The sequence below is a fragment of the Duganella hordei genome, from assembly GCF_040369125.1.
Taxonomy (GTDB): domain Bacteria; phylum Pseudomonadota; class Gammaproteobacteria; order Burkholderiales; family Burkholderiaceae_D; genus Rugamonas; species Rugamonas hordei.
Genome location: NZ_BPWI01000007.1, coordinates 226,060 through 282,435, shown reverse-complemented (window position 1 = coordinate 282,435; position 56,376 = coordinate 226,060). Strand labels below are relative to the sequence as shown.

Below are 56,376 nucleotides of genomic sequence, written 5' to 3'. Positions count from 1 at the left end.
CGGCAAAGCCCCGGAATACGCCCATCGGCTGCAGTCCCTTGCTGGCCGCCGCGCGATCGCTCATCACCACGCAAGCCGACGCGCCGTCCGACAACTGGCTGGCGTTGCCGGCGGTGACGACCCCGCCCTCGATCACCGGCTTGAGCTGCGCCACCGCCTCGTAGGTGGTGCCGGCGCGTATGCCCTCGTCTTCGCCGGCGACGACCTCCGTGATCGTCTCGACCTTGGTGTTCTTGTCGACCAGCCTGGTCTTGACCGCGATGGCTTCGATCTCCTGCGCGAACCTGCCGTCCAGCTTGGCCTGGGACGCGCGCTGCTGGCTTTGCGCGCCATAGTGATCCTGGGCTTCGCGCGAAATCCCGTACTTCTTCGCCACGAACTCCGCCGTCTGCAACATCGGCCAATACACGTCCGGCTGGTGGCGCAGCAGCCATTCGTTTTCGAGGTTCAGCTTGTTAAAGTCATTCGCCACCATCGAAATCGACTCGACCCCGCCGGCGACGAACACCTCGCCCTCGCCGGCGCGCACGCGGTAGGCGGCGTCGGCGATCGCCTGCAGTCCGGACGAGCAGAAACGGTTGACCGTCACCCCCGGCACGCTGACGGGAAAACCGGCGCGCAGCGCGATTTGCCGCGCGATATCGTAGCCCGTGGCGCCTTCCGGCGTGGCGCAGCCCATGATGACGTCCTCCACTTCGCCCGGGTCGATGCCGGCGCGCGCCAGCGCGGCCCGCACCACATGTCCACCCAGATCCGCGCCATGGGTCATATTCAGCGCACCGCGCCAGCTCTTGCAAATCGGGGTGCGCGCGGTCGATACTATCACTGCTTGGGTCATGATATTCCTTTAGATAAAACGGTTGAATGGGGAATGCAAGACACGGTCGCGTCTACTGCGCCGTGAACCCGCCGTCGACGATCAAGTCCGTACCGGTCACATAGCTGGACTCGGCCGAAGCGAGGTAATAAATTGCGTCAGCGATTTCGGCGGGCGTGGCGAAGCGCGCCATCGGGGTCGCATCGATCAGGGCCCGGCGTTTTTCCCCGCTCATTTTCTTGGCGCCTTTGCGCTGCATTTCCACGTAGCCGGGCAAGACGCTGTTGACCCGTATGCCATTGCCCGCCGCCGCGCATTCGAGCGCGGCCACCTTGCTGAGCTGGCGCACACCGCCTTTGGATGCGGCGTAGGCGGCATTGTTGACCGTGCCCACCGTGCCGATGATGGAGGAAACATTCACGATCGCGCCGCCGCCATGGCGTGCCAGCGCTTCGATGCCGTGCTTCACCCCCAGGAACACGCCGTCCAGATTGACCGACGTGACAAAGCGCCAATCGGCCAGGCTGGTATCGACGATCGCCCCGGGCCGGCCGACACCGGCGTTATTGACGACCACGCCAAGGCGCGAAAAGCGCCGCTCGATCTGGCGCATGATCCGTGCCCAGTGCGCCTCGCGCGTCACGTCCAGCACCATGCCGTGCACATCGAGCTTCTCCCGCGCCAGTTCGCCGGCGGCCCCGGTCACGGTGGCTTTGTCCAGATCGGCGATGATGACCGTCGCTTGCGCCTCGGCGAAGCGTCGCGCCGTCGCAAAGCCGATCCCCGACGCACCGCCGGTGACCAGCACCACCCTGCCCTTCATTGCGCTCATTGCCAGCTCCTTGTTGAATCAATATCGACCGACCGGACGGTCGCACTCATGGAGTGTATCGTCGGCGGCGCAAAATTGTCAAGCCCGCATGTCGCAACACAGTCGCCGCTTGACAACCGACCGGACGGTCGATTATTCTGAATGCATCCACATCTCTTGAGAAAGCCTTCCCCATGGATTTCGAACAGTCAAAAAAATCAGTCGAATGGATGGAAAAGGTTCGCGCCTTCATGGACGAACATATCTATCCGGCCATCCCGATCTACGAGGAGCAAAAGAAGACCATCGACCGGTGGAAGGAAACGACGCCGATTTTTGAGGAGCTCAAGGCCAAGGCGCGCGCCGCCGGGCTGTGGAACCTGTTCATGCCGCCGTCGGAGCACGACGACGAATTTTTCACCAGCGTCGGCCTGAGCAATCTGGAGTACGCCCCGATCGCCGAACTGATGGGGCGCGTGTACTTCGCGTCCGAAGTGTTCAACTGCATGGCGCCGGACACGGGCAATTTCGAAGTCCTGCACCGCTACGGCACGCCGGACCAGAAGCGCCGCTTCATGCTGCCCCTGGCCAACGGCGACACCCGTTCCGCCTTCCTCATGACGGAACCGGCCGTGGCCTCGTCGGATGCCAGGAATATCCGCACCGAGATCCGCCGCGACGGCGACGAATACGTCATCAACGGCCACAAATGGTGGTCGTCCGGCGCCGGCCATCCGCACTGCGCGTTCTTCATCGTCATGGGCAAGACCGATCCGGATGCCGAAACCTACCGCCAGCAATCGATGATACTGGTGCCGGCCGACACGCCCGGCATCAAGATCGTCCGCCACCTGGAGGTGTTCGGTTTCGACCACGCGCCGCACGGCCACTTCGAGATCATCCTGGAGAACGTCCGCGTGCCGGCCGAGAACATCATCTACGGCGAGGGCCGCGGTTTCGAGATCGCCCAGGGCCGCCTCGGGCCGGGCCGCATCCACCACTGCATGCGCAATATCGCCACGGCCGAGGTGGCGCTCGAGAAGATGTGCGTCCGCCTGATGTCGCGCGAGGCCTTCGGCAAGCGCATCCATGAGCATTCGCTGTGGGAGGAACGCATCGCCCACGCACGCATCGACATCGAGATGGTCCGCCTGCTATGCCTGAAAGCGGCCCATATGATGGATACCGTGGGCAACAAAGTCGCGCGCAATGAAATCGCCATGATCAAGGTCATCGCGCCGCGCGTGACTCAGAAGATCGTCGACATGGCGATCCAGGCGCACGGCGGCGGCGGCGTGGCCCAGGACTTCGGCCTGGCCGAGATGTACGCCAACACGCGCATCGTCCGCCTCACCGACGGGCCGGACGAAGTCCACTGCCGCACGGTCGCCCAGCTGGAGTGCAAGAAATACGAGGGCCGCGACTACGCCAGCATCAAGGCGTATATGAAGTCCTAGGACGCTCGTACAATGCATCCAACGTTGATCACATAAAGGACAGCCCGTGAACCCGAATAGCCCACTGCTCGATTCCAATCTATTGCGCCGCATCGCCCCTCTGACACTGGGCGGCTACGGGCGTTTCCGCCACATCGTCAACGAGGACGGCGCGCTGCCGGCGAAGGTCAAGGCCCTGTGCGTCGCCGCCGCCGCGACCAGCAAAGGCTACCACGACATGGCCAGCCGCGAACTGCGGCGCGCGCGCGACCTGGGGCTGCGCTTCGACGAAGCCGCCTCCGCGGCCATCGTGCTCAGCAGCGTGCGCGGCGAGGCCGCTGCGCTGAAATTCCTCGAGCAGCTCGAGGCCGCCTATCCGGGCCAGCAGCAGGACGCGGCGGCACTCCAGGAAATCGAGGTCGCTCCCGGCGAGGCCGAAAAAAACTTCCTCGCCTACTTCGGCTCCATGCCCCCTTCGCTGGGAAAATTCTTCGACGTGCTGCCGCTTGGCGCCGACGCCTACTACCTGATGCGCGAAGGAACCATCAACGGCACGCCGCTCGGCAAGAAATTTTCGGAGCTGCTGCTGGTGACGGTTCTGGCGGCCGACTACAGCCCCCTGGTGTCGGTGCATATCAAAGGGGCCCGCACGGCGGGCGCCAGCGAAGCCGAGATCGCCGAGGCGATCGTGTGCGCCGTGATCACCAGCGGCCTGTCGGCCTGGGTCAACGGCGCCAACGCCATGGACGCGTGAAGCGGCCGCTCAACCAATTACCCGCTTATTCAGGAAACACTTTATGGACTTTTCGCTTTCCCCGCAACTCGCCGAACTGCAGGAGCGCGTGCGCGTCTTCATTCGCGAGAAAATCATCCCGTTCGAGCGCGACGAGCGCCTGACCGCGCACGGCCCCACCGAGGAGCTGCGGCACGAACTGGTCGCGCTCGGCCGCGCGGCGGGACTGCTCTCGTCCCATGTGTCGGCCGCGTTTGGCGGTCTCGGCCTGGATCACCGCAGCAAGACTATCGTCTTCGAGGAGGCCGGCTACTCCCTGCTCGGCCCGATCGCGCTGAATATCGCCGCGCCCGACGAAGGCAATATGCACTTGCTCGAAGCGGTCGCCGGCGAGGAGCACAAGCAGCGCTGGCTCAAGCCGCTCGCCGCCGGCCAGATCCGTTCCTGCTTTTGCATGACGGAACCGCCGCCGGGGGCCGGCTCGGATCCGTCGATGCTGCTCACGACGGCGGTGCGCGACGGCGACGATTTCGTCCTCAACGGCAGCAAATGGTTCACCACCGGCGCGCACGGCGCGTCGATGGCGATCATCATGGCCAAGCTCGAGGACGGCCGCGCCACCATGTTCCTGAGCGACACCGACCGCCCCGGCTTCATCGTCGAACGCCTGATGAACTCCATGGACCGCTGCTTCCCCGGCGGCCACGCCGTGGTGCGGCTGGAGAACTTGCGCATCCCGGCGCGCGACATCCTCGGCGAGCCGGGCGAAGGCTTCAAGTACGCGCAAGTGCGGCTCTCGCCGGCGCGGCTGACGCATTGCATGCGCTGGCTCGGCGCGGCGCGGCGCGCGCACGACATCGCCACCGACTACGCACGCCGGCGCAGCGCCTTCGGCAAGCCCCTGGGCAGCCACGAAGGCGTCAGCTTCATGCTCGCGGATAACGAAATCGATCTGCACGCGGCGCGCCTGTCGATCTGGCATACCGCCTGGGTGCTCGACCAGGGCCGCCTCGGCATCCACGAATCGAGCGTCACGAAAGTGCTGGCGTCGGAAGCGCAGTGGCGCGTCGCCGACCGCTGCGTGCAGATACTGGGTGGACAAGGCGTGACCGACGAGTCCGAGGTCGCGCGCATCTTTTCGGACATGCGCGCCTTCCGCATCTACGACGGCCCGTCGGAAGTGCACCGCTGGAGCATCGGCAAGCGGGTGGTCAACGGCATCGATCGAAACCGATGAGTACAGCCATGAACGACACCTCACGCGCCGCGCTGGCCGCTTTCATCGCCAGGCACGGCGGCGCCAGCCAGGCCGACATCGTACAAATGTCGCAGCTGTCGGGCGGCGCCATCCAGGAGAACTGGCTGGTCCGGTCGGAACTGCCCGACGGCCCGATGGCCGGCACGCTGGACCTGGTCGTGCGCACCGATTCGCCATCCGGCGTGACGCAAAGCCATAGCCGGGTCGAGGAATTTGCCTTGCTGCAGGCGGCATACCGGGCCGGCGTGACCGTGCCCGAGCCGCTGTGGCTGTGCCAGGACCCGGAACTGATCGGGCGCCCGTTTTTCGTCATGCGGCGCGTGGCCGGGACGGCAGCCGGCAGGGTGCTGGTCAAGGACCTCGGCTACGGCGGCGACCGCGGCGCGCTGGCCGAGCGCCTCGGCGAGGAACTGGCGCTCATCCATGCCATCAGGCCGCCCCACGAATCGTTGGCCTTTCTGCCCGTCCCGACGGCGGCGCCATCGGCGCTGCTGATCGCGCGCGTGCGCCAGTTCCTCGACGAGACGCAGCTGGCGCGGCCCGCGCTGGAATGGGGCTTGCGGTGGCTGGAGCTCCATGCCCCGGCCGCCGAAGATGTCGTGCTTTGTCATCGCGACTACCGGACCGGCAACTACATGGTCGACGAGCACGGCCTGACCGGCATCCTCGATTGGGAGTTCGCAGGCTGGGGCAATCCGCTCGAGGACATCGGCTGGTTCTGCGCCAAATGCTGGCGCTTCGGCGCCGCCGACAAGGAGGCCGGCGGCATCGGCCAGCGCGAGGACTTCTATCGCGGCTACGAAAGGGTGGCCGGCGCGCCGCTGGCACGCGACGCCGTTCCTTACTGGGAAGTGATGGCGCACATGAACTGGGCGCTGATCGCCCTGCAGCAGGCGCAACGCCATATGTCCGGCAACGAGCGGTCCTTGTTCCTCGCGCTGACCGGCCACATCGTGCCGGAACTCGAATACGAAATCCTGACCATGACCAAGGAGATGCAATGAGGGAAGAACCGCTAGGCGACGCATTGCTGGAAGCCGCCCATCAAGTACTCAAGGACGAGCTGATCCCCGCCCTGCCCGCCGACCGGCGCCACGCGGCCCTGATGGTGGCCAGCGCCATGGCCATCGCCATGCGCCAGGCGCGCGGCGGCCAGGGGCGCGAACGCCAGGAGCTGGCCGCGCTGGCCAGCCTGCTGGCCGGGGCTCCGTCCACCGTGGCCGCCGCGAGCGACGACGTGCGCGCGCGCCTGCAGGCGCTCAATCGCGCTTTGGGCCAACAAATCCGCCATGCCCCCCCGGGCACGCCGCCGCTGGCGCCGGGCGTGCACGCCCACCTCCTGCACTGCGCCCGGCTCACGCTGCTCGAGAGCAGCCCCAAGTACCTGAAATAGCGGCGGCGAGCACGCCTGTCGTCCGCCGCCCCGTACCCCCTTCCCTGAGAGGACCATTCCATGTCTACCCCGCCCCTGCTCGTCTCCGACGCGCTGATCGGCTTTCAAGACGGCCAGCCGCATCTGCTGGGCAGCCAATGCGCCGATTGCGGCGAAACCTATTTCCCCGCCGCGGACAGCTGCACCCGCTGCCGGTGCGCGCGCATGCAAGCCTGCGATCTCGGCCGCACCGGGGTGCTCTGGTCCTGGACCGTCCAGGACTTTCTGCCCAAGGCGCCCTACAACAGCGGCGAGACCGCCGAGACGTTCCGGCCCTACGGCGTCGGCTACGTGCAGATGGCCTGCGGGATCAAGGTCGAGGCGCGCCTGACCGAGGCCGACCCGGAGCGGCTCGCCATCGGCATGCCGATGGCGCTGGTGCTGTTGCCCTACCGCGTCAACGCGCAAGGCGAATCCATCCATACCTTCGCGTTCCAGAGCGCGCCCGACAACCATCAAGGAGCCCGACATGCATGACGACGTCGCCATCATCGGTATCGGCATGCACCCGTTCGGGCGCCACGACGCGCTCAGCGGCCGGGCGCAAGGCGCGCTGGCGCTGCGCGCCGCGCTGCAGGACGCCGGCGTGTCCTGGGACCAGGTGGGCGTGGCCTACGGCGGCAGCCATGACGCCGGCAACGCCGACGCCCTGTGCAACGACCTGGGCCTGACCGGCCTGCCCTTCATCAACGTCGCCAACGGCTGCGCGACCGGCGGCAGCGCGCTGGCCAGCGCCGTCGCGGCGATCCGCTCGGGCATGGCCGAGATCGCCGTCGCGGTCGGCTTCGACAAGCATCCGCGCGGCGCCTTCAATCCCCATCCGCGCGACTGGGGCCTGCCCGACTGGTATGGCGAAACCGGGCTGATGCTCACCACCCAGTTCTTCGCGCTCAAGACGCGCCGCTATCTGCACGAACACGGCATCGAGGAAGCGGCGCTGGCGCGCGTCGCGCAGCGCGCCTTCCGCAACGGCGCGCTCAATCCCCATGCGTGGCGGCGGCGCGCCCTGTCGTTCGAGGAAATCGCCGCCTCCATGCCGGTGAACCTGCCGCTGCGCCAGTACATGTTTTGCAGCCCGGCCGAAGGCGGCGCGGCCCTCGTGCTGTGCAGCGCGCAGGCCGCCAAGCGCTTCCAGGCCAAGCCCATCGTCGTGAGGGCGGCCGTGGTGCGCACCCGCCACCACGGATCGTTCGAGGTGTTCAGCCCGGCGCTGGCGGCGCAGCAGGCGCCGGCGCCCACGGTGACCGCGTCGAAGGCCGCCTTCGAACTGGCCGGCGTCGGTCCGCGCGACATCGACGTCATCCAGCTGCAGGACACCGACGCCGGCAGCGAAATCATCCACATGGCGGAGAACGGTTTTTGCGAACATGGCGAGCAGGACCTCCTGCTGCGCACCGGCCAAACGGACATCCACGGCCGCCTGCCGATCAATACCGACGGCGGCTGCATGGCCAACGGCGAACCGATAGGCGCCTCCGGCTTGCGCCAGGTGATCGAGATCTGCAGCCAGCTGCGCCAGGAGGCCGGCCAGCGCCAGGTTGCGGGCACGCCCCGGCTGGGCTACACCCACGTGTACGGCGCGCCCGGCGTGAGCGGCGTGACCATCCTTGAGCGCCGGAGCTAGGCATGCCCTGGGAGAAGCAACTGGCCGACATCCCGCTCGACGGCATATTCCGCCGCCAGATCGACCTGCGCGCATGGGACGAGCACACCGTGGTGGGCTGGCTGGAGGACGAATTCCACCACTTCGGCGTGACGCTCACCCATGACGGCGGCCGCATCCGCGACCTGCGCGTGGCCACGCCGCGCCACCCGTGGAGCACCTGCGCCGGCGCCGGCGTGCCGCTGCGCGCCCTCATCGGGCAACCCCTGACCGGCCGCTGCGCCGCAGCCGGGGCCCTGGTCGACATGCGGCGCAATTGCACCCACCTGCTCGACCTGGCCAGCCTGGCGGTGGCGCACGCCTGGTCGGGACGCATTCAGCGCCGCTATCACGGCACGGTGCAAGCCTTATCGGATGTGGTGGACGGCGCCGCGCGCGGCGCGCTGCGCGCCACCCTGCGGCGCGACGGTCGCGAAGTTCTCAGCTGGGACCTGCTCGGCTACGCGATCACGGCGCCCGAGGCGATGGCCGGCCGCAGCATCCTGCACGGCTTTCGCGAATGGTCCGACGGCCTCGATGCCGCCGACGCGGAAGATGCGCTGGTCCTGCGCAGGGTGGCTTTTGTGTCGTTCGGCCGGCGCGTCGATATCGAGCGGTTTGCGGCCGCGGCCGAGCTGGGGCAAGGTCCGGTGTGCCACACGTTCCAGCCCGAGTGGAGCGCCATCGCCTTGCGCATGCCCACTCCCCCGCGCCGCTACGATGCGGCGGCCGACGCCATGCTTGAGCATATCGACAGGCAACCCTGACGAGGCCTCACAGCCCGTTGATGCTGTGGCCGCCGTCGACCACCAGCACCGCCCCGGTCATGTACGAGGATGCTTCGCTGGCCAGCAGCAACAAGGGGCCGCTAAGCTCGCGCCCCAGTCCCAGGCGGCGCTGCGGGATGCGCTTGACGAGCGCGCGGCCCGCCTCGCCGGCGAAGAACTCCTCGTTCAGCGGTGTTTCCACATAGCCGGGCGCAAGCGCGTTGACGCGGATCCCGTGGCGCGCCAGCTCGAGCGCCATCGCGCGCGTCAGCTGCAGCAGCGCCGCCTTGGAGGTGGCGTACGCCGGCAATTGCTGCGCCACGCGCAGCCCCAGTATCGATGCCACATTGATGATGCTGCCCGCCTTGCCGGCCTGCTGCATCAGGCGCGCGCTGCGCTGCGCCACCCGCCACGCGCCGTTCAGGTTGACGTCGATGATCTGCGTCCAGTCCTGCTCGCTAAGTTCCAGAAAAGGCTTGGTCTGGGTGATGCCCGCGTTGTTGACCAGGATGTCCGGCACGCCCACCTGTTCGGCCAGCTCGTCCATGGCCGCGTCGACGCTGGCCGGATCGGCCACGTCCATCAGGATGGCGTGGGCGCGGATGCCGGCTTGTTCCATCGTCTGCACCAGTCGCCGCCCCTGGTCCAGCCGGCGGCCGGCCACGATCACCGTCGCGCCCGCCTCACCGAGCACCTGCGCGAAGCCACGGCCGAGGCCACTGAAGGCGCCCGTGACCAGGGCGATTTTTCCGCTCAGGTCAAACAGGTCGGCAGGAAGTAGGCTGGATGAATCAGACATGATGGGGGAACCCGAAGAAGTGTTCAAGATACGGAAAGGAAACGCGCGAACTGCTGCTCGCGGTCGCCGAACAGGGCGGCGCCGACCATCAGCCGCCGGAAGTAGTGGCTGACGTCCAGCTCTTCGGTCAGGCCCAGGCCGCCGTGCATCTGGACCGCCTCGTTGGCGACCTTGCGCGCCGCCTGGACGATATAGGCCTTGGCGCCGCTGATTCTGCCGGCGCGCCCGGCGGCCGGCAGCGCCATCGCGTGTTTCGCATCGACGGTCAGCGCCGCGATTTCCTGCGACAGGAAAAACATGTCGACGGCGCGGTGCTGCAAGGCCTGGTTGGTGCCGATGGGCTTGCCGAACTGGCTGCGGACCTTCAGGTAGTCGACCGTGGTGTCGACCAGCTTGCGCACGATGCCGAGCGCTTCCGCGCATTGGGCGACGGTGGCCAAGTCGAGCGCGTCGGCGATCACCTCGGCGGCATCCTCGCCGCCGCCGGCGAGGCGCAGCGCGCGCGCCTGATCGAAACGCATATTCGCGGCGCCCCGGTCATCGACCAGGCGGAACGCCGTCCTCGACACACCCGTGGCGGCCGGATCGACCAGGTACACTTGCGGCGCGGCGCCCGCCGCATCGTCGACGGCGCTCACCAGGATCAGGTCGGCGATATCGCCATGCAGGATAGCCTCCGCCGCGCCGCTGACCCGGCCATCGCTGACACGGAGCGGCGCGCCGTGCGCGTAGGCCAGCTTCAGGCTGCCGTCGGCCAGGCGCGGCAGCAGTTCGGCGCACTGCGCGTCGCTGCCCAGCCGCCGCAACAGTTCGGTGCCGACGATGGCGCTGGCCAGCACCGGCTCCATCAGCAGGCGCGCGCCGACCGTTTCCATCAGGGCCGCCACCGCAAACACGTCGGCGTCCAGGCCGCCCGCGTCTTCCGGCAAGCGCAGCGCAAGCCAGCCAAACGCGGCGTAGTCGCGCCAGGCCGCCTCGCTGTATCCGGCAGGCTGGGTCAGGACCCGGTGCCGGTCGAGAAAGTTGTACTTGTCTTCCGTATAGCGCCGGACGCTGTCGTCCAGCATATTGGCGGTTTCAAAATCAATATTCATAAGCCAAGCACGCCTTTCGCGACGATATTGCGCTGGATCTCGGAGGCGCCGCCGAAAATGGTGGCGGCGCGGTTGTAGAGGTGGTCCTTGACGATGCCGCCGGCGTCGTCCGGCCCCAGCGGCGGCGCGCCGGCCGCGTGCAGCGCGGCCTTGTCGTAGGCGATGCCGGCCGGGCCGAGGACATCGATCAAGGCCTCGGCGATATCCTGATATAGCTCGGTGCCGCGCAATTTGATGAAGGACGCTTCGGCGCCATGGTCGGTGCCGCGCATCATCGCCTCGACCGCCTGGTAGGCGGCCTGCTCCAGCGCCATGAAGCGCAGTTCCAATTCGCCGGCGCGCCGCGCCTGCGCACCTCCGGTCTCCGTGGAGAGCGACTTCAGGCGGCGCAGCGCATGCCAGGCCGTGCCGATGATGGCGCCGGCGGTGCGCTCGTTCTTGAGCAGGAACTTGGCGTAGGTCCAGCCCGCGCCCTCCTCGCCGACCAGGTTTTCCACCGGTACGCGCACCTTGTCCAGCCAGACTTCGTTCACATGGTGATAGCCGTCCATCGTCGGAATCGCCTTGACGCTCACGCCGGGGCTGCGCATATCGATCAGCAGAAACGAGATGGCCTTCTGCGCCTGGGCCGCGCCGGCCGTCTTCACCAGGCAGAACATCCAGTCGGCCCATTGCGCGTACGTGGTCCAGACCTTCTGCCCGGTCACCACGAAGGCGTCGCCGTCGCGGATGGCTTCGGTGCGCAAGCTGGCCAGGTCGGAACCGGCGCCCGGTTCGGAATAACCCTGCGCCCAGAATTCGCCCGTGTTCCTGATGCCCGGCAGGAAGCGCGCCTTCTGCTGCTCGGTGCCGAAGCTGTAGATGACGGGACCGACATACTTGACGCCGAACGGTATCACCCAAGGACACGCCAGGCGCGCCAGCTGGTCTTCGAAGGCAAAGCGTTCCAGCAGCGACCAGGCCTGGCCGCCGTGCTCCTTCGGCCAGTGCCCGATGGCCCAGCCGTTGTCGTTCAACAGGCGCATCCACTGCACGTAGTCGTCCTTGCCGAGCACCTGGTGGCGCGCCGACTTGCTCTTCAACGCGGCCGGCATGTCGCGCTCGTAGAACGCCAGCACAGCGCGCCTCAACTCTTCCGCCCGCGCCCTGGCGGTGCTTACTGGATCAGTCATCTGAGCCTCTGTTAGTTTGGAGTCGGCGTCAATCGCCGTTGGCGATCTTCCATGCCGCCTTGGCGAGGGGACCGATATTGGCGGCGATTTCGGCCGCGTTGGCCGACGCGGCGTTGCCGTCCCGCAGGCGGTGCGCGATGCCCTGCAGGATGGCGGCGGTGCGGAACAGATTGAACGCGCGGTAGAACGGCAGCGTCGCCTGCAGCGCGAAGCCGGTGCGTTCGCAGTAGCGCGCGATGTATTCTTCCTGGCTGGGAATGCCCAGCGCCTTCAGGTCGGCGCCGCTGAGCGTGCCGCGCGCATCGACGCCGGGCGGGCGGTACCACTCCATCATGTGGTACATCAGGTCGCCGAGCGGATGGCCGAGCGTGGACAACTCCCAGTCGAGCACGCCGACCACGCGCGGTTCCGTGGGGTGGATCAGCAGATTGTGGAACGAGTAGTCGCCATGGACGATGGACGACAGGCCGTCGTCCGCCGGCAGCGCGGTGGGCAGCCAGGCCATCAGCTGGTCCATCTCCGGCACGTCCTGGGTGCGCGACTCATCGAACTGGCGCGACCAGCGCGAAATCTGGCGCGCGAAATAGTTGCCGGGTTTGCCGTAGTCGGCCAGGCCGATCGCCGCGAAATCTACCGTGTGCAGCCGCGCCAAGGTCGCGTTGGCCGAATCGAAGATCGCCGCCCGCTCCGCCGGGTTCAAGTCCGGCATCCGGCAGTCCCAGAAGATGCGTCCCTCGACATGGCTCATGACATAGAACATGCTGCCCAGGACGTCCCGGTCGGTGCACAGCAGCAGCGGCTGCGGCACCGGAAAATCGCCCAGGCCGGACAGCGCCGTCATGACGCGGAACTCGCGGTCCACCGCATGCGCCGATTTCAACAGCACGCCCGCCGGCTGCCGCCGCAAGACATACCTGGCGTGCGGCGTCTCGAGCAGGTAGGTCAGGTTCGATTGCCCTCCCTGGAACTGCCGGACCGTCAGCGGCCCGGCGTAGCCCGCCAGGTGTTGCCGCAAATAGTCATGCAAGCGGTTCCTGTCGATCTCGGCCGCCAGCCGGACGTCGCCCAGTTCCCCGATATAGGTTTTCGGTGCGCTGGCCGACGCGGCGCCCGGTGTTTCCAATTTGCTGCTCGTCATTGATATGCCCATGGCTTGAAGGAATTTGCAATGAATTCTATCGACCGACCAGTCGGATGTCAACAACACGATGCACCCCTGTCGATAATTGACAACCGACCGGACGGTTGATAACATTCAGACGTGCATGGGCTATGCTGGCTGTGCGTCCGCCCCGTCTTTTCCACCTTTTCCCTGGGAGTTACCTCGTGACCGACACCAACGCTTTGCTGCAAATAGAGCTGCTGAAACAGCTGGCCCCTTTCACCCGCTCCGGCTATGCCATGTTCCGCGAGGTGATCGACACCGACGGCGCGATGCCGGCCAAGCTCAAGCGGCTCTGCGCGGCGGTCGCCGCCGTCAACCGCGGCTATACCGACCTGGCCCGCAGCGAGTTGGGCGGCGCGGCGGCGCTGGGTTTGACGCGCAACGAAGCGGCCAGCGGCCTGATCTTGCTGAGCAGCCTGCGCGGCGAAGGCGCGGCGCAGGCCTTCGATGGCGTCATCCGCCACGTGTATCCCGACGCCGCGACAACCCCGCAAGACGCCGCGCTGGAGCGGGCCGGCCCGGGCGAGGCCGAGGCCAATTTCAAGGCCTACTTCGGCACCGTGCCGCCGGCGCTGGCCATCCTGCTGCGCCTGGTGCCGCGCGGCGCGGACGGCTACTACCTGATGCGCAAGGGCACCATCGACTGCAACCAGTTGGACCGGAAATCCGCCGAGCTGATGCTCATCGCGGTGCTGGCCTCGGACTACAGCCCGATGGCGGCGACGCATATCCGGGCGGCCCGCGCGGTCGGCGCGAGCGACGCGGAGATGGCCGAAGCGATCTTGTGCGCCGTGCCGTCGGCCGGCATCGCCGCCTGGATGAGCGCCGGCATGCTGCTGGAAGCGCAATAGATGGCGGCGCCATCCAACCGCCAGTGGCTGCTTGCCCGCCGCCCCGCCGGCCCGGCGATCGCGGCCGACCTGGTGTCCGCGCGCGCGCCGGTTCCGCAACCCGGCGAAGGCGAGGTGCTGGTGCGGGTCAAGCTGCTGTGCATGGACCCGACGATCCGCAATTTTCTCGATGAAGACCCGGGTTACGGCTTGCCGGTCGCCATCGGCGGCCAGATCCGGGGCATGGCCGTCGGCGAAGTCGTGCGGTCCAGGTCGCCGCTGCTGGCCGAGGGCGCGCTGGTATGGGGTTTCGGCGCCTGGAGCGACTACGTGACGGGGCCGGCCAGCCGGTTTTTCCCGCTGCCCGCCCACTACGGCTATGCCCTGCCCGTCTATGCGCATGCGATGGGCACGATCGGCCTGACCGCCTGCCACGGCATGTTCGACATCGCCGCCCTGCGTCCCGGCGACAACGTCCTGGTCAGCGGCGCCGCCGGCGCTGTCGGTTCGCTTGCCGGCCAGTTCGCGCGCCTCGGCGGCGCGGCCAGGGTGGTCGGGATCGCCGGCGGCGCGGACAAATGCGCGCGCGCCGTGCGCGACTACGGCTACGACCTGTGCCTCGACTACCGGCGGCCGGAGCAGCTGGCGGCGGCCATCGGCGCCGCCTTCCCGGACGGCATCGACGTGGTGTTTGAAAACATCGGCGGCACCCTGCTCGACGCCGCCCTCGGACACTTGCGCAAACACGCGCGCGTCGCGCTGTGCGGCATGATGTCGCGCTATGGCCAGGGCGCGGCGGCGCCGGGCTCGGACGCACTGTGGAACCTGGTCGTCAACAGCGCCCGCATCGAAGGCTTCTTGGTCAGCAACATCCTTCACGACCACAGCCGCACCGGAGCGATGCTCGCGCGCATCGATGGCTGGATCAAGTCCGGCGCGCTGCGCTACGACATCGACGTGCGGCATGGCTTTGAGCAGGTCCCCGCCAGCTTCGACTGCCTCTTTTCAGGCCGCCACACGGGGCGCCTGGTGGTGCAGCTCGACGATCCCGATTGAGCGGGGCCGCCATGGACCCCGTCAGCTATCAGCCGCACGGCCGCATCGCCGTGCTTACCGTCAACCACCCGCCCGTCAACACCCTCAGCCTGGACGTGCGGCGGGGCTTGATGGCCGCCATCGAGCGCGCGCTGCATGACAGCGTGATCGACGGCATCATCATCATCGGCGGCGGCGCCACCTTCGTGGCCGGCGCCGATATCAACGACTTCGGCAAGCCCTACGCGCCGCCGTCGCTGTACGCCATCATGGATCTCATCGCCGCGGATGCCAAGCCGGTGGTGGCCGCCATCCACGGCAACGCCCTGGGCGGCGGCATGGAACTGGCCCTGAGCTGCCAGTGGCGCATCGCCGCGCCAGGCGCCATGCTGGGACAGCCGGAAGTCAAGCTGGGCCTGATGCCCGGCGGCGGCGGCACCCAGTGGTGGCCCCGCCTGGCCGGGCCGGAAATCGCGCTGGACGTCTGCACCGGCGGCGCCCCGCTCGATGCGCTGCGGGCGCATGCCTGCGGCGTCGTCGACCGCATCGCCGGGGGCGAGCTGCTGGCCGATGCGCTCGCGTTCGCCGACGACATCGTCAGCGTCAGAATGGCTCGCCGCCGCCTCGCCGAGGCGTCGGACAAGATACGCGGCATCGACCCGCAACTCTTTTCCAGCTACCGCGCACGCCACCGCGAACAGTGGCGCGGCTTGCTGGCGCCATGGAAGATCGTCGATTGCATCGAAGCGGCCTGCCACCTGTCCTTCGCCGACGGCTACGCGCTCGAACGCACGGCTTTCCAGGAGTGCGAGCACGGCCCGCAGAGCCAGGCCATGATCCACCTGTTCTTCGCCGAACGCGCCGCCGCCAGGTGGCCGGGCGCGCAGCCTGCCCGGCCCACCCCGCCCCTGCGAACCGTGGGGCTGGTGGGCGCGGGCACGGCCATCGCCGCGCTGGCCCGGCGCCTGGCGCAGGCCGGGATCGCGGTCGCCGTCGACGCCGACGGCCCCGGGGCGCTGGCGCGCTGCGACCTCATCATCGCGGCGGCCGGCGACGACGGGGACGCGACGGCGGCGCTGCTGCGCCGGCTCGACCATAGCGCCGGACCCGACACGATCCTCGCCGTCATGGGCGGCACGCCCGCACTCGATGCGCTGGCGGGGCTGACCGGCCGGCCGGACAGGGTGATCGGCCTGCAAGCCTGCCTGCCCGGAACCGCGGACGGCCTGCTTGAGATCTGCCACGGCGACCGCACCGATCCCATCGTGCACGCGACCGCCGCGCGGCTCGCGCGCCAGCTGGGCGCGGCGATGGTGTTGACCGGCCATGGCGCGCGATCGCTCGCGCGACGCCTGCGCGAGGCCACCCGCGCGGCGGCGGCGGGCCTGATGGCCGAAGGCGTCGCCCGCGCGGCGATCGTGGACAGCCTGCACGCGTTCGGGTTCGGCCAGGACAGCATCGGCGCGCTGTGCCCCGCCGGGGGCCAGCCCCCGCCCGGCGCGCGCGCCGTCATGCACGGCGAGGCGATCCTGGCGCGCCTGCTGCACGCCATGGCCGACGAAGGCGCGCGCTGCATGGCGGACCAGCTGGCCCTGCGCGCCGGCGACATCGACGTGGCGGGCGTTCATGGACTCGGCTTCCCCGCCCATCACGGTGGCCCCATGCATTGGGCCCAAGGTTTTGCGCGTTTATGATTGACAAAAAAACTGCGCATGGTATATTTGCCCATGAGCCGACCGACCGGTCGGCCGTTAAATGCGATGAGCGGGATTCCCGCCATTCAACTAGGAGATTTCACATGCTGGAGAAAGACGTCATTCAATACGAGGTTGCGGACAACGGTATCGCGACGATTTGGCTGAACCGCCCGCACAAGCGCAATTGCGTCAGCCCCCAGCTGCTGCGGGAACTGGAAGTGGCCGTCGATCGCGCGGCCGAGGATGACAAGGCGCTGGCCGTCGTCTTCCGCGGTCGCGGCAATACCTTCTGCTCGGGCGCCGACCTGGATCAGCTGGTCGGTCCCGTGCTGCAGGAAACCCGCACCTCGCTGCAGTTGGCCATCGACTCGGCCCGCACCTACGACAAGATCTTCAACATGCGCAAACCAACCATCGCCGCGGTGGAAGGCTATGCGGTCGCCGGCGGCTTCGAGCTGATGATCTCCTGCGATTTCGCGCTGGCCGCCTCCGAAGCCAAGATCGGCGACTTCCACATCCGTCGCGCACTGTTCGGCGGTGCCGGCCCGATCTACCGCCTGCCGCGCATGATCGGCATGCGCCGCTCCAAGGAGTTGATGTTGACGGGCAAATTGCTGTCCGGTGACAAATGCGCAGAATGGGGACTCGTCAACGAATCCGCGCCCGCCGCCCAATTCGACCAGCTGATCCAGGACTTCTGCGCGCCGCTGATCGACAAGAGCCCGTTCTGCATGTGGATGACGAAGATGGCGGTCAATCGCGGCCTGGACGCCGACACCAACACCCTGATCACCCTGGAAACGATGACCTGCAACGTCGTGCACCATTCGGAAGATGCCAAGGAAGGCGTGCGCGCCTTCCTCGACAAGCGCACTCCGGTATGGACCGGCCGTTAATTTATCGAAAGGAGTAGCAAATGTCAGTCAGCCTGGTGGTGTTATCGTCGCGTCCGCCCGATTGGACGCCCGAGCAGTTCACGACGTGGTGGCGGGGCGAGCATGCCGATTTCGGGCGTCGCCTGCCCGGCCTGCTGGCCTATCGCCACGGCGAGGTCGTGTTCGACTACGACCATCCGGACCAGCCGGCCTGGGATGGCAACGCCGTGCTGACGTTTGCCTCGCGCGAGACGCTGGACGCCGCGCTGAAATCGCCCGAGTGGGCGGCCGCGGTCGCGCATGTCGGCAAGATGAAGGGCAAGCGCATCGCCCTGATCACCGACGACGTCGACCTGATGGCCGCGGGCCGGGTCGTTTGAAGAGTTCATTACGCGAAAGCACATAGTGAAAGAAAACCTCATACCGGGCTTCATCGCCCAGCAGTTCAGGCTCGACGGCAAGGTGGCGCTGATCACCGGCGGGCGCGGCGCGCTGGCCGAGGCCATCGCGGCGGGCCTGGCCGATCTCGGGTGCGCCGTCGCGCTGGCCTCGCGCCATGAAAAGGAGTGCGCCGGCGTGGCGGCCGACATCGCGCAACGCTTTGACACCAGGGCCATCGGCTTGCGCTGCGATGTCTCGAACGAAGTCGAGGTCGAGGCCGCGGTCAAGGCGACCGTGGACCAGCTAGGCGGCCTCGACATCCTTGTGAACAATGCCGGCGCCTCCTGGTGGGGCTTGCCCGAAGAGATCCCGCTGTCGGGCTGGCGCAAGGTCGTCGACGTCAACCTGACCGGCACCTTTCTCGCGTGCCGTCATGCGGCGCGGCACATGATCGGCCACGGCGGCGGCGCCATGATCAATGTCGCCTCGGCCGGCGCCTTCATGTCCTACACGCCGGATGCCGGCCAGGTCGTCCCCTACACCACCACCAAGGCGGCCATGGTCCACCTCACCCGCGACCTGGCCGCGCAGTGGGCGCACCACGGCATCCGCGTCAACGCGGTCGCGCCCGGCTCTATCGAGACCGGCATGACCGAAACCCTGGACCACGACATCCAGAACAAGCTCATCGAAAACATCCTGCTGCGGCGCTTCGCGCAACCGGGGGAAATTGTCGGCACGGTGGCCTTGCTCGCGTCGGCGGCCGGCAGCTTCATTACCGGACAAACGTATGTTGTTGATGGAGGCCAGACAATTGCTTAATACCAAACACTACACCGCCGGCGACCTGGCCTGGAGCGACGCCTCCTTGTGGGAGCAATTCTCCGAACTCGCCGCCGCCGCGCCGCATGCGCTGGCGGTCGTCGGCCCCGACGGCCAGCTGTGGACGCGTGAGGACATGCGAAAAATGGCCTTGCTGGTGAGCGAGGCGCTGACGCGCGGCGGCGTGCGGCCGCATGATCGCATCATGCTGCAAGGGAAAAAATCGGCGCCCATCCTGGCCGCCGCGCTGGCGATTTCGGCCGTCGGCGCGATTGCCTGTCCCTACACGCCGGACCTGGGCGGCGCCGAGCGCGCTGTGCTGGACGAGCGCCTCAATCACATCACCAGCATAGGCGACGACGCGGGCGTGGAGATCGACGGTTTGCCGCAGCTGAAATTACAGCTGCGCGAACGCTCGCTGCTCGGTCCCGCGGACGCGCGCGACGCGCAAACGGCGCTGATCGGCTTTACCTCCGGCACCACCGGCGTGCCCAAGGGAGTCATGCACGGCCCGGCCGCGCTGAACTACACGGTGCGCGCCTGCAGCCAGGTCGCGCGCCTGGAACCGGGGGATGCCATCCTCGGCATCGTGCCGCTGGGCAGCGCGCCCGGCTTCACCTTCACCGCGCATTTCGCCTTGTCCATGGGCCATCCCCTGATCATGATCGACCCATGGGATCCGGTGAAGACGCTCAAGGCCATCGACGTCTACCGCTGCCGCTGGGGCATCTGCGTGCCGACCCACCTGGCCACGCTGATCGAGGTGGCGCGCCTGAAGGGCTGGCACAACAGCAGCCCGCTCAAGGCGCTCGGCGTGGGCGGCAGCGCGATGACGCCTGAATTGATACAGGATGCGAAAAGCATGCTCGGCATTACCGCCCTGCGCATGTTCGGCATGTCCGAGTGCATGGGGCACGCCTCGGTAGGCCTCGACGACGACATCGAACGCAAGATGCATTCCGACGGCAAGTCCTTTCCCGGCACCCGCGACGAAGCCTTCGGCGCCGACAATGAATTGTTGCCGCGCGGCCAGCGGGGGCAAGCGGGCGTGCTCGGACCGTCGTCGTTCCTCGGCTATTGCATCGGCCTGGGCGAACAGGAACACCGGCTCACCAGCGAGGGTTTCTTCCTCACCGGCGACGAGGTCATCGTCGGCGAGGATGGCTACCTGAAGGTCGTCGGACGGATCAAGGACCAGATCATTCGCGGCGGCTACAACATCGATGCCTCGGAGGTCGAGGCGGCCCTGTTGCGCCACCCCGCCATCGCCATCGCCATCGTGGTCGCGGTTCCGGAAAAGCGCCTGGGCGAACAGGCTTGCGCCGTGTGCTGCATCCGCGAGGGCAGCACACAGCCGACGCTGGACGATATCAAGGAACACCTTTTGCAGATCGGGCTGTCCAAGAAAAAATGGCCCGAATATCTGCTGGTGCGCGAAGACATGCTCTACACGGCCACCGGCAAGATCGACAAGAAACACATCGCCAAGGCCGCCATTGAGCAGCTTGGCCTGGGCCCTCAGAAATGACGCGGATACGCAAAACCACGGCGGCGCACGATGAGAAGCGCCTCGAAATCATCGCCCATTGCGCCACGCTGTTCGACCGCGTCGGATTCCATGGCACGTCGATGCAAATGCTGGCCGATGAAGTGGGCCTGGGCAAGCCGACGCTGTACCACTACTTCGCCAGCAAGAACGATATTCTGTATGAGATGCACCAGATGCATATCGATGCGCTGATCCACAGCCTCCAGGTCGATATGGAGAGCGCCGCCACCAAGCCCGCCGAGCTGCTGGAAAAGGCGTGCGCGCAAACGCTGCGCGAAATCGCCCGGCATCCCGGCTATGTCCGCGCCTTCATGGACCACTACACGGAACTGGCGGGCGCGCAGCGCACCGAGATGCGCAAGCGGCGCAACGAGTATTTCACGCGCATCACCGACATCATCGGCAACGGCATCGCCGCCGGCAAGTTCCGCGACGTCGACGTCGAGCTGGCGACCCTCGCCTTCGTCGGCATGTGCAACTGGGCCTACAAGTGGTATCCCAAGATGGCGGACAAGACGCCGCCGGAACAGATGGCCCGTTCGCTCTGCGGTATTTTTCTCGGCGGACTGCTCGCGCAGTCTCCATCTATTTAAGGAATCAAGCAATGACACAACGGGATGTAGTCGTGACGGGCATGGCCCGCACAGCGATCGGCAGCTTCGGCGGCAGTCTCAAGGACGTAACCTTGGCCGGCCTGGCCACCACCGCCGTGCGCGCGTCGCTCGAGCGGTCCGGCGTGGCGCCGGCCGAGGTGGGGCACGTGGTGATGGGCAATGTGATACCCACCGAGCCGCGCGACGCCTATCTGAGCCGGATCGCGACGATCGACGCCGGCATGCCTCACGCGACGCCGGCGTTCAACGTGAGCCGCCTGTGCGGCTCGGGACTGCAGGCCATCGTCTCGGCGGCGCAGGCGATCCTGCTCGGCGACACCGACGTCGCGATCGGCGGCGGGGCCGAATCGATGAGCCGCGGCGCCTACCTGATGCCGGCGGCGCGCTGGGGCGCGCGCATGGGCGACACCGCCGTGCAGGACTTCATGGCGACGATCCTGCTCGATCCATGGCAGAAGAATCATATGGGCGTGACGGCCGAAAACGTGGCCGAACGCTATGGCATCACGCGCGCGATGCAGGACGAGCTGGCCCTCGAGAGCCAGCGCCGCGCCGCGCACGCCATCGCCGCCGGCTACTTCAAGGAGCAGATCGTGCCGGTCGACGTTTCCACCCGCAAGAGCACGCTGATGTTCGACACCGATGAACACGTGCGCGCCGGCGTCACGCTGGAAGGCCTGGCCGCGATGAAGCCCGCGTTCAAGAAGGATGGCACGGTCACCGCCGGCAACGCCTCGGGCATCAACGACGGCGCGGCGGCGTTGACGCTGGTCGAAGCGAAGCGCGCGCAAGCGCTGGGCCTGCGCCCGCTGGCGCGCCTGGTCGGCTACGCGCACGCCGGCGTCGATCCGCAATACATGGGCATCGGACCGGTGCCGGCAACCCGTCTGCTGCTCAAGAAGGTGGGACTCACCATCGGCGACATCGACGTGATCGAGGCCAACGAGGCGTTCGCCGCGCAAGCCTGCGCCGTCGCGATGGAGCTGGGCTTCGATCCGGCGCGCGTCAATCCGAACGGCTCGGGCATCGCCCTCGGCCATCCGGTGGGCGCGACCGGCGCCATCATCGCGGTCAAGGCGATCAGCGAACTGCGGCGCACCGGCGGGCGCTATGCGCTGGTCACCATGTGCATCGGCGGCGGCCAAGGCATCGCGGCCATCTTCGAGCGCCTGTGAGCGGGACCATCGCGATGACGAACCTCTCCGGCATCACCTCCCCCGCCGCCGCGCCGGTCCTGCTCGAGCGCGCGGGCGCGGTGGCGACGATACGCTTCAACCGCCCCGCCGCCCTGAACGCCATCGACCGCGCCACGGCCGAGGCCTTGCTGGCGGCGTGCCGCGAGATCGAGAACGACGCCTCGGTGCGCGTGATCGTGCTGCGGGGCGAGGGCAAGGCCTTCATGGCGGGCGGCGACATCGCGCGCTTCCATGCCGACCTGCCCAACGCGGCGCAACTGGCTGCCGACATCATCACGCCGCTGCACGCGGCGCTGACCCTGCTGGCGGCGCTGCCGCAACCGGTGCTGGCCAGCGTGCACGGCGCGGTGGCGGGGGCGGGCGTCAGCATCGCGCTCGCCTGCGACCTGTGCATCGCCGCCGACGACGCCCAGTTCAACCTGGCCTATGCGCGCATCGGCGCCAGCCCGGACGGCTCGGCCAGCTGGTCGTTGCCGCGCACCGTCGGCCTGCGCAAGGCGATGGAATTGATGCTGCTGTGCGACAGCGTGGACGCGGGCGAGGCTTTGCGCCTGGGCCTGGTCAACCGCGTGGTCGCGCGCGCCGGCCTGGACGAGGCCACGGCCGCGCTGGCGCAACGCCTGGCGGCCGGCCCGACCTTCGCCTACGGACAAACCAAGCGGCTGCTGCGCGGCGCCTTCGGCAACGACCTCGCGCGCCAGCTCGACCTGGAACAGGCCGCGTTTTGCGCCTGCGCCGGCAGCGACGATTTCGCCGAGGGCGTGAACGCCTTTTTCGGCAAGCGCAAGGCTGCGTTCAGCGGCGCATGACGACAGGCGGCGGCACTGCACGCCGCTTGCGCCTTATTGCGCTTATTGCGCCGTGATGGCGCCGTCAACGGGCAGCGACACGCCCGTCACGTAGGACGACGCGTCCGAACACAGGAACAGCGCGACGGCGGCGACTTCCTCGGCGCGCCCCACCCGTCCCATCGGGATCCGCGCGTCATCGTTAGGCAAGGGCAAGCCGCGCTCGGCGTAGTAGTTGCGCGCCATGGGCGTCTCGATCGTGCCCGGACACACCACGTTGACCCGGATGCCGGTGCGCGCGTTATCCAGCGCCGCCCCTTTGGACAGCCCGATCACGCCGTGCTTGCTGGCGCTGTACAATGCCGCGCCGGGGCCGGAAACCAGTCCCTGCACCGAGGCGATGTTGACGATCGCCCCCGCCCCGCGCGGCAGCATGGCGGCGATCTGGTACTTCATGCACAGGAACACGCCCTTCAGATTGATGCCGATGACGCGCTCGAAGTCATCGCCGCCCTGCTCGACCAGCGGCGCTATCCTGCCGAAAATGCCGGCGCTGTTGACCGCGCAATCGAGCTGTCCATACTGCGTCAGCACGCGCTGCACCAGCGCCTCCACTTGCGCCGCGTCGCTGACGTCGGCACGCACGAATACCGCCTCGCCGCCGTTGGCGTGGATGGCCTCGACCGTCTCGCGCCCTCCCTGTTCGAGCAGATCCGACACGACCACGCGCGCGCCGGCCTGCGCCAGCATCACCGCGCAGGCCCGGCCGATGCCGGAACCGCCGCCGCTCACCAGCGCCACCCTGCCCTGCATGGGTTGTGCCGACTGTTGTTCCCATTCCATATGATTCTCCTGTGATGATGTTGCGGTTGCGGCCGGACAGCCCGGCGCCGGCGTGCCGCCGGGCCTAGATGACGCGCGCGATGCGCTGCGCCTCGAACACCGCCTGCGCCATGCGGCGCGGCGTGATGCAATCACCGATGCTGTGCACCTCGCGCATGCCGGCGTCGAGCAAGGCCTTGGCCGGGCCGGACACCGGCACGCGCCCGGTCTGCATCACCAACAGGTCGCAGTCCAGCCGTTCGCTCTGGCCGGAAACCATCGGCATGACGTGCACGGCGCCTGGCTCGATCGACTCGATGCCCGACAGTACACGGAACTCGGTCTTGCCCATCGCGAGCCGCCCCAGCAGGGCGGCGACGCTTTCGACCGGGATCAGATGGGCGACCGCCGCCGATGGAGTCACGATGGTCACGCGCCAGCCGGCGTCGACCATCGCTTCGGCCACGCCATAGTTCCACCAAAAACCGGTGCCGTCATCGACGAACACCGCGCGGTGCGAGCCCGCCGGCGCCGGCGCACCGTTCTTGAGGACGTCGAACCAGCTGAGCACCGCGGCGCCGCCCGCGTCCACCTCCAGCGCCCGCGCGACCGCCCCGGTGGCGACGATCGCCGCGTCGAACGGCTGGCCCAGATCCTCGACGCCATCGATGCGCCGGCCCAGCCGGATCGGCACGCCAAGGCGGCGCAGCTCGCCGACTTGATGGTCGATCAGGCGCAGCAGGCCCTGGCGGTGCGGCACGGCGGCGGCGTACAGGAACTGTCCGCCGACCCCGTCGGTCGCCTCGAACAGCGTCACCCGGTGGCCGCGGCGGGCCGCCGTCAACGCCGCCTCGAGTCCGCCCGGGCCGGCGCCGATGACGGCGATCCGCTTCACCGGCACCGCCGGCAACCAGTCACGGAACTCGGGCCACAATTCGCGCCCGGTGCGCGGGTTGACCGAGCAATGCAGGTGCGGCGAAAAAGCGCGACAGTCCTGGTTCACATTCAGGCAAGGCCGGATGCGCCCGGATTCGCCGGCGGCGGCCTTGTCGATCCACTCCGGGTCGGCCAGAAATGCCCGCGCCATGCCGACCAGATCGGCCGCCCCCTCGTGCAACAGACGCTCGGCCAGCTCCGGTGTGTTGATGCGCTGGCCGACGATGACGCTCAAGCCGCAGGCGCGCCGGATGCGCGCGGCGGCGCTGGCGGCCGGCGCGTCCGGTCCCGTCATATCCTTGACATAGCCGCCGCGCGTGCCCATGGTGATGTTCAGCACGTCCACGCCGCCATGCGCGGCGACGGCCACGGCGATGGCCACCGTGTCGTCCACTTCGAGGCCGTCGACCAGTTCCTCGTCGGCGCTCAGGCGCAGGCTGAGGCCGAAGCCGGCGCCGCAATGTGCACGGATGGCGTCGATCACCTCGAACAGGAAGCGCAAGCGCTTCTCCGGCGAGCCGCCGTACGCATCGCCGCGCTGATTGCATGCGGGCGAGAGGAATTGCGCGACCAGGTAGCCGTGGGCGCCGTGAATTTCGGCGCCATCGTAGCCGCAGCGCTTGAGATTGGCGGCCGAGCGGCCGAACGCCTCGACGATGGCCGCGATGTCGCCCTCCTCCAGCTCGCGGGGTGGAAATGGGTCGCGCGGCGAGCGGATGGGCGATGGCGCGGACGGCGCCAGATCGGACTCCATGCCTATCCATTCGCGCCCCAGGTGGACCAGCTGCCCATACAGCTTCGCGCCATGGCGGTGGATCACGTCGGCGCGCCGCCTCAGTCCGTCGAGCACGCGCTCGTCATAGACCTCCACCAGCTTGCGCAAGCGCATCGCCGAGCCGGGGTGCACCACGGTGGCGCCAGTAATGATGAGCCCGGCGCCCGACGCCGCAATGGTATCGAAGTGCGCGATGTCCTCGTCCGTGACGGCGCCGTCGTGGACCATGCTGGTCCCGTAAGGCAGCACCACGATCCGGTTTTTCAGAACTTGCGTACCGAGTTGATAGGGTGAAAAAAGCTTTTCATAGGCCATGGTTTTTCCGGGAAAGATCGCGCCATCCGACGCAAGCGGGCCGACGCGCGGGGATCTAAACCATAACAGTGGGGCCGGAGATTGTCAACCGACCAGACGGTCGGAATCCATGGTGGGATACCGCAGCGCCGCCGGCAAGGCGCCGGCGACACCGCGCGCTATTTCTTCGACGCGGTCTTGCGGGCAGGCGATGGCGCAGCCGTCTTCGCCGTGGCTTTGGCGGCGCTCGGGGTCTTGCGCGGGCCGGCTTTCACGGCGGTCTGCGCCGCCGGCGGCGTACCGGTCAAACCGTAGAGGAAGGTGTCGAGCAGCTTGCGCGCGATTTGTTCCGGCGCGGGGCTGACTCCGGCCACGTACCATTGGTAAGCCCAGTTCACCTGGCCGACCAGGAACAGGCCCGACAAGGTCACGTCGTCCGTGTGATACACCCCTTCGGCCACGCCCTGCGCGATCAGATCCGTAATGCAACGGAAATAATCCTGCCGCTTTTCGCTGATCTGCTGCCGTACGGTCGGTTCGAGTTCCCGGTAATGCTCGAGGAAGGCGCGCACGTAGCCGCGGTGATCCGCGATGGCGTGCAGGATGTCCGTGATCATGCCCAGCAAGAGCTCTTCCCGCCCCAGTCCCAGCTCGGTGCGCGCCTGGTGCTTGGCGCCGAGATCGTCAATGAGGGTCTGGTGGATGCGCAGGAGGATTTCCTCCTTGCTCTTGATGTAGTGGTAAAGGGTCGGCTTGCGCAAGTCGCAGGCCTTGGCCACCATGTCCATATTCGCCGTATGGTAGCCGACCTTGTCGAACAATTTCGCCGCCTCGTTGACGATCTGGCGAATTTTCTGTTCAGCGGCAAGCGTTGGGCCGCGCTCGAGCGCAACGCCCGCCTCTGGTAGTGTTGCCGGTTTCATGTCCATCCTTGTCTGAAGATCAATCGTCGACAGCATAACCTAAATTGCACCGACCGTCTAAGCGGTAGGAGCACCGGCCGGCACACGGCGGCGCGCAAATTGACACCCGACCGGTCGGTAGGTATCATCGAAAAACCGCCTGCAAACAGCGCGGCCCACCAGGAGAACAGATGCGCAATTTCGAGAACAAGGTCGCCGTGATCACCGGCGCGGGGAGCGGCATCGGCGCCGCGCTGGCCTGGCGTTTCGCCCGGGAGGGAATGAGGATCGTCGTCAGCGACATCGACGAAGCCGCCGCGAACGCAACAGCGGCGGCGCTGGCCGAGGCGGGCCATACCGCGCTGGCGACACGCACGGACGTCGCCGATGCGCTGCAGGTGGAGGCGCTCGCCGCCCTGGCCTACCAGGCGTTCGGCGCCGTGGATATGCTGTTCAACAATGCCGGCATCGTGCCGGCTGGCCGCCTGCGCCCGGTGTGGGAATATCCGCCCGAGGATTGGCAATGGTCGATAGATGTCAATCTGATGGGCGTGGTGCACGGCATACGCAGCTTCGTGCCGCGCATGCTGGCCCAGGGTACGGAGGGCCACGTCGTCACCACCGCCTCCGTCGCCGGGCTCATCAGCGGCTCGGCGTCGGTGCCCTATGCCGCGGCCAAGCATGGCGCCGTGCTGGCCACCGAGGCGCTGTACGCGGCCTTGCGCGAACGCGACGCGCCCATCGGCGTGACCTTGCTGTGTCCGGGATTGGTGAACACCCGGATCTACCATTCGGAACGCAATCGCCCTGAGCAATTGCAGCCGCGCGGCGGAGCGGCCGCGGAAACCCCGGAGCTGCACGCGATGGCGCCGGCCATGTACGCCGGCGCCCTCACCCCGGACCAGGTGGCCGAACAGGTATTCGACGCCGTATGGAACAAGCAACTCTACGCGCTGACCAGCGCCAACTTCGACGACGCGATCCGCGAGCGTACCGAAGCGATTCTTGAGCGCCGCAATCCCGTCTTCGCCAGGCTGCTGGATCTCAGCAGGAAGCCTGATGCGCAAACGCCTTCCGTGCCGCGATGACGTGACGGCGGGTCCGGCCCGGCTTGCCCGGGTCGGACCCGCTGGTCACCGCAAGGCCTAGAACTTGCCTTCGACCTGCAGCACCACCATGCGTGGTTCGCCGGCCACGGCGAACGCCTCACCTCTTCCACCCGGCTTATCCACGGCGAGCGTCGCGTAGATCCGGTTGTTCAGGTTGCGTCCAATTAAGGCGATCGACCATTTGCCGTCCGCCGTCGTCAGGCGCGCGCCGGCGTTGACGGTTGTGTAGGCGGCCTGGAACGACGTCGGATTCAGGTTCAAGCCCGCGTAGTAGGACGCCGAATAGCGCAGGTCGGCGTTGAGGTTGAGCTTCATGCCGGACATGACGCGCGTTTCGTACGCGGCGCCGGCCGTGAGCAGCCAGTCCGGCGAGCGGTAGACCGCCTTGCCCGACAGGTTCTGGGTCGCCGCCTTGGTGACCGGGTCGGCCACGCAACCGAGAGCGGCGGTTTGCCCCGTGTAGCACTGCGCCTTGGCGAAGTCGACGAAGTGGGCGTCGTTGTAGTTGGCCGAACCGCGCAGCGTCAGCTCCTGGGTCGCCTTGAAGGCCGCTTCAAGCTCGACGCCCTGGGCGACCGTCGTGGCCGCATTTTGCGTCACGAACGTCTGGTGCGTGGCGTCGATGGCGATCAGCGAGGTCAGCGGAAGGCCGGTGTACTCGTAGTGGTAGCCGGTGATCGAGCCGGTCAGCGCATGGTTCAGCACGGCCGCCTTGGCGCCCAGCTCGTAGCCTTTGACTTTCTCGGCGCTGTACGACAGCGTATCGCGCGTGGTGACCGCCGACAACGTCCCGGGATTGGAAAAACCGCCCGCGAGGAAGCCGGTCTTGTACGCCCCGTAAAGCATGACGTCCTTGCTCGCATGCCAGCTCAGCGTCGCTTCCGGCGAGAAGTTCGATTCGCTCTTGCCGCCGGCAACGACCTTACCCTGCGGCAGGAATCCGACCGCCGCCGGATTCAGGTAATAGTTGACGGAATTGATGGTTTTCGATTCCTTCGTGTAGCGTCCGCCGGCGGCCAGTTCCCAGGCGCTGTTAAAGCGCGCCGTCACTTGCGCGAAGACCGAGTACGCATGGCTGGCGTTGTCCTGCTCGTTGTCGTAGGTATGGTAGCGGCCGGTGGCCGGATCCATCGGCAGCGGGCCGTTGGCGCCGCCGACGAACAGCTTGCGCTTGTTGTTCTCGTAGTGGCCGCCGGCGGCGAAGTTGAATATGCTGTTGAAGGACGACACCGCGCGCAGTTCCTGGTACAGGCTGCGGTTCTTTTCGTTGCTGTAGGTCCAGTAGTAGGAATAGGCGATGCCATCGGCGTTGCCCTGGCTGATATAGTCGTAGTCGTAGTAGCCGGTCACCGAGGTCAGCTTGATGTCGTCGACCGTGTAGTCCATGGTCAAGGTCGGCATCACCGTGTCGTCCTTGGTGTACGGCTTGCCGCCATCGTTGGCCTTGACCTGCGGCCAGGCGTTGATGATGGTCGGGGACAGCCAGCCCTGGGACGACTTATTGTCGAGCTTGCAGTCGCCGGTCGGGTCGACGATGCCGCCGACCGTGGTCGGCCGCGTCACGCCGGCGGGGCAGCCCATCACCTCGCTGAAGCTCTGCAAGCTCTGGCCGCGGTACTGGCTGTACAGCAGTTTGAAGGTGGCTTCGAAGCCGTCCTGGTTGGCATAGGCCAGCGTCAGGCGCGCGGCGCGCTTGCCTTCCGCGCCCAGACGCGACTGCGCCGGCGGCACGAAGGTGCTGCCGCTGGCGGCGTTGCGTATCAGGTCGGGCACGCCCTTGTTCTGGTTCTCGATGTAGCCCTTGCTGTCGCTGGCGAGCACGCCGATCCGGAAACCGAGGTCGTCGGTGATCGGGCCGGCGATCGCTGCCTCGAGCGAAGGCGTGTCGCCCGTGTGCTCGTAGCCGACGCGGGCGAAGCCGCTCAGCTTGCGGGTCGGCCCGGCCGACTTGATCGACACCACGCCGCCCGGCGAGTTCTTGCCATAGAACAGCGTCTGCGGGCCCTTGAGCACGTCGATCTCGGCGATGTCGAACATCGCGTCGTTGAGGATGCGGCCGCGGCTGATGGCCATGCCGTCGAAGTCCAGCAGGACCGACTGCTCGAGTCCGGCGTCCAGGCTCGACGAGCTGACGCCGCGCATCGAGATCGACGCGCCGCCGCCGGTGAAGCCGCGGTCGAACGAAATCTGCGGCGCCACCATCTTGATGTTGGCGACGGCGGTCAAGTCGTATTGGCGGATTTCCGCCGCGCCGACGGCGATCGCCGAGACGGGCACGTCGATCATCCGCTCCGACCTGCGGCGCGCGCCGATGATGACCGTTTGCCCTTGCGCCGGGGCCGCGTCCTGGGGAACGGCCGCGTCCTGGGGAGCGGGCGCGACCGGCGCGGCCGGCTCCGGCGTCACGGCCGGTTCCGCCGCCTGTGCTTGTTGCGCGGAAGCATTTGCCATCGGGAACGCGACCGCGATTCCCAGGTTGGCGAACAACACGCTTTTCGCGCTCAGCTGCCAAGTCCATACCTTCAATTTTTTCTTGTACATCATGTCTCCTGATTTTTTATAGTTTCTTGCGAAGTGAGCAAGATCGGCCGGTCAATTGGTCAATATCAAATATATCGACCGTCCGGTCGGTAGTCAACCTTTTTTCACTTGTGGCGAACATGGTACAAAGCGATGGCTGCTGCGGACGCGGCGGCGCCGTCCGCGCCCGGCGTCAGGCACCAGCCCAGCCGGGCGCGGATCTCGGCCGGCGCCGGTGGCAGCGAGCGCTCGAGACGGCGTTGCGCCAGGTACTGGCGGACCTGCTCCTTGGTCGGGCGGGTTATCTCAGGCATGAATGGCTCCAGCTGCGCGCGGGCCTAGGCGGCCCCGGATGCCCAGGCCGACAACTTGCGTCCCTCGCCCGCCAGCTCCAGCAGCAGCGGCGCCGGCGTCCAGTAGCCGAACGCATTGCCGCGTTCGGCGCCGTAATGCGCGAGCCGGGCCGCGATATGGGCCAGGCCGATCTGGTCGGCCATGAACATGGGGCCGCCGCGATAGTCGGGAAAACCATAGCCGGCGGTCCAGACGATGTCGATATCGCCGGCCCGGTAGGCGATGCCGTCGCGCAGGATCTTGCAGCCCTCGTTTATCAAAGGGAACAGCAGCCGTTCCAGCACTTCCTCGTCGCTGATCCGGTCGCGCCGCGCGATCCCGAGCCGCGCGGCAAGCGTCTCGCACAGCGCTGTCACGGCGGCGGACGGCAGCGCCTGGCGCCCTTCGTAGTCGTAGAAGCCGGCGCCGCTCTTTTGCCCGAGGCGCCCGGCCCCGGCCAGCGCGCGCGCGACGGCCCGGTAGCCCGGGTCCGGCGGCAGCGCGCCATCGCGTTCGAGCTCGGCGACGACCTTGGCGGCGACATCGACGCCGGCCATGTCGAGCATGCGGCAGGGTCCCATGGCCATGCCCAGCAAGGCCACGCTTTCCATGACGCCGTCGATCTGCGCCGGCGTCGCGCCTTCGAGCAGCAGGAATTCCGTCTCGCGCAAATAGTCGATCAGCATGCGGTTGCCGATGAAGCCGTAGCACACGCCGGACACCACCGCGACCTTGCCGATCCGTGCGGCCAGGCCCATCACCGTGGACAGCACGTCGGGCGCGGTGGCCGCGCCGCGCACCACCTCGAGCAGGCGCATGATATTGGCCGGGCTAAAGAAATGCATGCCGATCACATCCGCCGGGCGCCCCGACGCCGCCGCCAGCCGGTCCACGTCCAAGGTGGAGGTATTGGTGGCGATGATCGCGCCGGCCTTGCAGACCGCGCCGAGACGCGCGCAGACGCGCTCCTTCAGCGCCATATCCTCGAACACCGCTTCGATCACCAGGTCGCAGTCGGCCAGCGCATCATCGTCGAGCACGGGATTAAGCAGCGCCATGCGCGAGTCCAGCTGCTGCGCCGTCAGCTTGCCCCGCTTGACGCCGGCCTCGTAGTGTTGCCGGACCAGTCCCACGCCGCGTTCGAGACCGCTCGCGGACGCGTCGACCAGCACCGTCGCCAGTCCCGCGTCGAGGAAATTGATCGCGATCCCGCTGCCCATCGTGCCGGCGCCGATGATGCCGACGCGCTCGACCGGACGCGGCGGCAGGCGGGCCAGGCCCGGGATCTTTCCGACCTGGCGTCCGGCAAAGAACAGATGCCGCAGCGCGCGCGACTGGGGACTATGGACCGCGTCGAGGAACAGCGCCGCCTCGCACGCGGCGCCGTCGGCGAACGGCAGCGTGACCGAGGCCTCGACCGCTTGCACGATGGCGCGCTGGACCGGCTGGGCGTGCTGGCGCGCCGCGTTCGCGTGGGCCACGGCGAAAAAGTCCGGCGCCAGCGCCGACGTATCGACCCGCAGGTCGCACACGCGGCGCGGCGCGGCCGAACGGGCCAGCAGCGCGTTCGCGTACGCCAGTCCGGCGACTAGCGCCTCGCCCTCGACGATGGCGTCGATGATGCCGGCCTCCAGCGCCGCGTTCGCATCGACCATGCGCCCGCCGGCGATCATCGCCAGCGCCATGGCGGCGCCGGCCAGGCGCGGCAGGCGCTGCGTGCCCGCCGAGCCGGGCAGCAAGCCGAGCGTGACCTCGGGCGTGCCGATCCGCGTGCCGGCCAGGGCGATGCGGTAGTGGCAGGCCAGCGCGACCTCCAGCCCGCCGCCGAGCGCCGTGCCATGGAGCATGGCGAGCACCACCCGGTCGGATTGCTCAATACCGTTGAGCATGTCGTTGAAGGGTTGCGCCGTGTAGCCGGGCGCATCGAACACGGTGATGTCGGCGCCGGAAATGAAGGTGCGGCCGTCGCAGTGGATCAGCAGCGCCGCGAACGACCGGTCGGCGGCGAACTCCGCCAGGGCTTGCCGCATCTCCGCCACCACCGCGTCGGAAAGCGCGTTCACCGGCGGGTTTGCGATGCGCAGGACGGCGATGCTGCCGTGGCGTTCAAGGGTTGCCAACTGGGTCATGATGAGCTTTCAAGAAAGGGCAAGCCGCCGCTGGCCGCCGGTCTAATATTGATAGAAGCCGCGGCCGCTCTTGCGGCCGTAGCGCCCGGCGTCGACCATTTCGCGCAGCAGGGGCGCCGGCCGGTACTTTGAATCGTTGAAATCGCGGTAAAACACTTCCATCACCGACAGCAGCGTGTCGAGTCCGATCAGGTCGGCCAGCGCCAGCGGCCCCAGCGGATGGTTGGCGCCCAGCTTCATGCCCGCATCGATTTCCTCGGCGCTGGCCAGCCCCTCCTGCAGCACGAAGACCGCCTCGTTAATCATGGGCACCAGTATGCGGTTCACCACGAAGCCCGGCGCGTTGCGCGCGCCGATCGCGGTCTTGCCGATGCGCGCTGCCAGGGCGCGCGTGGCCTCGAAAGTGGCGTCGCTGGTCTGTATGCCGCGTATCACTTCCACCAGCGCCATCACCGGCACGGGGTTGAAAAAATGCATGCCGACCAGCCGCTCCGGACTGGCCAGGCAGGCCGCCAGCTTGGTGATCGACACCGACGAGGTATTCGTGGCGATGATGCTGCCCGGCTTGGCGACGGCGTCCAGGGCTTGGATGATTTTTTGCTTGGTCTCCAGCCGCTCGGTCGCGGCCTCGATCAGGAAGTCCGCCTGGCCAAGGTCGCCGAACTCGGTGCCGCCACGGATGCGCGCGCGTATCCGCGCCGCCGTTTCAGCGGTGATCTTTTCCTTCGTTACCATGCGCGTCAGACTTTCCGAAATGGTGGACAGGCCGCGCTGTATCGCCGCCTCGTCGATGTCGTTCAAGACGACCTCGAGTCCCGCCGCCGCGCACACCTGCGCGATACCGCTGCCCATCAGGCCGGACCCGACGATGCCGATTGTGTCGATGTTCATGCGATTCCCTCAAAGATAGAAAGTGTTTGCTAGTCGTGCGTGAAATCGGGCTTGCGCTTCTGCACGAACGCCGCCATGCCCTCTTTCTGGTCGCGCATGGCGAACATGGCGTGAAAGCTGCGCCGCTCGAACAACACCCCTTCGGCCAGCGTGCTCTCGTAAGCACGGTTAAGCGCCTCCTTGGCCGCGAGCAGGCTGGGCAGCGACATCGCGGCGATGGTCGTGGCGGTCGCCAGCGCCGCCTCCTCGAGCTGCGCCGTCGGCACCACGCGCGACACCAGCCCCGCGCGCTCGGCCTCGGCCGCATCCATCATGCGCGCCGACAAGACCATGTCCATCGCCTTGGCCTTGGACACCGCGCGCGGCAAGCGCTGGGTGCCGCCCGCGCCCGGAATGATGCCGAGCTTGATTTCCGGCTGGCCGAAACAGGCGCTGTCGGCGGCGATGATGATGTCGCACATCATCGCCAGCTCGCAGCCGGCGCCCAGCGCGAAGCCGGCCACGGCGGCGACGACCGGCTTGCGCACGGACAGGATGGTTTCCCAGTTGCGGCTGATGAAATTGGTCGACACCACCTCGGCATAGCACTTGTCCTGCATCGCGTGCACGTCCGCCCCGGCGGCAAAGGCCTTGGGGTTGCCCTTGATCAGGATGCAGCCTATGCCGGCGTCGGCATCCATGCGCAGCAGCGCCGCCCCGAGTGCGTCCATCAGCGCGTCGTTGAGCGCGTTGAGCTGGGCCGGGCGGTTCAGCTGTATGACGCCTACCCGTCCCGCCTGGCTGCACAGTATCAGTTCGTCTTGCATGCTTTCTCCTGGTTGGGCACTGCGTGCGCGGTCACACCACGAAGCCGGGGTTTTGCAGCATCAGTCCGCCGTCGACCAGCAAGTCCTGGCCGGTGACGAAGCCGGAGGCGTCGCTGGCGAAGAACAGCACGGCGTTGGCGATGTCGGCCACCTGCGCCGCGCGCTGCAGCGGCACGCGCCGCGCGCGGCGGGCAAAGCCTTCCGGATCGCGTGCGCGCAGGGCGGCTCCCATGGCCGTGTCGACACCGGTGGGACTGACGGAGTTGACGCGGATATTGCGTGCGCCCCACTCGACAGCCATCACCCGCGTCAGCGCGAGCACGGCGGACTTGCTGACGGAATATGCCGCCGTCTCGGGCGCGCTGGCATGGGCCGCCACCGAGGCGATGTTGATGATGCTGCCGCCGTGCCCGCCCATGCGCCGCGCGGCTTCCTGGCAACCGAACAGAACGCCCTTGAGGTTCACGTCCAGCACGCGCTGGAACTGCGCTTCGGTCAGGTCGATGGTTGGCGTCTTGCTGATCATGCCGGCATTGTTGACGACGATATCGACCCGTCCCAGCTGGCTCATCACGTGGTCGAACAGGGACGCCACGGCCGCCTGGCTGGCCACGTCCGTGACCATCGCCAGGGCTTGGCGCCGGTCGTCCGAGTCCGAGTCTGACTTCGACGCGGCCAGCCCGGCCGCCGCCGCGCGCACCAGCTCGCCATCGATATCGGCCAGCATGACGCTGGCGCCTTGAGCGAACAGCGCTTCCGCGATGCCCAGCCCGATGCCCTGCCCCGCGCCCGTCACCACCGCCACCTTGCCGTTCAGCGGCCGCTCGACGGCCGTCCTTGCCACTTCATTCTGCTGCATCATCGTCTCCTGTATGCATCCGTGTCCGCCACAATAATTCGACCGACCAGACGGTTGATTAATTGAAGCTTAGTAGAGATTGAAATCATTGTCAACACTTTGGGAGGTGAAACGCGCCGCTGCCCGGGCTATGCCGGCGTTGGCGCCAGGGGTCTTCCGCCGCTCAGCCCAGTTCGGCGACCAGCTGAGGCACGATGTCGAACAGATCGCCGACGATGCTGTAGTCGGCCACCGAGAAGATCGGTGCTTCCGGATCCTTGTTGATGGCCACGATGACTTTCGAATCCTTCATGCCGGCCAGGTGCTGGATCGCGCCGGAGATGCCGACGGCGATGTACAGCGTCGGCGCGACGATCTTGCCGGTCTGGCCCACCTGCCAGTCGTTCGGCACGTAGCCGGCGTCGACGGCGGCGCGCGAGGCGCCCATGGCGGCGTTCAGCTTGTCCGCCAGCGGTTCCAGGATCTTGAACGCTTCGCCCGAGCCCATGCCGCGGCCGCCGGAGACGATGACCTTGGCGGCCGTCAGCTCGGGACGGTCCGACGTGGCCAGCTCGCGGCCGACGAAGGCGGACTTGCCCGAATCGGCGACGGCGCCGACGGTTTCGGTCGCAGCCGAGCCGCCGGTGGCGGCAGCGGCGTCGAAGCCGGTCGAACGCACGGTGATGACCTTGATCTTGTCCGACGATTGCACATAGGCGATCGCGTTGCCGGCGTAGATGGGACGCTCGAAGGTGTCCGGCGAGTCGACCTTGGTGATTTCGGAAATCTGCGCCACGTCCAGCCTGGCGGCGACGCGCGGCAGGATGTTCTTGCCGTAGGCGGTGGCCGGGGCCAGGATGTGGCTGTAGCCGGCGGCCAGCGCCAGCACCTGCTCGGCGATGTTCTCGGCCAGACCGTCGGCAAAGTGCGCGGCGTCGGCGACGATGACCTTGGATACGCCGGCGATATGCGCGGCTGCTTCGGCTGCGGCGCCGGCGTTCGAGCCGGCGACCAGTACGTGCACATCCCCGCCGCACGCGATGGCGGCGGTGACGGTGTGGAGGGTGCTGCCTTTCAGGCTGGCGTTGTCGTGTTCGGCTATGACAAGTGCGACCGTGGCGACCATGATTTTTCCTTTAGATGACTTTGGCTTCGGCGCGCAGTTTCGACACCAGGGTGGCGACGTCCGGCACCTTGACGCCGGCCTTGCGTTTGGCCGGCTCGATGACTTTCAGCGTAGTCAGGCGCGGGCTCACGTCGACGCCCAGCTCTTCCGGCGTTGTCACGTCCAGCGGCTTTTTCTTCGCCTTCATAATGTTCGGCAAGGTCACGTAGCGCGGCTCGTTCAGGCGCAAATCGGTGGTGACGATGGCCGGCAAGGTCAACGCCAGCGTTTCCAGGCCGCCGTCCACCTCGCGGATGACGATGACCTTGCCGTCTTCCGGCACCACTGTCGAGGCGAACGTCGCCTGCGGCCAGCCCAGCAGCGCGGCCAGCATCTGGCCGGTCTGGTTGCAATCGTCATCGATCGCCTGCTTGCCAAGAATGATGAGTTGCGGCCGCTCCTTGTCGGCCAGCGCCTTGAGCAGCTTGGCCACGGCGAGCGGTTCGAGCGCCGCCTCCGTCTCGACCAGGATGGCGCGGTCGGCGCCGATCGCCAACGCGCCGCGCAGCGTTTCCTGGCACGGCGCCGCGCCGCACGAGACGGCGACCACCTCGCTGGCCTTGCCGGCTTCCTTCAAGCGTACCGCCTCTTCCAGCGCGATTTCGTCGAACGGATTCATCGACATCTTGACGCTGGCGAGCTCGACGCCGCTACCGTCGGACTTCACGCGGATCTTGACGTTGAAGTCGATCACGCGCTTTACGGCCACCATGACTTTCATCGCGGCTCCCCGGCGCCCACGGCGCGGAAGCGTTCGATAATGCTGGAGAAGTCGAGCTGGCCGGAGCCAGACTGGCTGTGTTCGGCGTACAGCGCGCGCGCCACGTCGCCGAGCGGGATCGGGCTGGCGCTGCCGGCCGCCGCCTCGGCCGCCAGTCCGAGATCCTTGAGCATCAAGTCCACGCCGAAGCCGCCGCGATAGCCGCGCGAGGCCGGCACATTGTCCATCACCCCCGGCACCGGGTTGTACAACTCCAGCGTCCAGTTGCGCCCTGAACTCTTGCTCATAATGTCGGACAACACCTTTGGATCAAGGCCATTGGCCATGCCCAACGCCAGCGCTTCCGATGTGCCGGCCATCAGTATGCCGAGCAGCATGTTGTTGCAGATCTTCGCCAGCTGTCCCGCGCCGTGCTCGCCCGCGTGGAAGACGTTCTTGCCCATCGCCAGCAGCACCGGCATGGCGCTGTCCAGTACCTGGGACGGACCGCCGACCATGAAGGTCAGCGTGCCCGCGATCGCGCCGCCGGTGCCGCCCGATACCGGCGCGTCCAGCATGCGGATATCGGCCGCGGCAGCCGCCAGCGCAACCTTCCTGGCGGAAGCTGCGGCGATGGTGCTGCATTCCAAGATCAGCGCGCCCGGCCGCATGCCCTGGATGATGCCATCCTCGCCAAGGTAGAGCTGTTCCACATGCCGGCTGGCAGGCAACATCGACACCACGATGGCCGCATCGGCCACCGCGTCCCTGGCCGACGACGCGACGCCGGCGCCGGCTTCGGCCAACACCGTCAAGGCGGAGGACGACAAATCGAACACGCTCAGCACGTGGCCGGCCTTGAGCAGGTTCAGGGCCATCGGCCCCCCCATGTTTCCCAGGCCAATAAACGCAATGTGGCTCATGTTTTCTCCTGAATTTTATTAAATTTATTGAACTTGATCGGCCCGGGCGATGCCCAGGTCCGACAGCGGATGTTGTGACGGCGTCCAGGGACTGGCCAGCAAATCCCCCTCGCCCGGCGCGCGCTGCCATTGCGGCGACTGGTCCTTGTCAATCAGCAGCGCCCGGATGCCTTCGGCAAAGTCGTGTCCGGCCGCGCACTGCAGCGCCACCCCATATTCCATGCGGAAGACCTCGGCGAGCGCAAGCTGCGGCGCCTTGCGCAGCAACTGCCATGCCAGCGCCAGCGACGTTGGCGCGGCCCGGCCTGCCGCCGCTGCCGCCTTGTCCAGCCAGGCATCCTGACTGCCCACGTCCGCCAGCGCGTCCAGCACATCCTGCAATTGCTCACGCGCGCACAGGCGATCGATCACATCGAGCCGTTCCCGCAATGGCCCTGGCGCATGGGGCGCTTCGGCGGCGCGCAGCACGGCGCCGAGCAGCGCATCGTTGTCCTGGCGGCGGCTGGTCCAGGGTTGCGCCAGCAGGGCCTCAACCACCGTCTCCTTGTCCGCGTGCGCCAGCACCCGGTCGGCCAGCTTGACAAATTTGGCGTCGGCAGCGTTGATGGAGGCCCCCGTCAGGGCCAGGAAGACGCCGAGCCGTCCCGGCATGCGGCTCAGGAACCAGGACCCGCCCACGTCGGGAAACAAGCCTATGCCCACCTCAGGCATCGCCATGCGCGTGCGCTCCGTGACCACGCGGTGGCTGGCGCCCGCCATCAAGCCCATGCCGCCGCCCATGACGATGCCATGGCCCCAGCACAATACCGGCTTCGGATAGGTGTGGATCAGGTAGTCGAGTCTGTACTCGCGGGCAAAGAAATCGGCCGCGTAGGTGTTGGCGAGCAGCTCTTCCCGCCCCCCGCCCGCGTGGTGCTCGAGCATCGAGCGGTACAGGTTCTGCAGGTCCCCGCCGGCGCAGAAGGCCTTCTCGCCGGCGCCCTGCAGCATCACCATGACCACGCGCGGGTCGTCGGCCCACAGGCGCAAGCTGGCCGACAGCATGTCGATCATTTCCAGCGTCAGCGCGTTGAGCGTCGGCTCGGCGTTCAAGGTCAGCACGCCGATCAGGCTGCCGTTGGCCGTCGGCAGGGTCTCGCACAGTACCAGCGCGTCCATCAGCGGTTCTTCCATACGGCGGCGCGCTTGCCGAGGAAGGCGTTGACGCCCTCCTTCTGGTCCTCGGTATCGAACAGGTCGACGAACAGCTCGCGTTCCAGCGGCAGCACGTGCGCGGGGGCCTGGTGGCGCGCGCCTTGTATCAGCCGCTTGCAGGAAGCGACGCTTGACGGACTCTGCTTCTCAATCTTGCGCGCCAGTTCCAGCGCCGCGTCCCTGGCCTGGCCCTTGGCCACCACCTGTTCGACCAGGCCGATGCGCAACGCCGTTTCCGCATCGACGCGCTCGCCGCACAGTATCATGCGCTTGGCCCATCCCTCCCCCACCAGCCAGGCCAGGTTCTGGGTGCCGCCGGCGCAAGGCAGCAAGCCCACCGCGGCCTCGGGCAGCGCCATCTGGGCCTGCGACTCGGCGATCCGCAGGTCGCAGGCCAGCGCGCATTCCAGCCCGCCACCCATCGCGTAGCCATTGATGGCGGCGATCGATACCCCACGGAAGCGCGACAAGGCTTCGAAGGCCTCGCCGAAGCGGCGCGCCATGTCGCGCGCCACGGCCTTGTCGCCGTCGCTGAACAGCTTCAGGTCCGCGCCGGCGGAAAAGAATTTGTCGCCCTGCCCGACCAGGACCAGGCTGTAAATGTCGGAATTGGCGTTGAGGTCGGTCACCAGCGCGGTCAACGCTGCGAGGCTGTCGCCGGTCCAGGTGTTGGCCGGCGGATTGGCCAGCGTGACGACGGCGCAATGGCCGACGATGTCCAGCTCAAGATTGGTATAGTGTGTCATCGGATCTCCTCTGCGCCCGATTGCTCGAGCAAATGGCGCGCCACGATCACGCGCATGATTTCGTTGGTGCCTTCCAGTATCTGGTGCACCCGCGTGTCGCGCAGGTAGCGCTCGAGCGGGTACTCGCGGATGTAGCCGTTGCCGCCGTGGATCTGCAAGGCCTGGTTGCACACCTTGAAGCCGACATCGGTCGCCAGCCGTTTGGCCATGGCGCAGTAGACGGAGGCGTTCGGCGCGGCGGCGTCGAGTTTCGATGCCGCCAGGCGTATCATCTGGCGCGCGCCCACCAGTTCGGTCTGCATGTCGGCCAGCTCGAACTGCAGGTGCTGAAAGCCGGACAGGGCGGACCCGAACTGGCGCCGCTCCCCCATGTAGCGGCGCGCCGCGTCCAGCGCCGCCTGCGCGGCGCCGACCGAGCAGGTGGCGATGTTGATGCGCCCGCCATCGAGCCCGCGCATGGCGATGCGAAAGCCCTCGCCCTCCTTGCCCAGCAAGTGGTCGCGCGGGATCCGCACCTGGTCGAAGCTGACCACCCGCGTCGGCTGGCTGTTCCAGCCCATCTTGACCTCCTTGCGCCCGAAGCCGATGCCCGGCGTATCGGCCGGCACGGCAAAGGCGCTGATGCCGCGCGGGCCGGCCTCGCCGGTGCGCGCCATGACGATCAGCAGGTCGGTGGCGCCGGCGCCGGAAATGAACGCCTTGCTGCCGGTGAGGCAATAGTGGTCGCCGTCCAGCACGGCGCTGGTGGTCAGCGCCCCCGCATCCGAGCCGGCGCCCGCCTCGGTCAGGCAGTAGGAACCCAGCTTCTCCCCGCGCGCCAGCAGGTGCGACCAGCGGTCCCTGACGGCGGGCGTGGCCCAGTTGGCGAGCATCCAGCCAACCATATTGTGGATCGTGATGTAGGCCGTGGTCGACGGGCAGGCGGCCGCCAGTTCTTCAAACACGATCGCCGCGTCGAGCCGCGACATGCCCATGCCGCCGCCGTCTTCCGGCGTGTACATGCCGCAGAAACCGAGGCGGCCGGCGCTGCGGATCATCTCGACGGGGAAAAAGCACTCGCTGTCCCAATCGGCCGCGTGCGGCGCCATCTCGCCCGCCGCAAACGCGCGCGCGCTGTGCTGAAAGGCGAGCTGGTCTTCAGAAAGTTCAAAGTCCATGATGGGTCCGCTATGCTTATTTCAGCGAGATCGTGGTGTTGACCGCGCCGGCGACGCTGTCGTCGTCGAACCAGCGCGCCGTGATGGTCTTGGTCTGGGTATAGAACAGGATGACCTGCTTGCCATAGGGACCGAGGTCGCCCAGCTTGGACGCGCCCGAGCCCGTGAACGAGAACAAGGGGACGGGAACGGGAATCGGCACGTTGATGCCGACCTGGCCCGCCGCCACCTCTTCCTGGAACTTGCGCGCCGCCGCACCCGACTGGGTGAAGATCGCGGTGCCGTTGCCGTTCGGATTGGCGTTGACGAAGGCGATGGCTTCGTCCAGGCTGGCCGCGCTGACCAGGCACAGGACCGGGCCGAAAATTTCCTGGTCGTAGATGCGCATGCCCGGCTTGACGCCGGAAAAAATGGTCGGCCCCACAAAATTGCCGCCCTCGTAGCCGGGCACCACCGGCCGGCGGCCGTCGAGCTCCAGTTTGGCGCCGCCCTCGATGCCGCTGGCGATCAGGCTTTCAACCCGCTCCTTGGCCGCGCACGAGATCAGCGGGCCGACATCGGTACCGGCCTCGGCGCCGCCATTGATCGCCAGGGCCCGCGCCTTCTCGACCAGCTCGGGAATCCAGCTGTTCGCCTCGCCCACCAGCACCGTCACCGGAAGCGCCATGCAGCGCTGGCCGGCCGCGCCGAAGGCCGCGCCGAGCAGATTGTTCAGCGTCTGCGACTTGTTCGCGTCGGGCAACACGATGGCATGGTTCTTCGCCCCCATCATGCACTGGACCCGCTTGCCGGCCTGCGTAGCCCGGTGATACACATGGGTGCCCACCTTGGTGGAACCGACGAAGGACACGGCCTTGATGTCCGGGTGGTCGCAGATCGCATTGACGGCATGCTCGCCGCCATGGATGACATTGAGCACGCCGGGCGGCACGCCGGCTTCGAGCGCGAGCGCGGCCAGCCGCATGGTCACCATCGGGTCCTGCTCGGACGGCTTGAGCACGAAGGTATTGCCGCATGCGATAGCCATGGGGAACATCCACAGCGGTATCATCGCCGGGAAATTGAACGGCGTGATGCCCGCGCAGACGCCTATCGGCTGCATCAGCGTATAGGTGTCGACGCCCGAGGCCACGTTGTTGGCGATCTCGCCCATTTGCAGGCTGCCGATATTGGCGGCGTGCTCGACCACTTCCAGGCCGCGGAAAATATCGCCTTCGGCGTCGGCCAGCGTCTTGCCCTGTTCGGCGGTGAGCAAGGCGGCCAGTTCCTTCATGTTCTCGCGGATCAGCTGCTGATACTTGAGGAAGATGCGGGCCCGCGCCCCGATCGGGGTCTTGCGCCACGAGACGAAGGCCGCCTTGGCGGACGCCACCGCGGCATCGATTTCCGCGGACGTGGCGTGGGGCACCCGCGCGAGGACCTGCTGGGTCGCCGGATTGATCACATCCTGCCACTGGTCCGATTCGGACTCGACGAATCGACCGTTGATAAGAAGCTTGACCGTCGAAATATCCGGGCGGCTGGCGGTGGATGCGCGGGGAACTGAGCTCATGTTATTCCTTCAGATCGGTTGATTGGATCAACACAGAATAATCGCGCCGGACCGGGCAGGCGATGCCCGTATCCTTCAATAATCGTGAGAAATCAAGCCACATCGCAAGCCACATGGGCATCCGGCCCCGGCGCCGCCGCTATGGCCGCGCGCGCCAGAATAATTGACGGGAATTGCCATCCTCCCCCGTCCTTGGGGATGGTAAGCTTGCGCTCATGGAAAAAGGTAGCGTATCGATTTACTTCGTGCAGTCGGCACTGGAGCGTTTGCGCGCACTCGGCATGGACACGACGCCATTGCTGGTCGGCGCGGGCATATCGCCGGCACTGCTGGACTCGCCACACGGAAGGGTGACGCCGCAAGGCTTCAGCGCATTGTGGCTGGGCGTGGCGGCCGCGCTCGACGACGAGCTGTTCGGGCAGGATGCGCGGCGCATGAAAGTAGGCAGCTTTGCCATGCTGACCTACACGCTGATCAGCTGCGACACCCTGCACAGCGCCCTGCGGCGCATGGTCCGCTGCTTCAATCTGATGCTGGACGATTTTGAGTGCGCGCTGGAAGTCGACGCGCGCGTGGCGCGGCTGGCCATCCGGCAGACGGGCTCCGCACACGCGCCGCGCATATTTGGCTTCGAGACGCTGCTGATGATGCAGCACGGGCTAGCCTGTTGGCTGGTGGGCCGCCGTATCCCCGTGCTGGCAGCCTCGTTCAGTTATCCGGAACCGTCGCGCAGCGCGGAATACAGGCAGATGTATTCGGAAAACCTGCTTTTCGATCAGAATGCCACGGCGCTTTCCTTCGACAAGGATTACCTGGCCTTGCCCATGATCCAGGACAGGCGCAGCGCGAAGACGTTTTTGCGCGGCGCGCCGGCCAACATCGTACTCAAGTACAAGAACAGCGGCGGCATGGCGGCGCAGATCCGGCGGCGCCTGCGCACCGCCTCGCGTACCGAATGGCCGGAATTCGACGCGCTCGCCGTCGCCCTGCACATGGCCCCATCGACGCTGAGGCGGCGCCTGGAAGACGAAGGGCAGACATTCCAATTGATCAAAGACCAGTTGAGGCGCGACATGGCCATCGACTTCCTCTGCCATTCGACCAGGAGCGTGGCCGAGATCGCATCGGAACTGGGCTTCGCCGAGGCTAGCGGCTTTCACCGCGCATTCAAGAAGTGGACCGGGGTTAACCCGGGCGAGTACCGCCAGCGCGCCCTGCCGCGATAGCGGCCAACGCAATTGACTATTCCGCAGCGCGCACTATCCACATCCAGGCGCTGAGCGTGAAGAACGAGGTCACCATACAAATCAGCAAAGCGGTGGTGCTGCGGTCGGCCTCGCCGTAAGCCTGGGCCACGATGGGGTAGATGCTCATCATGGGCATGGCCGCCATCAGCAGCGCGGCGGCGCGCAGGTCCGGCGCCATCGGGGCCACGCCCAGCAGCGGCAGCAGCGACGCGATCAGCAGCACCGCCAGCGGATGGCCGATCAGTTTTGCCGCCACCAGCGGAATCACGCGCTGCCAGCCGCTGCCCAGGGGCAAACCAAACAGCGTGCCGCCGATGGCAAACAGCGACACGCCGCCGCTGGCCTGCGCGAACAGATTCACGCCGCGCACCACCGGCTGCGGCAGCCGGACTTCGGCCAGGCTGATCAACAGGCCGCCGCAGACCGCCAGCACCAGGGGATTGCGGATCAAACGCTGCGCCGACTGCCGCAGCGCCTGGTGCCACGGCCGGCCGCCGCCGGCGCGCGCGTTTTCCGCCAGCGCCAGCACCAGCGGCAGCATGACGAGATTTTCGACTATCACATTCAGGCCCAGCGCCACGCCGGCCACCGGCGCCACCATCAGCAGCAGGATCGGAAAGCCGATAAAGCTGCTATTGGAGCAGGACACGCCCATCGCCAGGAAGGTGCTGCGCATGCGGCTCAAGCCGGCGAGCCGATGGCCGGCCGCATAGGCCAGCAGCAGCATCAGCAGCGAGCCGAAAAGGTAGGACAGCAGGTAGGCGGGATGGAGAATCTCGCCGATGCGGCGCTGTGCCAGCGCATTGAAGATCAGCGCCGGCAGCGCCAGGTTAAGAACGAACTTGCCGAACACCTGCATGTCCGCGCGGGCAAACAGACCGGCGCGGGTAGCCAGATAGCCGGCCAGGATCGCCAGATAGATCGGCCCGACGATGGCAAGAACGTCAAGCATCAGGCGCGCTCGACGATGACGCAAGAGGTGAGCAGTTTTTTCATATTGTCCTTTGGGCGCAACAGATTCTACTCGAAGCGGCCGCGTCGACGCAAACCCTCACCTCCTCTTCTCCGCTTCGAGATCTCAGCCCTCGCTCTCCCCCACGAATTGTTGTGCCAGGCGACAGGCCAATCCGATCAGGTGGGACGCAAGTTGAGGCGCGGTCTGCGATTCCGATCGCGTGTGCATCCATCCAAGATAGGTAAAACTACGCAACAGCATGAACAGCGGCAGATAGGCCAGCGTTGCATCCGTCAGCGCGCGGTGTTGCCGGTAGCCGGCGATCAGCGCGGTGCGTGCGGTATCGAAATGACGATCGTCCTGGATAAAATACAGCGCGGATGCCAGTTCGAACAAATGCCAGCCAAAGCCACAGTCATCGAAGTCGATCAAGCGGACATGTTCGCCATCGGCAAGCAAGTTCTCTGGAACCAGGTCGGCATGGATCAGGCCATAGGTCCCTGCGCTGGCGGGCGATTTTTCAAACTTGCGCAACTCGTGGGCGGATTTGGCGCGGGCGCGCACCATCAGGTCGCGCTGCGCCGGGCTCAGCAACTGCAATTGCCAGAAGCATCCCCAGAAAGGGGCGTCGCCGAGCAAGCCTTCGGCATCCCAGGAGTGCCGCTCGAATCCTTTGGGGCGCACCCACGCCGAGGCGTGGTTGTGCAGGCGGGCCGCAAGCTCTCCAACAGTGAAATAGGTGCTCTTGATCGTGTCCGCGTCGGCGTCAAGACCCTGCTCGGATGATCCCAGCCGCGTGCCGTTTACCCATTCGAATAAATCGATCTGAAAATCCAGCGGCAGGGTTGGATGGGCGAGCTTGATGAACGAGGCCTTGCCTGAGGTGGGAATCAGGCGCGGGACGTCGATGCCGGCTTGCTGCAGCGACGTCATCCAAGCCAACTCCGATTGCAGGCCGGCATCGCTATGGTAACCGGCGCGGTGTATGCGCAGGGCATACCGGCGCCCGCTGTCGTCGCGAACCTGGTACACCGCATTCTCGCGGTACTTGATCAACGTCAGCGCCGCGTCACCGAGGCCCCAGAACGGCAGCGCCTCCAGCGCCAATTCATGGAGAGCGCAGAGATGTTCGTCCACCTGCATATCGTTCCAGGTTCTCATCCCCGCTCTCCCCCGACCATGCCAAGGCAGGCATCGAGCGTCCGCAGCATCAGGTCGGCGTTCTCGCGCGAGAAACACAGCGGCGGCCGCAGCTTCAACACGTTGTCGTGGGGGCCTATCCTGCTGATCAATACCCCGCGCTCCTTCATCAGATTGACCAACCGGCGCGACTGCCAGGTCGCCGGAATCTTCGTGTCGCGCGATGTCACCAGTTCGACGCCGAAGAACAAGCCCCGGCCCCGAACGTCGCCGATGAGGAGGTGTTTTTCCTGGAGTTCGCGCAAGCCGCGCATGACATAAGCACCGACGTCGGCGGCGTTGTCGACCAGGCCTTCGCCTTCGATGACATCCAGGACGGCCATGCCTGCCGCGCAAGCGACCTGATTTCCCCCGAAGGTATTGAAATACATGACCCGTTCGCGAAATCCATTGATCAGGTCGGCCCGTCCGACCACGCCGGCAAGCGGATGGCCGTTACCCATCGGTTTGCCCAGGGTGACCAGGTCGGGAACGATGCCCACCGCCTCGTGTCCCCACATGCTGCCGGTGCGGCCGAAGCCGGACTGCACTTCGTCGAAAATGAGCAGGCCGCCGGCCTCGCGCACGATTTTTGCGACCTTCTCCAGGTAAGTTTCAGGCACGCAGGGCAAGCCCTCGTTGGCAAAGATAGGGCAAACGAGCATGCCGGCGAAACCGATTCCATTCATCTCGAACGCGTCGATCGCAGCGCTGACTTCCGCTGCATAGGCATCCGCCAGCGCCTCGCCATCCAGCTCGTAGTGCGGCCGGTAGGCATCGGGGAAACGCACGGCGCGCACATACGGACTGGTCGACTCCCCTCCGTGAAACAGCGTCGCCATTTCATCCAGCGCCGCAGTGTTGCCATGGTAGGTCAGGTTCGAGCAAATGATGCCGTTGCGGCCCGTGTGGCTGCGCGCGATCCTCAACGCGACTTCGTTGGCCTCGCTGCCTGTGCAGGTGAACATCACCATCGACAACGAGGCATCGAACTTCGACAGCAGCCGCTCCGCATAGGCGACACTGCCCTCGTGCAGGTAGCGCGAGTGGACATTCAGCGCGGCGGCCTGCCGCGCAATCGCATCGACCACATGCGGATGGCAATGCCCCACCGTCGGAACGTTGTTATAGACGTCCAGGTAGCGCCTGCCGTCGTTGTCATAGAGCCAGACGCCCTCGCCGCGGACCAATTGCAGCGGGTGTTCGTAGAACAATGGGGCTGCGGCGCCGAACACGCGATTCCGCCGTTGAAGCAATCCATCGGCGCCCACAGTCAAAGTCCTCCCATGCACAAGTATTTTGTGACCAGGTAATCATCCATGCCATACTTTGAGCCTTCCCTGCCCAGGCCGGACTGCTTGACGCCGCCGAATGGCGCGATCTCATTGGAGATCAGGCCGGTGTTAATGCCGACCATTCCGCTCTCGAGGCCTTCCGCGACCCGCCAGATACGGCCGATATCGCGCGAATAGAAATAGCTCGCCAGACCAAACTCGGTATCGTTGGCCAGCGCCAGCACTTCATCGTCGGTCTTGAAACGGAACAAGGGCGCCAGCGGCCCGAAGGTCTCTTCGCGCGCGACCAGCATCTCCGCGCTGACATCGGCGATCACCGTCGGCTCGAAGAAACCATGGCCGAGCGGATGGCGATGACCGCCGGCCAGCACCCGGCCGCCTTTGGCAACGGCATCGGCGATATGCTGCTCCACTTTCTGCACGGCGGCATCGTCGATCAGCGGTCCCTGGGTGGTGCCTTGGGCGACACCGTTGCCGACTTTGATTTTTTTGACGGCGGCCACCAATTTCTCCGCGAACGCCTCATACACGCCGTCTTGCACGTACAACCGGTTTGCGCACACGCAGGTCTGGCCCGCGTTACGGTACTTGGAAATCATTGCGCCCTCAACAGCGGCGTCCAGGTCGGCGTCGTCGAACACGATGAACGGCGCGTTGCCGCCCAATTCCAGCGAGAGCTTCTTGATGGTCGGAGCACACTGTTTCATCAGCTCGCGCCCCACTTCGGTGGAGCCGGTGAACGTCAATTTTCGCACGGTGGGATTGGCCGTCATCTCGCCACCGATCGCGCGCGACGATCCGGTCAACACGCTGAATATGCCCGCCGGAACGCCCGCGCGCTCGGCCAGCACGGCCAGCGCCAGCGCCGAGTACGGCGTGGCCGTCGCAGGCTTTAACACCATCGGACAGCCCGCCGCCAAGGCCGGGCCGGCCTTGCGGGTAATCATCGCCGCCGGAAAATTCCACGGCGTGATCGCCGCGCACACGCCGATCGGCTGTTTGATCACCACGATGCGGCGATCGGGCCACGGCGATTGCAGGGTGTCGCCATCGACGCGCTTGGCCTCCTCGGCAAACCATTCGAGAAATGAGGCGGCGTAAGCGATTTCGCCCTTGGATTCGGTCAGCGGCTTGCCTTGCTCGAGCGTCATGATCATGGCCAGGTCGTCCGCGTTTTCCAGCATCAGATCATTCCACTTGCGCAAAATGGCGCTGCGTTCCTTCGCCGGTTTGGCGCGCCAGGCGGACCAGGCGCCTTCGGCGGCCGCAATGGCGCGCCCGGTTTCGGCCGCACCCATGTTCGGCACCGTCCCAAGGATTTCCCGATTGGCCGGATTGGCGACCGCAATGGTTTCACCATTGTCCGCATCGCGCCACTGTCCGTTTACAAAAGCTTGCTGCCGAAACAGCGAAGGGTCGTTCAAGCGCATCATCGCGTCACTCCAAATAGAAATTCATAGGTGTCAGTTCATCTGCGTCACAAGTTTTGTCACCAGATAACCGTCAAACGACTCGCTGCCGCCTTCGCTGCCGTAGCCGCTGTCCTTGATGCCGCCGAACGGCAGTTCCGACGGTCCCGCGCCGAAATGATTGATGTTGACCATGCCCGCTTGCAAGCCGGTGGCAAGCAGGTGGGCACTGCGCGAAGACTCCGTGAAGGCGTAGGAAGACAGGCCGAACGGCAGGCTGTTGGCCTGCGCGATCGCCTGCTCCAGCTCGTCAAAGCGCACGATGCCCGCGATCGGCCCGAACGGCTCGTCGGTCATCAGGCGGCTGCCGGCATCCGGCTCGAGCACCACCGTGGGTGCGAAGTAGTTGCCGCGTTCGCCGATACGCCCTCCCCCGCAGGCGATTTCCGCGCCGCGCGCGCGCGCATCGTCGACGAAGGCCTGCATCTCCGTCACGCGCCGTTCGTGGGCCAGCGGGCCCATGGTGGTGGCAGGGTCGATGCCGGGACCGACCCGGATCTCGCCGGTACGCTCGAGAAAGCGCGCAACGAAGCGCTCGTAGACCGAGCGGTGAACGAAGAAACGTGTCGGCGAGACGCAGACTTGTCCCGCGTTGCGAAACTTGTACGGTACCAGCAGATCGGCCGCCCGGTCCACGTCGGCGTCCTGGCAGACGATCACGGGCGCATGGCCGCCGAGCTCCATGGTCATGCGCTTCATGTTCAGGCCGGCCAGCGCGGCCAACTGCTTACCTACCGGCACCGAGCCGGTAAATGAAATCTTGCGAACGATGGGCGACTCGATCAGATAGCGCGACACTTCATGCGGTACGCCCCAGATGATGTTCAGGCAACCGGCCGGCAGCCCCGCATCGTGGAACAATTGCGCCAGCGCCATGACCGCGCTGGGCGACTCTTCCGGCCCCTTCAGAATGATGGTGCAGCCGCTCGCCAGGGCGGCGGCCACCTTTTTCATCGCCTGATTGAAGGGGAAATTCCATGGCGAAAACGCGGCGCACACGCCGATCGGCTCGCGCAGCACCATCTGCCGGACGTTCGGTGTGCGTGCAGGCACCACCCGCCCGTAGATGCGGCGCCCCTCTTCCGCGTGCCATTCCGCCACCTCGGCGCTGGCGGCCACCTCGCCGATCGCTTGCGCCAGCGGTTTCCCCTGGTCGAGCGTGATCTGGCGTCCGATCTGATCGGCCCTTTCGCGGGTCAGCGCGGCGACGCGCCGCAAGATCTCGGAACGCCGCAACGGCGACTCCAGACGCCAGCCGGCGAACGCGCGCTCCGCGGACGCGAGCGCGCAGTCGAGATCGGCCTGCGTGGCGTGTGGCAGGGTACCGAGGACTTCGCCGCTGGCCGGGTCGAACACCGGCTGCGTGCGCCGGCCGTCGTCGCCGATGAAGGCGCCGTCGATGTAAAGGCTCAACTTGTCGTAACGTTCGCTCATGCCATCCTCCCGGCGGTGCCAAGCTGCGTCGGCGTGAGCGCATGCCTGAGCAGCTGGTTTTCCTGCTTGAGCAAAAGATGGCGCACTTTCCCGCGGAACTCCTTGAAGCCGGCGTCGGCCAGCAGGCCGGCCCGGCGGCGCGAGCGCTCGTCCAGCGTATCGAACGGCCACAGATAGACCAGTTGATTGAGATCGCCGAACTCACGGGTGAAACAGCCGATCGCCGGTCCGAGGTGACCTTCCTGGATCGCGCGGCCGCACTCTTCGTAGAGCCGCAGATATTCGGCTACGCCGCCAGGGACGAGGGAATAGACGCGTTGTTCGATGTACATGATGTATCCTTGGTTGGGGCCGCGAAGCGACGGAATTCCTGCGTAACGGACGCCATGCCGTCCTGACTCGTGTGCGCCGCGATATACCGGTCCGGACGCAACACGACAATCGCACCCGGGTTCGCCTCGAACCAGTTGGCGAGATGGTTGTCGACGTCCTCGACGCAGGCGCTGCCGTGGGTGGAGTCCACCCGGCTTTCGCGCGATTGCCCGCTGCGCGAACGCGCCACGTGGATGAAGCTGGCGCCCAGCGTGTGCCAGAACTCCCGGTCGGCCGGGCTCAACGCTGCTTGAGGATCGACCTGCCAGCCGATGACAGCAAACCAGGGGCCAAGCGCGTCATCGAGCTTGCGCCGGCGGCCGGCGGCATCCTCCACGTCGGGTTGTATGAACATGCGCCCTACCATCGGGTACCCGTCCGAAGGCACCACCACGCCCTTCCGATAGATGGGCATCGGCTTGAAGCGCATCTGCAGCACATAGTTCCTTATGCCGGGAAAGAAGCGCATCGAGCTGAAGAACAGATCGCGGACCCACGCCTTGAGGCGGTTGGTCGGCATCAGCAGGGCGCCGAAGGTGTCGGCCAGATCGACCATGGCTTTCGCGTGGTCATGGCGTTCGCTGTCGTAGGTCTGCAGCACGTCCGGGCGCAGCGTGCCGCGCACGATGCCGGCCAGTTTCCAGGCCAGGTTGCCGGCGTCGCGCAAGCCGGCGTTCATGCCCTGCCCGATCCAGGGCTGGCTCAAATGCGCGGCATCGCCGATCAGCGCGACGCGGCCGATCACGAGCCGTTCCGCGACGCGCGAATGGTGGAGATAAGTGCGCGCATTGACGATCTCGACGGCGTCCGGATCGCGCACGTACGGCGCGATCAGGCGCCGCAGCGTGGCCGGCTGAATCATCACGTCGGGATTCTCGCCGGGAAAGAGCATGAACTCCCAGCGCCGGAAATTGTAGGGCAGGTAAATGCACACGTTCGGACGTCTCGGGTCGCAATTGAGCGCCGTGTACGGCGCGTCGACCGGCGCGTTCCTGACGTCCATGACCACCCATTTCCGCGGCAGGGTTTTGCCGACCAGGGCGACACCGAGCTTCTCCCGCATGGTGCTGCGTCCGCCATCCGCCGCGACGCAATAATCGGCCTGCATCGTGTACTCGACGCCATCCTCGCGACGGATCTTCAACCTTACCCCGCCGGCGTCCTGGTCCACTTCAACCACCTCTTCGCCCAGCCGCAGCTGCACCTGCGGGTAGCGTTCCAGGCCGTGTCGCAGCGTACGTTCCGCCATTTGCTGCATGAAGATGTTGCGGCGCCACCAGCCGAACTCACGGGTCGATGGCCGGATATCGGCAAAACAGGTGCCCTTGGCGTCGAACATGCGCATCGGCACATTCTGAATGACGTCCGCGGCGATCGCGTCGGCCAGTCCGGCCGCCTGGAAAATACGCAACGCTTCGTCATCCATGCCGACCGCGCGCGGGTAGGGAAGAATTTCCTTGCTGCGTTCGATGAGCACGGTATCGATGCCGTAGACGCCCAGCAGATTCGCCAGGGTCACGCCATTCGGCCCCGCGCCGACGATGACAACCGCGTGACGCGATGGTTCAGGATGGTTCATGTTCTCAGTCCATCAAGGAAGGGATGCAGGGCCGACATGAATGCCGGCAGATTGTCATCGTGCACATAGTGACTCGCCCCCGGAATATCGACGCAGCTGATCAGAGGATTGCGATCCGTCATCGCCCGGGCGGTTTGCGCGGACAGGAAATCGGAATTTTCCCCTCGCAGCACCAGCGTCGGCGCGCGCACCGCTTCCACGTGCGGCCACAGGTCAACGAGCTGCTCCGCCGTCGCGTTCAGCCGCGCCGATGCGATGCCTTGCGCATCGTGCTTCCAGACGATGGCGCCGTCGGCCGACTCATGAAGCGAGAACCTGACGCGCGAGAGCACAGCCTCTTCGGATATATTCGGCCGCTGACGGCGCCAGAAGGCCGTGGCGGCGTCCCAGCTGGCAAAGCTCGAGGGCGTCGCCAGCAACTCCCGTTTGATTCGGGCGGCGCCGTCCGATCCCAGGGATGCGCCCGGCCCCATGTCCTCGATCACCATGCCCATCACGTTATCGGGATGGCGCGCCGCGTAGATGAATGCATTCGCGCCGCCCATCGAATGGCCAATCAGCACGAAGCGTCCCAGACCCAGTTGGCGTACCAGCGCCTCGATATCCCCCACATAGGCTTGCGCGAAATAATTGTGCCCGGGATCCCAGTCGCTCTCCCCTCTTCCGCGCTGGTCCAGCGCGATAACGCGCCACCGATCGGCCAGCGGCAGCGCCACCGGCTCCCACGTGTGGGCGTAGCTGCGCAAGCCGTGCAGCATGATGATGACAGGGGCGTCAGGCCGGCCCCATTCCACGTAGCGCAGGCGCAGATTGTCATGGTGCACCCATCCTTCGGTTGTAGTCATGATGGTGTCCATTGTTTTCCCTCTAGACCAGGCCGTCTTCGCCTTTGGCTTCGCTCTTCTGGATGCCGCCCAGCCGCGCATGCAGGCGGCCGCGGGTGGCGAACGCCCAGGCGACGATGACTTCATCGCGATTCGGCGCGTCGGCAAATTGCACGGTCACCGTGTCGTAGTGCGAGCGCACGTACAGCGCATCCTTGTAGGCCAGCGGAATATCCAGGGTGGTTCCCGGCACGCCGCGCTTGCCGCTCGATGGCACCCATGCCTTGCCGCCGCCAATTGCCTCGCGAATCGGATTGGCGGCCGGGTTGGTCAGCAGCGCGTTGCCGTGCTCGTATTCCCCATCGATGCCCACCAGGATCGCTTTGCCGTAACTCTCGACCGGTGTATCGCCAACGATTTCCTTGATGCGCCGGCCGAACTCCTTGCCCAACTCGGGCGAGGCCTCGATCCACCCGGACAGGTCCTGCACGTATTGGCCGGCGTACGGGTTGGCAATGGCCGCCGCGATGACGATCTTGCGCAGAGGCTCGCCATCGGCCAGTTGGCCGGATTCGTTGGCGAGCGTGTCGTCGATCTGGGTGTACCATTTGCGGATGTGAAAACTGTGGAAATTCGAAGTTCTGGTCATGGCATTGCCTTCATTAATAAGCGTTGAATATCAGTCGTACAGCGGTTCGAATGCGATCGGATCGCTGGCGGCGTTATAGTCCTTCAACAGGCGCCGCCCTTCCTCGTCATCCACGGCGGTCTCGCAGAAGAACTCCAGCCGGTTTCCGTCCGGGTCCGTAAAGTAGACGCCGATGCCGATCTTGTGATCGGTGATCTTGACAATCGGCACCTTGCGCAGCAGCAGCATCCCGTACAGGCGGCGCAGCTCGGTCAGATCGCCGTCGATCTCCAGCCCGTAGTGCTGCAGGCCGATCGTGCCCATCTCGGCGTCGTTGCTCGCCTTCAGGAGGGCGATGTCGTGGTGCTTCTGTCCGAACGACATGAAGACCCAGTTCGGGCTGCGGGCGGCTTCCTTCATCCCCAGCACTTCGGCGTACCAGCGGGACGAGGCGTCCGGGTCGCGCACGAACAAGGCAAGATGGGTGCGCTTGATGCGCGGCACCGGCAGCGGCGGCGGTTGTGCAATGTGAGATATGTTCATGTCTGCATCTCCGTCAATGAGTGGATTGGGCATGCGCGACCAGCGGCGCCGTGAACGGCGTCCAGGTGACGGCGGTGATTTCGCTGAACTCACGCCATTCCTTCTGCCAGCTCACGCCACCGTCGTTCGATCGGAACAGCCTGCCGTACTTGGTGCCGGCAAACAGCAACGTGGGATCGGCGGCATGCGTCCCGAGTGCCCAGAACGTCGAATTGGGCGTCTCCGCCAGTTCGGATTGCACCCATGTTTGCGCGCCATCGTCGGAACGGTACAAACGGCTCACATGTCCCGGCGTGCCGTCGCCCATGGCGAGTACCAGGGAGTTGTCCGCCCCGGCCGGCGCCATCACGGTGCGCGTGTAGTACAGACCGTCGAACTGCTGGCTTGAGAGCTTGCCGGACCAGGTCTGGCCGTCGTCGGTGCTGCGATAGATCGCGTTGACGGTCAGGACCAGGGTGGTCTTCTTGTCAGTCAATGTCCTGGGCAGGATGGTGATCGCGTGAATGTCCGAATTGCGTATCGTGCCGCCAGGGCTATCGACGCGCGTCCAGCTCTGGCCGCCATCGGCGCTGCGCCACGCCCCGCCCTCTTCGACACCAAACCAGACCTGGCGGCTGTCGTCCGGGTCGACGCAGATGGTCAGCATGCGCGGGCGATTCACACCGGAGCAAAACTCGGGAATCTCGGGCGGCAGGCGCAGCCAGGTTTCGCCGGCATCGACCGACTTGAAGATGGCCGAACGCGAAGGCGCGCCCGTGCCGGCATAGACCACGGCAGGATCATTGGGATCAACGGCGATCGACCAGACGGTCATGCCATTGATCGGACTGTCCACGCGGCGCCAGTGCGCGCCGCCGTCGTCGCTGATGCAAAAACCGCAATCGGCGCCGGCGTAGATCCGCTCGGGACGGCTGGGATCAACCGCGAGGGCGCGCACGACGCCGTCAAATTCAATGGGTTCGGTCAGGCCGAGACGATGCCAGGTGGCGCCGGCATCGTTGCTGCGCAAGATACCCTGGCCAGCTGTGGCGACAAGTATGGTCGACATATTGAATACCTTCCTTATAAGAAAATGCCGCGGGTGAGTCCGCCATCGGCACCGATCGACTCGCCCGTGATGCAGGCTGCGCGCGGTGAAGCCAGGAAGGCGACAATCGAGCCCATCTCTTCGACTTGCAGCACGCGGCGGATCGGCGTGGCCTTGGCGTAGTTGGCTTCCACTTGCGCCGCGGTCAGCCCTTGTTTGGCCGCCTCTTTTTCATACAGCTCGTGGATGTGGGGCGTTTCAACCACGCCTGGATGAATGATGTTGACCGTGATGCCGTCCGGGCCAAGCTGATCCGACAAGGTCTTGGTCATGTGGACGATGGCGATGTTGCGCATACCGGAAAGCTGTTTGCTGCCGCGTCCGGTGAGGCCGCCGATGTTGACGATGCGGCCCCATTGTTTGCGCTGCATGTAAGGGGCGGCCGCCTTGCAGCAGCGGAAATAGCCGACCACCTTGATGTTGATGTCCTGCAGCAGCCCTTCAGGATCGGCCTCGGAGAGTTCCGAGCGCACCAGGCCGCCCGGGTGGGCCGCGCCGTTGACCAGAATGTCGAGGCTGCCAAAGGCTGCGACGGTCTTGGCCATCGCGGCCTCGATCGACGCCATGTCCGTGGTATCGACCACCACCGGCAGGACGCGGCCGCCCTGGTCGCCGAGCGCGGCCCGGATTTCCGCCGCGGCCTCTTCCAATTGCGGCATGCGGCGCGCGGCGATCGCCACATCGACGCCTTCGCGCGCCAGTTCCAGCGCGACCGCCTTGCCGATGCCCATGCTGCCGCCCGTGATAAAGGCGACTTTTCCGTTCAGTTCGAGGTTCATAGTTGTGCTTTCAATCGTGACTAAATAATTAGGGCAGGCACATCTCGATGAGATAGGGGCTGCCGTCGTTGATGTCCGCTGCAATGGCCAGCGCGTCGCGCAGTTGAGCGACGGTTGCAACGCGTTGGGCGGCGACGCCGTAACCCTTGGCCAGCGCCAGCCAGTCGAACGCCGGATCGTCCAGCACGGTCAGGCGTTGCGCCTGGGGGCCGATTTCCGCCAGGTCCATGCGGTCGAGTTCGGTCTGCAAAATGCCATAGCGCTTGTTCGACGTGATCAG

The 56,376-nt window shown here is 66.4% G+C and carries 55 protein-coding genes (2 of these 55 cut by a window edge); 20 read left to right on the top strand and 35 right to left on the bottom strand.

The annotated features are described in order from the left end of the window. Positions 1-838: the 5' portion of an acetyl-CoA C-acyltransferase gene (locus ABWW33_RS18510; protein WP_353403170.1), read on the bottom strand. The gene continues 341 nt to the left of window position 1, outside the view; the window shows 838 of its 1,179 coding nt (coding positions 1-838); it begins with the start codon at positions 836-838; the stop codon falls past the left edge of the window. 52 nt (positions 839-890) lie between these two features. Further along, entirely contained in the window at positions 891-1,649 is a 759-nt protein-coding gene (locus ABWW33_RS18505) for an SDR family NAD(P)-dependent oxidoreductase (protein WP_353403169.1), read from the bottom strand. 173 nt (positions 1,650-1,822) lie between these two features. Between ABWW33_RS18505 and ABWW33_RS18500 the strand changes: the two genes are divergently transcribed. The 8 genes from ABWW33_RS18500 to ABWW33_RS18465 are packed head-to-tail and all read left to right on the top strand — an operon-like array spanning position 1,823 to position 8,896. Beyond that, on the top strand, positions 1,823-3,085 hold the full coding sequence (locus ABWW33_RS18500) for an acyl-CoA dehydrogenase family protein (RefSeq protein WP_353403168.1): 1,263 nt from the start codon (positions 1,823-1,825) through the stop codon (positions 3,083-3,085). Between the two features lie 46 nt (positions 3,086-3,131). Further along, entirely contained in the window at positions 3,132-3,818 is a 687-nt protein-coding gene (locus tag ABWW33_RS18495; protein ID WP_353403167.1) for a carboxymuconolactone decarboxylase family protein, read from the top strand. A 43-nt stretch (positions 3,819-3,861) separates the two neighbouring features. Next, positions 3,862-5,034, top strand: a complete 1,173-nt coding sequence (locus tag ABWW33_RS18490) for an acyl-CoA dehydrogenase family protein (protein ID WP_353403166.1) — start codon at positions 3,862-3,864, stop codon at positions 5,032-5,034. Positions 5,035-5,042: 8 nt separating this feature from the next. After that, a complete protein-coding gene (locus ABWW33_RS18485) occupies positions 5,043-6,059 on the top strand; it encodes a phosphotransferase family protein (protein WP_353403165.1) in 1,017 nt (338 codons plus the stop codon). Further along, a complete protein-coding gene (locus ABWW33_RS18480) occupies positions 6,056-6,448 on the top strand; it encodes a DUF6285 domain-containing protein (protein ID WP_353403164.1) in 393 nt (130 codons plus the stop codon). The genes ABWW33_RS18485 and ABWW33_RS18480 overlap by 4 nt, the downstream gene beginning before the upstream one ends. A gap of 60 nt (positions 6,449-6,508) precedes the next feature. Beyond that, entirely contained in the window at positions 6,509-6,964 is a 456-nt protein-coding gene (locus tag ABWW33_RS18475) for a Zn-ribbon domain-containing OB-fold protein (RefSeq protein WP_353403163.1), read from the top strand. Next, positions 6,957-8,111, top strand: coding sequence for a thiolase family protein (locus ABWW33_RS18470; RefSeq protein ID WP_353403162.1), 1,155 nt, complete (start codon positions 6,957-6,959; stop codon positions 8,109-8,111). The genes ABWW33_RS18475 and ABWW33_RS18470 overlap by 8 nt, the downstream gene beginning before the upstream one ends. A gap of 2 nt (positions 8,112-8,113) precedes the next feature. Continuing rightward, on the top strand, positions 8,114-8,896 hold the full coding sequence (locus tag ABWW33_RS18465; protein ID WP_353403161.1) for a DUF2889 domain-containing protein: 783 nt from the start codon (positions 8,114-8,116) through the stop codon (positions 8,894-8,896). A gap of 7 nt (positions 8,897-8,903) precedes the next feature. Here the strand turns inward: ABWW33_RS18465 and ABWW33_RS18460 are convergent, their stop codons facing one another. Genes ABWW33_RS18460 through ABWW33_RS18445 form a run of 4 tightly spaced genes read right to left on the bottom strand, consistent with a single transcriptional unit; the run spans position 8,904 to position 13,099 of the window. After that, a complete protein-coding gene (locus ABWW33_RS18460; RefSeq protein ID WP_353403160.1) occupies positions 8,904-9,695 on the bottom strand; it encodes an SDR family NAD(P)-dependent oxidoreductase in 792 nt (263 codons plus the stop codon). 23 nt (positions 9,696-9,718) lie between these two features. Next, entirely contained in the window at positions 9,719-10,789 is a 1,071-nt protein-coding gene (locus ABWW33_RS18455) for an acyl-CoA dehydrogenase family protein (RefSeq protein ID WP_353403159.1), read from the bottom strand. After that, positions 10,786-11,961 (bottom strand): acyl-CoA dehydrogenase family protein, encoded by a 1,176-nt coding sequence (locus ABWW33_RS18450; RefSeq protein WP_353403158.1) that lies wholly within the window; start codon positions 11,959-11,961, stop codon positions 10,786-10,788. The genes ABWW33_RS18455 and ABWW33_RS18450 overlap by 4 nt, the downstream gene beginning before the upstream one ends. Positions 11,962-11,989: 28 nt before the next feature. Next, on the bottom strand, positions 11,990-13,099 hold the full coding sequence (locus ABWW33_RS18445) for a phosphotransferase family protein (protein ID WP_353403157.1): 1,110 nt from the start codon (positions 13,097-13,099) through the stop codon (positions 11,990-11,992). Positions 13,100-13,287: 188 nt separating this feature from the next. On the opposite strand from ABWW33_RS18445, the gene ABWW33_RS18440 reads away from it, so the two are divergent. The 10 genes from ABWW33_RS18440 to ABWW33_RS18395 all read left to right on the top strand — a co-directional run bounded on the left by ABWW33_RS18440 (position 13,288) and on the right by ABWW33_RS18395 (position 22,934). Then, the gene (locus ABWW33_RS18440; protein ID WP_353403156.1) at positions 13,288-13,977 is read left to right on the top strand and encodes a carboxymuconolactone decarboxylase family protein; all 690 of its coding nucleotides are present in this window, start codon (positions 13,288-13,290) and stop codon (positions 13,975-13,977) included. Further along, entirely contained in the window at positions 13,978-15,012 is a 1,035-nt protein-coding gene (locus tag ABWW33_RS18435) for an NADP-dependent oxidoreductase (RefSeq protein ID WP_353403155.1), read from the top strand. Between the two features lie 11 nt (positions 15,013-15,023). Further along, positions 15,024-16,685: an enoyl-CoA hydratase-related protein gene (locus ABWW33_RS18430; RefSeq protein ID WP_353403154.1), complete on the top strand. Its 1,662-nt coding sequence runs from the start codon at positions 15,024-15,026 to the stop codon at positions 16,683-16,685. A gap of 104 nt (positions 16,686-16,789) precedes the next feature. Continuing rightward, on the top strand, positions 16,790-17,584 hold the full coding sequence (locus tag ABWW33_RS18425; protein ID WP_353403153.1) for an enoyl-CoA hydratase/isomerase family protein: 795 nt from the start codon (positions 16,790-16,792) through the stop codon (positions 17,582-17,584). 35 nt (positions 17,585-17,619) lie between these two features. Next, positions 17,620-17,943: an EthD domain-containing protein gene (locus tag ABWW33_RS18420; protein ID WP_353403152.1), complete on the top strand. Its 324-nt coding sequence runs from the start codon at positions 17,620-17,622 to the stop codon at positions 17,941-17,943. Positions 17,944-17,968: 25 nt separating this feature from the next. Continuing rightward, a complete protein-coding gene (locus ABWW33_RS18415) occupies positions 17,969-18,766 on the top strand; it encodes an SDR family NAD(P)-dependent oxidoreductase (RefSeq protein ID WP_353403151.1) in 798 nt (265 codons plus the stop codon). After that, positions 18,759-20,294, top strand: a complete 1,536-nt coding sequence (locus ABWW33_RS18410; protein ID WP_353403150.1) for a class I adenylate-forming enzyme family protein — start codon at positions 18,759-18,761, stop codon at positions 20,292-20,294. The genes ABWW33_RS18415 and ABWW33_RS18410 overlap by 8 nt, the downstream gene beginning before the upstream one ends. Then, positions 20,291-20,908 (top strand): TetR/AcrR family transcriptional regulator, encoded by a 618-nt coding sequence (locus ABWW33_RS18405; protein WP_353403149.1) that lies wholly within the window; start codon positions 20,291-20,293, stop codon positions 20,906-20,908. The genes ABWW33_RS18410 and ABWW33_RS18405 overlap by 4 nt, the downstream gene beginning before the upstream one ends. A gap of 11 nt (positions 20,909-20,919) precedes the next feature. Beyond that, positions 20,920-22,104, top strand: a complete 1,185-nt coding sequence (locus tag ABWW33_RS18400; protein WP_353403148.1) for an acetyl-CoA C-acyltransferase family protein — start codon at positions 20,920-20,922, stop codon at positions 22,102-22,104. Between the two features lie 14 nt (positions 22,105-22,118). Beyond that, a complete protein-coding gene (locus ABWW33_RS18395) occupies positions 22,119-22,934 on the top strand; it encodes an enoyl-CoA hydratase/isomerase family protein (RefSeq protein WP_353403147.1) in 816 nt (271 codons plus the stop codon). Positions 22,935-22,976: 42 nt separating this feature from the next. Here the strand turns inward: ABWW33_RS18395 and ABWW33_RS18390 are convergent, their stop codons facing one another. The 3 genes from ABWW33_RS18390 to ABWW33_RS18380 all read right to left on the bottom strand — a co-directional run bounded on the left by ABWW33_RS18390 (position 22,977) and on the right by ABWW33_RS18380 (position 26,699). Then, positions 22,977-23,756, bottom strand: a complete 780-nt coding sequence (locus tag ABWW33_RS18390; RefSeq protein ID WP_353403146.1) for a glucose 1-dehydrogenase — start codon at positions 23,754-23,756, stop codon at positions 22,977-22,979. Between the two features lie 64 nt (positions 23,757-23,820). Then, on the bottom strand, positions 23,821-25,761 hold the full coding sequence (locus ABWW33_RS18385) for an oxidoreductase (RefSeq protein WP_353403145.1): 1,941 nt from the start codon (positions 25,759-25,761) through the stop codon (positions 23,821-23,823). Between the two features lie 158 nt (positions 25,762-25,919). Further along, the gene (locus ABWW33_RS18380; protein WP_353403144.1) at positions 25,920-26,699 is read right to left on the bottom strand and encodes a TetR/AcrR family transcriptional regulator; all 780 of its coding nucleotides are present in this window, start codon (positions 26,697-26,699) and stop codon (positions 25,920-25,922) included. Positions 26,700-26,833: 134 nt separating this feature from the next. On the opposite strand from ABWW33_RS18380, the gene ABWW33_RS18375 reads away from it, so the two are divergent. After that, complete coding sequence (locus ABWW33_RS18375; protein WP_353403143.1) at positions 26,834-27,730, top strand: SDR family NAD(P)-dependent oxidoreductase; 897 nt, start codon at positions 26,834-26,836, stop codon at positions 27,728-27,730. 57 nt (positions 27,731-27,787) lie between these two features. Here ABWW33_RS18375 and ABWW33_RS18370 read toward each other — a convergent pair whose 3' ends face one another. From ABWW33_RS18370 to ABWW33_RS18310, 13 genes are all read right to left on the bottom strand, one after another. Then, a complete protein-coding gene (locus ABWW33_RS18370; RefSeq protein ID WP_353403142.1) occupies positions 27,788-30,295 on the bottom strand; it encodes a TonB-dependent receptor in 2,508 nt (835 codons plus the stop codon). Positions 30,296-30,396: 101 nt separating this feature from the next. Next, on the bottom strand, positions 30,397-30,585 hold the full coding sequence (locus tag ABWW33_RS18365) for a hypothetical protein (protein ID WP_353403141.1): 189 nt from the start codon (positions 30,583-30,585) through the stop codon (positions 30,397-30,399). A gap of 24 nt (positions 30,586-30,609) precedes the next feature. Next, a complete protein-coding gene (locus ABWW33_RS18360; protein ID WP_353403140.1) occupies positions 30,610-32,724 on the bottom strand; it encodes a 3-hydroxyacyl-CoA dehydrogenase NAD-binding domain-containing protein in 2,115 nt (704 codons plus the stop codon). A 51-nt stretch (positions 32,725-32,775) separates the two neighbouring features. After that, on the bottom strand, positions 32,776-33,624 hold the full coding sequence (locus ABWW33_RS18355) for a 3-hydroxybutyryl-CoA dehydrogenase (protein ID WP_353403139.1): 849 nt from the start codon (positions 33,622-33,624) through the stop codon (positions 32,776-32,778). A 29-nt stretch (positions 33,625-33,653) separates the two neighbouring features. Beyond that, positions 33,654-34,430: an enoyl-CoA hydratase gene (locus ABWW33_RS18350; protein WP_353403138.1), complete on the bottom strand. Its 777-nt coding sequence runs from the start codon at positions 34,428-34,430 to the stop codon at positions 33,654-33,656. A 31-nt stretch (positions 34,431-34,461) separates the two neighbouring features. Further along, positions 34,462-35,292 carry an SDR family NAD(P)-dependent oxidoreductase gene (locus tag ABWW33_RS18345; RefSeq protein WP_353403137.1) on the bottom strand — a complete coding sequence of 277 codons (831 nt, stop codon included), beginning with the start codon at positions 35,290-35,292 and terminating at the stop codon, positions 34,462-34,464. Between the two features lie 160 nt (positions 35,293-35,452). Then, the gene (locus ABWW33_RS18340; RefSeq protein ID WP_353403136.1) at positions 35,453-36,394 is read right to left on the bottom strand and encodes an electron transfer flavoprotein subunit alpha/FixB family protein; all 942 of its coding nucleotides are present in this window, start codon (positions 36,392-36,394) and stop codon (positions 35,453-35,455) included. A gap of 10 nt (positions 36,395-36,404) precedes the next feature. Next, entirely contained in the window at positions 36,405-37,154 is a 750-nt protein-coding gene (locus tag ABWW33_RS18335) for an electron transfer flavoprotein subunit beta/FixA family protein (RefSeq protein ID WP_353403135.1), read from the bottom strand. Further along, positions 37,151-38,056 (bottom strand): 3-hydroxyisobutyrate dehydrogenase, encoded by a 906-nt coding sequence (gene mmsB, locus ABWW33_RS18330; RefSeq protein WP_353403134.1) that lies wholly within the window; start codon positions 38,054-38,056, stop codon positions 37,151-37,153. Before mmsB ends, ABWW33_RS18335 begins: the two co-directional genes overlap by 4 nt. 24 nt (positions 38,057-38,080) lie before the next feature. Beyond that, complete coding sequence (locus ABWW33_RS18325; protein ID WP_444551004.1) at positions 38,081-39,214, bottom strand: enoyl-CoA hydratase/isomerase family protein; 1,134 nt, start codon at positions 39,212-39,214, stop codon at positions 38,081-38,083. Further along, entirely contained in the window at positions 39,214-39,996 is a 783-nt protein-coding gene (locus tag ABWW33_RS18320) for an enoyl-CoA hydratase (RefSeq protein WP_353403132.1), read from the bottom strand. The genes ABWW33_RS18325 and ABWW33_RS18320 overlap by 1 nt, the downstream gene beginning before the upstream one ends. Then, entirely contained in the window at positions 39,993-41,153 is a 1,161-nt protein-coding gene (locus tag ABWW33_RS18315; protein ID WP_176651574.1) for an acyl-CoA dehydrogenase family protein, read from the bottom strand. Before ABWW33_RS18315 ends, ABWW33_RS18320 begins: the two co-directional genes overlap by 4 nt. A gap of 16 nt (positions 41,154-41,169) precedes the next feature. Continuing rightward, a complete protein-coding gene (locus ABWW33_RS18310) occupies positions 41,170-42,705 on the bottom strand; it encodes a CoA-acylating methylmalonate-semialdehyde dehydrogenase (RefSeq protein ID WP_353403131.1) in 1,536 nt (511 codons plus the stop codon). Positions 42,706-42,920: 215 nt separating this feature from the next. On the opposite strand from ABWW33_RS18310, the gene ABWW33_RS18305 reads away from it, so the two are divergent. Then, positions 42,921-43,931 carry an AraC family transcriptional regulator gene (locus tag ABWW33_RS18305; protein ID WP_353403130.1) on the top strand — a complete coding sequence of 337 codons (1,011 nt, stop codon included), beginning with the start codon at positions 42,921-42,923 and terminating at the stop codon, positions 43,929-43,931. Between the two features lie 16 nt (positions 43,932-43,947). Here the strand turns inward: ABWW33_RS18305 and ABWW33_RS18300 are convergent, their stop codons facing one another. The 13 genes from ABWW33_RS18300 to ABWW33_RS18240 all read right to left on the bottom strand — a co-directional run. Then, positions 43,948-44,904 carry an AEC family transporter gene (locus tag ABWW33_RS18300; protein WP_353403129.1) on the bottom strand — a complete coding sequence of 319 codons (957 nt, stop codon included), beginning with the start codon at positions 44,902-44,904 and terminating at the stop codon, positions 43,948-43,950. Positions 44,905-45,030: 126 nt separating this feature from the next. Further along, positions 45,031-46,068: a phosphotransferase enzyme family protein gene (locus ABWW33_RS18295; RefSeq protein ID WP_353403128.1), complete on the bottom strand. Its 1,038-nt coding sequence runs from the start codon at positions 46,066-46,068 to the stop codon at positions 45,031-45,033. Continuing rightward, positions 46,065-47,384 carry an aspartate aminotransferase family protein gene (locus ABWW33_RS18290; RefSeq protein WP_436145064.1) on the bottom strand — a complete coding sequence of 440 codons (1,320 nt, stop codon included), beginning with the start codon at positions 47,382-47,384 and terminating at the stop codon, positions 46,065-46,067. Before ABWW33_RS18290 ends, ABWW33_RS18295 begins: the two co-directional genes overlap by 4 nt. Then, positions 47,360-48,814: an NADP-dependent succinate-semialdehyde dehydrogenase gene (gabD, locus tag ABWW33_RS18285; protein ID WP_353403126.1), complete on the bottom strand. Its 1,455-nt coding sequence runs from the start codon at positions 48,812-48,814 to the stop codon at positions 47,360-47,362. The genes ABWW33_RS18290 and gabD overlap by 25 nt, the downstream gene beginning before the upstream one ends. Before the next feature lie 30 nt (positions 48,815-48,844). Then, complete coding sequence (locus tag ABWW33_RS18280; RefSeq protein WP_353403125.1) at positions 48,845-50,284, bottom strand: NAD-dependent succinate-semialdehyde dehydrogenase; 1,440 nt, start codon at positions 50,282-50,284, stop codon at positions 48,845-48,847. Then, positions 50,281-50,616, bottom strand: a complete 336-nt coding sequence (locus ABWW33_RS18275; RefSeq protein WP_353403124.1) for an NIPSNAP family protein — start codon at positions 50,614-50,616, stop codon at positions 50,281-50,283. Before ABWW33_RS18275 ends, ABWW33_RS18280 begins: the two co-directional genes overlap by 4 nt. Continuing rightward, positions 50,571-52,235 carry a bifunctional 3-(3-hydroxy-phenyl)propionate/3-hydroxycinnamic acid hydroxylase gene (locus ABWW33_RS18270; protein WP_353403123.1) on the bottom strand — a complete coding sequence of 555 codons (1,665 nt, stop codon included), beginning with the start codon at positions 52,233-52,235 and terminating at the stop codon, positions 50,571-50,573. Before ABWW33_RS18270 ends, ABWW33_RS18275 begins: the two co-directional genes overlap by 46 nt. Further along, positions 52,232-53,080 (bottom strand): alpha/beta fold hydrolase, encoded by an 849-nt coding sequence (locus ABWW33_RS18265; protein WP_353403122.1) that lies wholly within the window; start codon positions 53,078-53,080, stop codon positions 52,232-52,234. The genes ABWW33_RS18270 and ABWW33_RS18265 overlap by 4 nt, the downstream gene beginning before the upstream one ends. Positions 53,081-53,102: 22 nt before the next feature. Next, positions 53,103-53,708 (bottom strand): amino acid synthesis family protein, encoded by a 606-nt coding sequence (locus ABWW33_RS18260; protein WP_353403121.1) that lies wholly within the window; start codon positions 53,706-53,708, stop codon positions 53,103-53,105. 30 nt (positions 53,709-53,738) lie between these two features. Continuing rightward, positions 53,739-54,230, bottom strand: a complete 492-nt coding sequence (locus ABWW33_RS18255) for a VOC family protein (RefSeq protein WP_353403120.1) — start codon at positions 54,228-54,230, stop codon at positions 53,739-53,741. A 13-nt stretch (positions 54,231-54,243) separates the two neighbouring features. Further along, complete coding sequence (locus ABWW33_RS18250) at positions 54,244-55,278, bottom strand: WD40/YVTN/BNR-like repeat-containing protein (protein ID WP_353403119.1); 1,035 nt, start codon at positions 55,276-55,278, stop codon at positions 54,244-54,246. A gap of 14 nt (positions 55,279-55,292) precedes the next feature. After that, positions 55,293-56,096, bottom strand: a complete 804-nt coding sequence (locus ABWW33_RS18245) for an SDR family NAD(P)-dependent oxidoreductase (RefSeq protein WP_353403118.1) — start codon at positions 56,094-56,096, stop codon at positions 55,293-55,295. A 28-nt stretch (positions 56,097-56,124) separates the two neighbouring features. Then, positions 56,125-56,376, bottom strand: partial view of an acetolactate synthase large subunit gene (locus ABWW33_RS18240; RefSeq protein ID WP_353403117.1) — the 3' end only. The gene runs 1,329 nt beyond the window's last position; only the last 252 of its 1,581 coding nucleotides appear in the window; its start codon lies off the right edge, out of view; the stop codon is at positions 56,125-56,127.

Bases quoted from the DNA above. Each gene is read 5' to 3' on its own strand.
- ABWW33_RS18505 (WP_353403169.1), bottom strand. From the start codon at position 1,649: ATGAGCGCAATGAAGGGCAGGGTGGTGCTGGTCACCGGCGGTGCGTCG.
- ABWW33_RS18500 (WP_353403168.1), top strand. From the start codon at position 1,823: ATGGATTTCGAACAGTCAAAAAAATCAGTCGAATGGATGGAAAAGGTT.
- ABWW33_RS18490 (WP_353403166.1), top strand. From the start codon at position 3,862: ATGGACTTTTCGCTTTCCCCGCAACTCGCCGAACTGCAGGAGCGCGTG.
- ABWW33_RS18485 (WP_353403165.1), top strand. From the start codon at position 5,043: ATGAACGACACCTCACGCGCCGCGCTGGCCGCTTTCATCGCCAGGCAC.
- ABWW33_RS18480 (WP_353403164.1), top strand. From the start codon at position 6,056: ATGAGGGAAGAACCGCTAGGCGACGCATTGCTGGAAGCCGCCCATCAA.
- ABWW33_RS18475 (WP_353403163.1), top strand. From the start codon at position 6,509: ATGTCTACCCCGCCCCTGCTCGTCTCCGACGCGCTGATCGGCTTTCAA.
- ABWW33_RS18470 (WP_353403162.1), top strand. From the start codon at position 6,957: ATGCATGACGACGTCGCCATCATCGGTATCGGCATGCACCCGTTCGGG.
- ABWW33_RS18465 (WP_353403161.1), top strand. From the start codon at position 8,114: ATGCCCTGGGAGAAGCAACTGGCCGACATCCCGCTCGACGGCATATTC.
- ABWW33_RS18460 (WP_353403160.1), bottom strand. From the start codon at position 9,695: ATGTCTGATTCATCCAGCCTACTTCCTGCCGACCTGTTTGACCTGAGC.
- ABWW33_RS18455 (WP_353403159.1), bottom strand. From the start codon at position 10,789: ATGAATATTGATTTTGAAACCGCCAATATGCTGGACGACAGCGTCCGG.
- ABWW33_RS18450 (WP_353403158.1), bottom strand. From the start codon at position 11,961: ATGACTGATCCAGTAAGCACCGCCAGGGCGCGGGCGGAAGAGTTGAGG.
- ABWW33_RS18445 (WP_353403157.1), bottom strand. From the start codon at position 13,099: ATGACGAGCAGCAAATTGGAAACACCGGGCGCCGCGTCGGCCAGCGCA.
- ABWW33_RS18435 (WP_353403155.1), top strand. From the start codon at position 13,978: ATGGCGGCGCCATCCAACCGCCAGTGGCTGCTTGCCCGCCGCCCCGCC.
- ABWW33_RS18430 (WP_353403154.1), top strand. From the start codon at position 15,024: ATGGACCCCGTCAGCTATCAGCCGCACGGCCGCATCGCCGTGCTTACC.
- ABWW33_RS18425 (WP_353403153.1), top strand. From the start codon at position 16,790: ATGCTGGAGAAAGACGTCATTCAATACGAGGTTGCGGACAACGGTATC.
- ABWW33_RS18405 (WP_353403149.1), top strand. From the start codon at position 20,291: ATGACGCGGATACGCAAAACCACGGCGGCGCACGATGAGAAGCGCCTC.
- ABWW33_RS18400 (WP_353403148.1), top strand. From the start codon at position 20,920: ATGACACAACGGGATGTAGTCGTGACGGGCATGGCCCGCACAGCGATC.
- ABWW33_RS18395 (WP_353403147.1), top strand. From the start codon at position 22,119: ATGACGAACCTCTCCGGCATCACCTCCCCCGCCGCCGCGCCGGTCCTG.
- ABWW33_RS18390 (WP_353403146.1), bottom strand. From the start codon at position 23,756: ATGGAATGGGAACAACAGTCGGCACAACCCATGCAGGGCAGGGTGGCG.
- ABWW33_RS18385 (WP_353403145.1), bottom strand. From the start codon at position 25,761: ATGGCCTATGAAAAGCTTTTTTCACCCTATCAACTCGGTACGCAAGTT.
- ABWW33_RS18380 (WP_353403144.1), bottom strand. From the start codon at position 26,699: ATGCTGTCGACGATTGATCTTCAGACAAGGATGGACATGAAACCGGCA.
- ABWW33_RS18375 (WP_353403143.1), top strand. From the start codon at position 26,834: ATGCGCAATTTCGAGAACAAGGTCGCCGTGATCACCGGCGCGGGGAGC.
- ABWW33_RS18370 (WP_353403142.1), bottom strand. From the start codon at position 30,295: ATGATGTACAAGAAAAAATTGAAGGTATGGACTTGGCAGCTGAGCGCG.
- ABWW33_RS18365 (WP_353403141.1), bottom strand. From the start codon at position 30,585: ATGCCTGAGATAACCCGCCCGACCAAGGAGCAGGTCCGCCAGTACCTG.
- ABWW33_RS18355 (WP_353403139.1), bottom strand. From the start codon at position 33,624: ATGAACATCGACACAATCGGCATCGTCGGGTCCGGCCTGATGGGCAGC.
- ABWW33_RS18350 (WP_353403138.1), bottom strand. From the start codon at position 34,430: ATGCAAGACGAACTGATACTGTGCAGCCAGGCGGGACGGGTAGGCGTC.
- ABWW33_RS18345 (WP_353403137.1), bottom strand. From the start codon at position 35,292: ATGATGCAGCAGAATGAAGTGGCAAGGACGGCCGTCGAGCGGCCGCTG.
- ABWW33_RS18340 (WP_353403136.1), bottom strand. From the start codon at position 36,394: ATGGTCGCCACGGTCGCACTTGTCATAGCCGAACACGACAACGCCAGC.
- ABWW33_RS18335 (WP_353403135.1), bottom strand. From the start codon at position 37,154: ATGAAAGTCATGGTGGCCGTAAAGCGCGTGATCGACTTCAACGTCAAG.
- mmsB (WP_353403134.1), bottom strand. From the start codon at position 38,056: ATGAGCCACATTGCGTTTATTGGCCTGGGAAACATGGGGGGGCCGATG.
- ABWW33_RS18325 (WP_444551004.1), bottom strand. From the start codon at position 39,214: ATGGACGCGCTGGTACTGTGCGAGACCCTGCCGACGGCCAACGGCAGC.
- ABWW33_RS18320 (WP_353403132.1), bottom strand. From the start codon at position 39,996: ATGACACACTATACCAATCTTGAGCTGGACATCGTCGGCCATTGCGCC.
- ABWW33_RS18315 (WP_176651574.1), bottom strand. From the start codon at position 41,153: ATGGACTTTGAACTTTCTGAAGACCAGCTCGCCTTTCAGCACAGCGCG.
- ABWW33_RS18310 (WP_353403131.1), bottom strand. From the start codon at position 42,705: ATGAGCTCAGTTCCCCGCGCATCCACCGCCAGCCGCCCGGATATTTCG.
- ABWW33_RS18305 (WP_353403130.1), top strand. From the start codon at position 42,921: ATGGAAAAAGGTAGCGTATCGATTTACTTCGTGCAGTCGGCACTGGAG.
- ABWW33_RS18300 (WP_353403129.1), bottom strand. From the start codon at position 44,904: ATGCTTGACGTTCTTGCCATCGTCGGGCCGATCTATCTGGCGATCCTG.
- ABWW33_RS18295 (WP_353403128.1), bottom strand. From the start codon at position 46,068: ATGAGAACCTGGAACGATATGCAGGTGGACGAACATCTCTGCGCTCTC.
- gabD (WP_353403126.1), bottom strand. From the start codon at position 48,814: ATGATGCGCTTGAACGACCCTTCGCTGTTTCGGCAGCAAGCTTTTGTA.
- ABWW33_RS18280 (WP_353403125.1), bottom strand. From the start codon at position 50,284: ATGAGCGAACGTTACGACAAGTTGAGCCTTTACATCGACGGCGCCTTC.
- ABWW33_RS18275 (WP_353403124.1), bottom strand. From the start codon at position 50,616: ATGTACATCGAACAACGCGTCTATTCCCTCGTCCCTGGCGGCGTAGCC.
- ABWW33_RS18270 (WP_353403123.1), bottom strand. From the start codon at position 52,235: ATGAACCATCCTGAACCATCGCGTCACGCGGTTGTCATCGTCGGCGCG.
- ABWW33_RS18265 (WP_353403122.1), bottom strand. From the start codon at position 53,080: ATGACTACAACCGAAGGATGGGTGCACCATGACAATCTGCGCCTGCGC.
- ABWW33_RS18260 (WP_353403121.1), bottom strand. From the start codon at position 53,708: ATGACCAGAACTTCGAATTTCCACAGTTTTCACATCCGCAAATGGTAC.
- ABWW33_RS18255 (WP_353403120.1), bottom strand. From the start codon at position 54,230: ATGAACATATCTCACATTGCACAACCGCCGCCGCTGCCGGTGCCGCGC.
- ABWW33_RS18250 (WP_353403119.1), bottom strand. From the start codon at position 55,278: ATGTCGACCATACTTGTCGCCACAGCTGGCCAGGGTATCTTGCGCAGC.
- ABWW33_RS18245 (WP_353403118.1), bottom strand. From the start codon at position 56,096: ATGAACCTCGAACTGAACGGAAAAGTCGCCTTTATCACGGGCGGCAGC.